The organism is Paraburkholderia acidipaludis NBRC 101816, from assembly GCF_000684975.1.
Lineage (GTDB): Bacteria > Pseudomonadota > Gammaproteobacteria > Burkholderiales > Burkholderiaceae > Paraburkholderia > Paraburkholderia acidipaludis.
The window spans coordinates 1-55935 of record NZ_BAXZ01000028.1; the positions used below are offsets into that span (position 1 = coordinate 1).

Consider the following 55935-nt stretch of genomic DNA (forward strand, 5'->3'; position numbering starts at 1 on the left):
GGAAACTACAGCCCGAAGTGGCATACGGCCCAGCTCACGCTTGACTACGATCTGAGCGTGCGCACGTCGCTTTACCTGCAGGGCGCGTATCAGCACGTGCAAAGCGCCAACACGGGTACGCAGTTCGACAATGCGCAGATCCTGGCTGCGGCAGGCCCGTCCTCGACCGTCAATCAGTTCGTCTACCGGATCGCGATGATTCACAAGTTCTGATCGGCAGTCGGTGTTTGTCGGCGTTTTGCCGGGGCAGACTGTTCGCGGGCAGCCTGCCCCGGCGCGCTTTCCGGAGGATGCCAGGCCCGCGGCCGACATTCAGGCGCAGCCGGATTTCCGAATGGTGGATAATATGGCATCCCAAGTCGCCGGCTACGAAGTCATCGTGCGGCTGTCTTTTTATCCGTCCACCTTTCGTGCCCTATGTCAGATCTTAAAGTTGTCCGCGAGACCAAAACGCTACGTGAATTAACGCTGGACAAATTGCGCGACGCGATCGTGCAGGGTTACTTCCAGCCGGGCGCGCGTCTCGTCGAACGCACGCTATGCGACGAGCTGGGGGTGAGCCGCACGATTGTGCGAGAGGTGTTGCGGCACCTCGAAACAGAAGGGCTGGTGGAGGTCATTGCGCGGCAGGGGCCGGTCGTGGCTCAGCTCAATCCCGCCCAGGTCAGCGAGATTTACGAATTGCGCGGGCTGCTGGAGGCGAATGCCGCGCGGGCGTGCGCCGAGCAGTCCACGCCGGCGCTCGTGAAAGCGCTGCGCGAGATCCGCAAGCAAATCGAAGCGGCATTCAAGGCGGAAGACCTGCCGGCCGTGCTTGCCTATACCGAACGCTTCTACGAAGCGCTGTTCGAGGGGGCGGAAAAGACCGTCTCCCTCGCCGTCGTCAAGACGCTGAATGCGCGTATCAATCGCCTGCGCGCGCTGACCATAGCCATGCCGGGCCGCAGCGGGGAGTCGAATCGCGAGATGAACAAGATGCTCGATGCCATCGAGCGACGCGACGGCGACGCGGCGTTTGCCGCCTCGATTGCCCATATCCAGCGCACCGCGGAGCTCGCCCAGATGGCGCTTGCGCAAAGAAGCGAGAGTGCATCCAAGGCTTGACCCGAACGTCCGCATTTCTCCGCGCTTCGGGAGGCGCCGTCCGGTGATCTCTCGTAGCGCATATCGAGCGCAACCCGGCTCGCATTCCATTCCTCCATAAAGCGCCGCTCGTGAGCGGCGTTTTCCATTTCCGGCCATCCCGCTTCTTTCTTTCGTCGCGTCCGCCGCTGCGCGGGCGAGATTCATGCCATCCGCCCGCGCCATCAACATTATGGTATTCCATAATATTCGTGAACCAGAATCGGCCATAGTATGGCATACCATAATCTTCTATGTCGATGCAGCTTTCGGGCTGGTCTGGAGCACAAATGAGGCATGGCGTAACGGCGGGCACGAGCTACAGCGTGTACGCCTCGAAGTCGGACGAGGCGCGCGCGACGGTCGTCCTGATCCACGGCGTGGGCATGAACCGGAGCGTGTGGGCGCCGCAGATCGCGCCGTTGACGGCGGCGAACTATGAAGTCGTCGTGTACGACATGCTCGGTCATGGCGAGAGTGCGCTGCCGCCGGCCGAACCCACGCTGGGCGACTACGCCGCCCAGCTCGACGGTTTGTTCGACGACCTGCGTATTGGACGCGCGCATGTCGTCGGCCATTCGATGGGCGCGCTCGTCGCACTCGAGTTCGCCCTGACGCGCGCGCCGCGCACGCTGAGCGTGGCCGCGCTGAATGCGGTCTATGACCGCACGCCCGCCCAGCGCGAAGCGGTGATGTCGCGCGCCGGGACCTTGGGCGAAGCGCCGCTCGACACGGGCGTCGACGCCACGCTCGAACGCTGGTTCGGCGACCCGGTGCCGGCGCACCTGACCCGGGCGGCGCAGGCGGTGCGCCATCTGCTGCTATCCGTCAATCCCGTGGGCTATGCGCGGACGTACCGTCTTTTTGCCTGTTCGGACGACGTGCACGTGGGCCGCCTGACGAACCTTGCCATGCCCGCCTTGTTCCTGACGGGCGCCTGCGATCCGAACTCGAGCCCGGAGATGTCGCGCAAGATGGCGGCGGCGGCGCCGTTCGGTCGTGCCGACGTCATCGCGAATGCGCGCCATATGATGACCGTTAGCGATCCCGAGCAAACGAACGAGCGCCTGCTCGCTTTTTTGGCCGCCGCGGCAGAGCCCGGCGCGGCAAACCCACCGAACGTTGGAGAACGCGATGCCTGAGCCCACGCTTGAACAGCGCTTCGACACCCTCGAATTTCGCCGCGCGCTGGGCGCTTTCGTCACCGGCGTGACGGTCGTCACGACGCTGCAGCCGGACGGTTCTCCGCGCGGCTTCACGGCCAACTCGTTCAGCTCGGTTTCCCTCGATCCGCCGCTGATCCTCGTCTGCATCGCGAAAACCGCGTCGAGCCATGCGGTCTTTTCCACCACCGGCCATTTTGCGGTGAGCGTGCTGGCGGAGGACCAGAAGGCGGTTTCGGGCGTATTCGCCTCGAAGTCGCCCGACAAGTTCGCGCAGGTGGCATGGCGCTCCCGTGCCACGGGGGCGCCCGTGATGGACGGCGCGGCGGCCACCTTCGATTGCAGGACGCACGACGTCGTCGATGCGGGCGATCACATCATCCTGATTGGACGCGTGGTCGATTTCGTGCATACGAATTCGTCGCCGTTGGGCTATTGCCGGGGCGCGTATGTGAATTTCAGCCTCTCGCAGAATGCCCTCGCGGCGACCGGCGCACGCGCGCAAGTGGGCGCGATCCTCGAGCACCGCGACGGCCTCGTGCTGCTCGAAACGAAAGACGGCCTGCAGTTGCCCACGGGCGTGAAGCTCGAACCGGAAAGCGATGCGGCGAGCCTGCGCGGGGTGCTGGCGAAGCTCGGTCTCGTGGCGCATCTCGACTTCCTCTTCGCGGTCTTCGAAGCGGGCAGCGGGTCCTTGGCGAGCGTCCAGGTGTATTACCGCGGCCGCGTGGTCAACAGCGGCGCGGTGTGGATGGACAGCGCGATCCACATCGTTCCGCTGTCCCGGATTCCGTGGCACGAATTGCACGACGAAGCCGTGCGCTCGATGTTGCAGCGCTACGTGCGCGAGCGCAGCGAAGACGCCTTCGGCATTTACGTCGGCGATACGGAAGCCGGGCAAGTGCAGACGCTTGCGGCCACGCGTTGACCGGTAACGTTCACCCATTCGATATTTCAATCAGGAAACCCAGGCATGTATTACGAAATCCGCACGTATCGCATCAAGACGGGCGCTGTGCCCGCCTATCTGAAGCTCGTCGAAGAAGAGGGCATCGAGCTGCAAAAGCGCTACCTGGGCGAACTGGTGGGCTATTTCTTTTCGGAGATCGGCCCGCAGAATCAGATCGTGCATATCTGGGCCTATCCGAGTCTCGACGAGCGGGAGCGCCGTCGGGCGGCACTCGCCGCGGACACGGCGTGGCAGGCTTTCGCGCCGAAGATTCAGGCGCTGATGGAAGAGATGGAAAACAAGATCATGAAGCCGGCGCGCTTTTCGCCGCTGGCTTGAGAGACGAGGGCCGAGATCACGGCTGACCCACGCATTCAATGCAGCGCTACCCAACCGATTCCCACGGACACCGAAATGAACAGTACACGCTTCCTGATGATGACGCCGCTGATCGCCCTGTGCGCGGCGACCTTCGCCGCCGCGCCGGCGCTCGCCGCCGATCCCATCGTTTTCACGAGCTGGGGCGGCACCACGCAGTCCTCGCAGCAGAAAGACTGGGCGCAGCCCTTTACGCAATCCAGCGGCGTCAACGTGCTGATGGACGGCCCGACCGACTACGGCAAGCTCAAGGCGATGGTGGACAGCGGGAACGTGAACTGGGACGTCGTGGACGTCGAGGGCGACTTTGCGTATGCCGCGCAGAAGGCGGGCTTGATCGAGCCGATCGACTATTCCGTCGTCAAAAAGGACGAACTCGATCCCCGCTTCTCGACGACCGATGCCGTGGGCAGCTTCTATTACTCGTTCGTGCTCGGCTACAACAAATCGGCCTTCAAGGGCGCGCAGCCGCAAACGTGGGCCGATCTGTTCGACACGAAGAAATTCCCCGGCAAGCGCACGTTCTACAAGTGGTCCGCGCCGGGCGTGCTAGAAATCGCGCTGCTGGCCGACGGCGTGCCGCCCAACAAGCTTTATCCGCTCGACCTCGACCGCGCGTTCAAGAAGCTCGACACGATCAAGAGCGACATCGTCTGGTGGAGCGGCGGGGCGCAGTCGCAGCAGTTGCTCGCTTCGGGTGAAGCGCCTGTCGGCATGTTCTGGAACGGCCGCCTGCATGCGCTCGAACAAACGGGCGTGCCGGTCGGCATTTCGTGGAACCAGAACCTGACTGCCGCGGACATGCTCGTGATCCCGAAGGGCGCGAAGCACAAGGCCGAGGCGATGAAGTTCCTCGCCGTCGCCACGAGCCCCGAGGCGCAGGCGAAATTCGCAACGGATACGGGTTACGCGCCGATCAACGTGAAGTCGGCCGCGATGATGCCGCCGGCGGTTGCGAAGACGCTGCCGGACCAGTACAAGAGCTCGCAGATCGACCTGGACATGAAGTACTGGGCAGACAATCGCGATGCGATTGCGAAGCGCTGGTACGCGTGGCAATCGAAGTAGTAATCGAAGAAAGAGGCGTGCCCCGTAGCGACGGTCAAGCAGACGGCGCATAGCAGCAATTGGAGAAATGCAGGAGACACCATGCCCAACGTTCTGAGTACCGTCGCCCACCCGCCGGCGACACCCGCGCGCCGGCGCCGCGACTGGCGCAACATTCGCCTGTTGATACCGGGGATGGTGCTCCTCGTGATCTTTTTCATGCTGCCGGTGCTTTCGCTGCTGTTGCGCAGCGTGCTGGAGCCAACCCTGGGACTGCAGAACTATGCGCAGCTTCTCGGCTCCTCCACCTACCTGCGCGTGTTCGGCAACACCTTTCTGGTTGCGGGCGTCGTTACGGCGGTGACGGTGGCGATCGGCTTTCCGACAGCATGGCTGCTCGCGATCGCGCCGCGCAGGCTCAGTTCCCTGCTGTTTTCGATCCTGCTGCTTTCGATGTGGACGAACCTGCTGGCGCGCACCTTCGCCTGGATGGTGCTGCTGCAGGCAACGGGCCCCATCAATCGCGTGCTGATGGCGCTCGGCCTCATTCACGAGCCGCTGGCGCTCGTGAACAACCTGATTGGCGTGACGATCGGCATGACGTACATCATGCTGCCTTTCCTCGTGATGCCGCTTCACGCCACGCTGCGCAGCATCGATCCCTCTACGCTGCGTGCGGCGGCAGTGTGCGGTGCGAGCCGCTGGCAGGCCTTCTGGAAAATTCTCGTTCCGTTGGCAATGCCTGGCATCGCGTCGGGCGCGCTCATGGTATTCGTGATGGCGCTGGGTTATTTCGTGACGCCGGCGCTGCTCGGCGGCGCGCAATACATGATGCTCGCCGAGCTGGTCGCCCAGCTTGTGCAGGAACTGTTGAACTGGGGGCTGGCCGGCGCGGCCGCCTTCGTGCTGCTCGCCGTAACGCTCTCGCTCTACGCGCTTCAACTGCGTTTCATGGGTGGAGCGCGCGCCACCACCGGAGGCCACTGACATGCTGCTCGACTTCGACCGCCTGGGTGCGCTGCGCTGGGCGCTGCTTGCTATCGGCGCAGCGGTCGCCCTATTTCTTCTGCTGCCCATCGTATTCATCGTCGCCCTCTCGTTCGGCGATTCGCAATGGCTGATCTTTCCGCCGCCGGGCTGGACTCTCGAGTGGTATCGCCAGCTGTTCACGGACCCGGGCTGGCTGGATTCGCTCCTGACGAGCGCAAAGCTGGCGGTGATCGTGACGGCGCTGTCCGTGCTGATCGGCTTTCTTGCGTCGCTCGCGCTGGTGCGGGGCCGGTTTCGCGGGCGCAACGTCGTGAAGGCGTTCTTTCTCACGCCGATGGTGCTGCCCGTCGTGGTGCTGGCCGTAGCGCTCTATGCGTTCTTTCTGCGCATCGGGTTGAACGGAACGATGACGGGCTTCGTCATCGGCCATCTGATCATCGCCTTGCCGTTTTCGATCATCTCGATCAGCAATTCGCTGTCGAGCTTCGACACGGCGCTGGAAGACGCCGCGCTGATTTGCGGCGCCTCGCCGCTCGAAGTGAAGCTGCGCGTGACCTTGCCCGCGATCCGGCTTGGCCTGTTCGCCGCCGCGATCTTTGCGTTCCTCGCTTCATGGGACGAAGTGGTGGTGTCGATCTTCATGTCGAGCCCGACTTTGCAGACGCTGCCCGTGCGCATCTGGGCCACGCTGCGGCAGGACCTGACTCCCGTGGTGGCGGCGGCGTCTTCGCTGCTGGTTGGACTGACGACTGTTTTGATGCTGGCGGGCGCCGTGCTGCGCCGCGCGCGATAACCGAGGTAATTAGCCATGACTTCCGCATTCCTGCAAATCCAGCGCCTGCGCAAGACCTACGACGACGTCGTTGCCATCGACCACGTTTCGCTCGACGTGCGCAAGGGCGAGTTCATGACCTTCCTTGGGCCGTCGGGCTCGGGCAAGAGCACCACGCTCTATATCGTCGCGGGCTTCCAGGAGCCGACCGAAGGCCGCGTGCTGCTGGACGGCAAGCCGCTGCTTGCGGTCGCGCCGAACAAACGCAATATCGGCATGGTGTTCCAGCGCTACACGCTGTTTCCGCATTTGACCGTCGGCCAGAACGTGGCTTTTCCGTTGCGGGTGCGCCGCCGTCCCGATGCGGAAATCAAGAGGAAGGTGGAGCAAATGCTGGCGCTCGTCCATCTTTCGGAGTTCCGCGACCGCATGCCGGCCCAGCTCTCGGGCGGCCAGCAACAGCGCGTGGCCATCGCGCGAGCGCTTGCGTATGACCCGCCCGTGCTGTTGATGGACGAACCGCTTTCCGCACTGGACAAGAAGCTGCGCGAGGAAATCCAGCTCGAACTGCGCCGCATTCATCAGGAGACCGGCGTGACGATTCTCTACGTGACGCACGATCAGGAGGAGGCGTTGCGTTTGTCCGACCGCATCGCGGTGTTCAACAAAGGCTGCATCGAACAATGCGGAACCGGCGAAGAGCTCTACGCGAATCCGGCTTCGCGCTTCGTCGCGAACTTCATCGGCAATTCGAACTTTCTGCCCGTGCGCATCACGGCGCGCAGCGCGGCGCAATCGAGCGCGGTGTTTCCGAGCGGCCATGAAATTGCGGCCGCCGGCGACGCCACGCTTTCCGTGGGACATGACGGCGCGCTGATGGTCCGCCCCGAACAGATCCGCATTCGCGCGCTCGATGCCGCCAGGAGTGCGGCCGGCCTGCCCGTGACGGTTCGGGACATCACCTATCTTGGCGACGTCATGCATTACTCGGTGAGGACACCCTGGGAGCAGGAAATGTCGGTGAGGATGCCGGCCGGCGACCATCGGGACAGCGGCATCGTCATCGGCACCCAGGCATGGGTCGACTGGGACGCGCGCGACGCGCGGCTGTTCGCGCAAGCTTGATCGGGTACGCGATGAGCGAATCGTTTTTGTCCCTGAAGGTCGAGCGCCGAACGACCACGCTGAGAGAGCTGGCGCTCGAGAAAATGCGCGGCGCCATTCTCGACGCGCGTTTCCAGCCGGGCGACCGGCTGGTCGAGCGCACATTGTGCGAAGAACTGGGCGTGAGCCGGACGGTCGTGCGCGAGGTTCTGCGCCACCTGGAAACGGAGGGGCTGGTCGAGATCCAGGCCAACCAGGGGCCGATCGTCGCCGTGCTCGATCTCGAGCGTGCCACCGAGATCTATGAGATTCGAGCCCTGCTGGAAGGCGAGGCGGCGGCTGCCTGTGCCCGATTTGCCGACCGGCAGATCATTGAGGACCTCGAAAGGCTGATCGATCAGATCGAGCTCGCTTTCCACGACCAGGATCATGGCGCCGTGCGGTCGCTCACGACGGCCTTTTACGAGCGCATGTTCACTGCGGGGCATAAGCATGTGGCCTGGGAAATCGTGCAGTCGTTGACGGCGCGAATCAACCGCTTGCGCGCCATGACTATCGCATCCGACGATCGCGGTCGCCAGGCCGTGCCGGAAATGCGCCAGATACTGGCGGCACTGCGCGCAGGGGACGCGGACGCCGCGCGTAGCGCGGCCGTCACGCACGTCAGCCGCGTGGCGGAAATCGCGCGGCAATTGCTGGTGGAAGGGCAAGAGCACCTGCTACTGCATCGCACGGGATGACGCCAGGCGCGCGCTTTCCGCCCAGCGGCCCGACCCGACTTGACTTGACCGCACGCCGGGCCGTGCCGGACCAGGCAAATGAATCATTTTCAAACCTCTTCAGGAAAGTCCATGGAATTGGCAACCCAGTTGAAAGATCCGCTGCTGTTTCGGCAAATGGCGTACGTAAGCGGCGAATGGCGCAGCGCGGCGAGCACCGAAACGTTTGAGGTTCGCGATCCCGCAACGGGTGCGCTTGTCGGCAGCGTTCCCTTGATGGGCGCGATGGAAACCCGCGAGGCGATCGCAGCGGCGAACGCCGCCTGGCCCGCGTGGCGCAAGAAGACTGCGAAAGAGCGTGCGGCGATTCTGCGCCGATGGTTCGACCTGATGATCCAGCATGCCGACGACCTCGCGCTGATCCTGTCTACGGAGCAGGGTAAATCGCTCGCCGAGGCGAAGGGCGAAATTGCCTATGCGGCGTCCTTTCTCGAATGGTTCGCCGAGGAAGGCAAGCGCGTGTACGGCGACACGATTCCCGCGCCCGCAAGCGACAAGCGCATCGTCGTGGTGAAAGAGCCGGTGGGCGTGTGTGCGGCGATTACGCCGTGGAATTTCCCCGCGGCGATGATCACCCGTAAGGTCGGCCCTGCGCTCGCGGCCGGCTGCACGATCGTCGTCAAGCCAGCCGAGGCAACGCCGTTTTCGGCGCTGGCCATGGCCGTGCTGGCCGAACGGGCCGGCGTGCCCGCGGGCGTGTTCAGCGTCGTGACCGGCAACCCGAAAGCGATCGGCGGCGAGCTCACGTCGAACCCCATCGTCCGCAAGCTCTCGTTCACCGGCTCGACGCCGGTGGGGCGCCTGCTGATGAGCCAGTGCGCCTCGACGGTCAAGAAGGTGTCGCTCGAACTGGGCGGCAACGCGCCGTTCATCGTGTTCGACGACGCCGATATCGATGCGGCCGTGCAAGGCGCGATCGCATCGAAGTATCGCAACAGCGGGCAGACCTGCGTCTGCACGAACCGGTTCTATGTTCACGAGGCCGTCTACGATCAGTTCTCCGAAAAGCTTGCTTCGGCGGTCGGTCGGCTGAAGGTGGGGCGCGGCACCGAGCCCGGCGTCGAACAGGGCCCGCTCATCAACGAGGCGGCCGTGCGGAAAGTCGAAGCGCACATCGCGGATGCGCTCGCGCAGGGCGCATCCGTCGTGACGGGCGGCAAACGTCACGCGCTCGGCCACGGCTTCTTCGAGCCGACCGTGCTCAGGGACGTCACGCCGGCAATGAAGGTTGCGAAGGAAGAGACGTTCGGACCCCTCGCGCCGCTGTTCAGGTTCACGCGCGACGACGAGGTGATCCGGTTCGCAAACGACACCGAATTCGGTCTCGCCGCGTATTTCTACAGTCGCGACATCGGCCGGGTGTGGAAAGTCGCGGAAGCGCTCGAGTACGGGATGGTGGGCGTGAACACGGGGCTGATCTCGAACGAAGTCGCACCGTTTGGCGGCGTGAAGCAGTCGGGCATGGGTCGCGAAGGTTCGCACTATGGCATCGACGACTACGTCGTCATCAAATACCTGTGCATGGCGGTGTGAGCGGGGATCGTGGGGAGGGTCGCCGTGCAAGGGGACCCAACCGGCGCGCGGTAGACCAATTCAATTATCTTGAAGTCCAAAATGAAAACCATTAGAGACTTGCCCATTGCCAGAAAAATTTCAATCGCGTTTTCGAGCGCGATTTTTGCTTTTATCGTCAGCGCGGGCATTTGCCTATACAGCGTTCGCGCTATCGACCAGAAGGAAAAGGAAATCGAAGTATCGGAGCAGATACTGCAATTGTTGAAGGACGGTTCGAGCGATTACCTCAACATTGTCTGGGCGGTTCTCGCGAACAACCTCAACGGCAAGGCAACGCACCGGCAGTGGATCACCGATCATCGCGGCGACTTCGGTGCCGAGATGGCGAGACTGCGCACGATGGACCCAACGTCCGAAGGGGATGCGCTCGCCGGCGAATGCCAGCAGCAATACGACGCGTGGCTAGGCATCGTCGTGGACCCGCTCGTGGAGATGCGAAAGAAGGTGGATAGCTACGCCGTGAGCGTGAGCGATTTGTCCGCGCTGACCGAAAGTTTCGGATCGTATCTGGGAACCGAAAAGCTGATTGCGGCAATCGGCAAGCTTGAACATTACGAGCAAGAGCGGGTATTGGCGAACCGCGCGGCACTGGATTCCCTGCGCACGACGATCTACGTGAGCGTGCTCGTTACCTCGCTGATTGCCGTGCTGGCGTCCATCCTTGCGGGCCGATGGCTTTCGCGCACGATCTCCCGGCCGCTGAAAGAGGCCGTTTCCGTGGCAACGTGCGTCGCCGAAGGCGATCTGACGAATCGCATCGAGGCGGCCTCGGCGGACGAAACCGGGCAGTTGATGCAGGCGATGCAGGCGATGAACCGGAGCCTCGGGACGATCGTGGCCGGGGTGCGCTCCGGCGCCGACCGGATTGCTTCGGCCTCCGGCGAGATTGCGGCCGGCAATCTCGATCTCTCCTCGCGCACCGAAGAGCAGGCGAGCTCGCTGGAGGAAACGGCAGCCAGCATGACGCAATTGACCGAAACCGTGCGCCAGAACGCGGACAACGCCCGCGAGGCCAGCCTGCTCGCCACGCGCGCATCCGGCATGGCGGATGCCGGCAACGATGCGGTGCATGGCATGGTCGAAACGATCGAACGGATCAGCGGCAGCTCGGACCAGATTTCGGAAATCACGGGCGTGATCGAAGGGATTGCCTTTCAGACCAACATTCTGGCCTTGAACGCGGCGGTGGAAGCTGCGCGGGCGGGGGACCAGGGGCGCGGTTTCGCAGTCGTCGCCAATGAGGTGCGCGGGCTTGCGCAGCGCTCGGCAACGGCCGCGCGGGAAATCAAGGAGCTCATCGGCTCGTCGGTGGAGACGATCCGCAACGGCGCCAGACAGGCGCATGACGCGGGCGGCACGATGACGGAAGTGAAGCTCGCGATCAAACAGGTGGCGGACATCGTGGGGGAAATCGCCGCGGCCTCCGACGAACAGAGCCGCGGCATCGAGCAGGTCAATCAGGCCGTGAACCTGATGGACAAGGTCACGCAGCAAAACGCGGCGCTCGTCGAGCAGGCTGCCGCCGCGGCCCAGTCTCTGGAAGATCAGGCGATGGATCTCAAGAATGCGGTGTCGGTGTTCGTTCTCGCCGATCATACCGACTGGCACGCATGAAGCCCAGCCGGCTCGTGTTTGACCACGCGCCGGCAATGGATCGCAGTCCTTACTCGGAAGCGGCGGCGCCCGCCGGCGCCCGGCTGGGGGCGCGCGAACCGTCGTTCGGCGCGAGCAGGTAGTAGGCCAGCGCCGTTGCGACGAGGCCGACCATCCACGAGACATCGGCGCCGCCCATCAGCGAGGCCCAGGGGCCGTGAAAGAAGCTCTCTTCCATGAACGGCACCTGGATCGCAATGCCGAAGACGTAGATCGCGATAGCCTTCACATTGAACGCCCCGTACACGCCGCCGTTGTTGCCGACGATCTCGGCAACGAAGTAGCGCCGGTTGTTGATCAGATAGAAGTCGACCAGGTTGATGGCGATCCACGGCGCGAGCACGATGCGCAACGCGAAAATCGCGGTCAGGAACAAGGCGATGAAGTTGCTGGAAGCCCACAGCGCGGTAATGGTGGACGCCACCAGCAAGACCGCGGATACGACGATGCGAACCCGCCGGCGAGGCACCCACGCGGGGCGGAACGTTTGTGCGGCGGTGATGAAGGACAGCACCGCGCCATACAGATTCATGCCGTTATGGCCAATGATGTTGACGAGAAAAAGGAAGATCAGGACATAGCCGAACAGGCCCGTCTGCGTCCGGATAGCCTGCATCGCGTCGGTGGAATGTCCCGTGCTCACGGCGATTACGCCGAAGATGAACGCGAAGATCGTGCCCAGCGAAGTGCCGAAGTAGGTGAAGGCGAACGTCTTGCCGAACCCGGTGGACACCGGCAGGTAGCGCGAGTAGTCGGACGTATAAGGTGCGAAGCTGATTTGCCAGATCGCGCACAGCCCGAACATGGCGAACCAGTTCGAAAGATCGAAATGGCCTTGCTGGAAGGCGTGGGCGTCGAGGTGCGGCGCCATCAGCAGCAAGCCGATCACGAGCGCGCTGCCCATGAACCACGCGCCGATCTTGTTGAAGCGGTGGATGAAGTGATAGCCGATCACGCCCACCAGCGTCGCGAGGATAGCGCCCAGCACGGTTGCCAACGGTACGGGAACCGGCGGCGCGGCGGCGTGCAGCGTTTTGCCCGCGAGAATGATGTTCGAAACGAAGAACCCGAGATAGATGAGCGTGGTGAAGCCCACCACGAGCAGCGACCCATAGCGGCCGAATTGCGCGCGGCTTTGAATCATCTGCGGCACGCCGACGAGCGGCCCCTGCGCGGAGGTGAGAGCATGAAAGATCGCGCCGAAGAACTGCCCGGCGGCAATGGCGAGTATGGCGCTCACCAGATCCAGGTGGAAGATCAGCACCGAGGTGGCGCCGGAAATCACGGCCAATGGCGCGACGTTCGTGCAAAACCACAAGGTGAAGAGGTCGACCGGTTTGCCGTGCCGATTCTCCGGGGCAACATACTCGATCGAATTGCTTTCGATGGTCAGAACGCTGTTATCGTTCGCCGGGTCTTTCATCATGTCTCCATCTTTATTGCCAGGCTGCGCCTCGCCGCGCGCAGGGCGGGCGAGGCAGCCTGTACGGCCTTGAATCGATGCGGCAGGTGAACGGATTGCGCTCAGCGCATCACGAACGGGTCGCTGATCGGGTCGTCCGACGTGCGAAGCCACACCGACTTCGTCGTCGTATATTCCAGCGCGGCGCTGAATCCGCCTTCGCGGCCGTGCCCGGAGAGTCCGAAGCCGCCGAACGGCACGAGCGGCGAGACGGCCCGATAGGTGTTGATCCAGACGATGCCGGAGCGAACCCGCTTCGAAACGCGGTGCGCGCGCGTGAGATTGGTGGTGAAAATGCCCGCTGCAAGCCCGTAGGCCGTGCTGTTGGCTTTTTCGATCGCTTCCTGTTCGGAGGCGAACGTGTCCACGGAAAGCACCGGCCCGAACAGTTCGGTCGTGATGCTGTCCGCGTTCGCAACGCCGCTGCAGTCCAGAATCGTGGGCGCGTAGTAATACCCGGGCCGATCGAGTTTCTTTGCACCGGCGAGTACGCTCGCGCCCTGTTGCACGGAACGCGCGACGACGGACTCGATATGGCGCAATTGCTTCTCGGTACACAGCGGGCCGTATTCCGTCGCCATGTCGTTCGGCGAGCCGACGCGAATGCGCGACACGCGTTCCACGAGCAACGCAAGGAATTCGTCCTTGACGGATGCCTCGATCAGCAGACGCGAGCCCGCGACGCAGCTTTGACCGCTTGCCGCGAAAATGGCCGCGACTTGCGCATTCACCGCGCTCTGGATATCGGTATCGGCAAAGACGATGAACGGCGACTTGCCGCCCAGTTCCAGCGAGACCCTGGCGAGATTGTTCGCCGTATTCGCGACGATGTGCTTCGCGGTTTGCGGGCCACCCGTGAAAGCCACTTTGTCCACGTTCGGATGGCTGCAGAGCACCGCGCCGCACTCCGCGCCGAAGCCCGTGATCACGTTGACGACACCCCGGGGAAAACCGGCCTCGTGCACGAGCCTCGCGAACTCGAGCAGCGGGCCGGGCGCCTCCTCGGAAGCCTTCAGGACTACCGTGCAACCGGCGGCGAGCGCCGGCCCGAGCTTCACGGCGGAGAGGAACAACTGGCTGTTCCACGGCACGATCGCGGCCACCACGCCAACCGGCTGCCGTTCGAGCCAGACCTGCATGTCGGGCTTGTCGACGGGGATGTGGCTGCCTTCGATCTTGTCCGCGATGCCGGCGTAGTAGCGGTAGTACTCCGCCACATACGCGATCTGGCTGGACGTTTCGCGAATGATCTTGCCGGTATCGTTGGTTTCAATTTCAGCGAGCCGCGGCGCAGCCTTTTCGACGAGATCGGCGAGCCTGGAGAGCAGCTTGCCCCGGCTCGACGCGGTAAGGCCCGCCCACGCGGGATCGGTCAACGCTCGGCTGGCGGCCTCCACGGCCCGGTTGACCTCGCCGGTTCGGGCTTCGGGCATCTGCGCCCAGATCTCGCCCGTGGCCGGGTTCAGGCTGCCGAAGGTGGCGGCGCCGGGCTCGAACTGGCCGTCGATATACAGCTGAAAATGAAAGCTCATGGCATCACGCCCTCACTGAAAAGCCGGCATCACGTCGTGGATCATGCGCTCGAGCGACGCCTTCTTGCGCTCGAAGCTCATGCCGGTGTCGATCCAGAAGGAGTACTCGTCGAATCCGAGCGCCTCATAGGCCTTCAGGCGGGCGATCACTTCTTCAGGCGTACCGATGACGTTGTTCTTGCGCATCGCTTCCGGCGTGTAGAACGGATGCGCGGCGATCTCTTCCTGGCTCAATGTCTTGATGAGACCGCGGCTGACCGGACGCTCGTTCTTGAACCACGCGCCGAAGTAGTTGTAGAAGACGTTCACTTCGTTAGCCGCCACTTGTGCGTCGTCCTCGCTGCTTGCTACGTAGGTGTGGCGCAGCAGCATGATCTGCGGGCGCGGCATCTCGCCGTATTTCTCGCACGCCGCGTTGAAGTGGCCCACGAGCTTTTCGACCTCTTCGTCGCCCAGGTGCAGCGGCGTGACCTGGACGTTGCAGCCGTTGGACACGGCAAATTCATGGCTGTTGGGGTCGCGCGCGGCCACCCAGATAGGGGGATGCGGCTGCTGGAGCGGCATCGGCGAGGACGTCGTGGACGGGAACTTCCAGAACTCGCCTTCGTGCGCGTAGTCGCCTTCCCACAGCTTTTTCACCGCGGGAATGAGCTCGCGCATTCTCTGGCCCGCGCCCCACGCGTCGAGGCCCGGCATCAGGCGTTCATATTCGAACGAGTAGGCGCCTCGCGCGATGCCGAGTTCCAGGCGGCCGTTGGTGATGATGTCGGTCATCGCGGCTTCGCCGGCAAGCTTGATGGGGTGCCAGAACGGCGCGATGACCGTGCCGGTGCCGAGTCTCACGCGCTTCGTCTTGTTGGCGAGGTCCGCGAGGTTGAGGAACGGATTGGGCGCGATCGTGAAGTTCATGCCGTGATGCTCGCCGGTCCAGACGGCGTGCATGCCGCCCCGATCCGCGATCTGGCACAGCTCGACCATTTCGTCGTACAACTGCTTTTGACTGGTCTGGTCGGAGACGCGCTCCATATGAACGAAAAGCGAAAAACGCATGGGGTAACCTTTCAGGAAAGAAGCGGGCGCACCGTGCCGTTGCTGTGGTCGCCGTAGTACATGCCGTAGCTCTTCAACTGGCTTTCCTTGCGGTAGCGCTCGAGCATGCTGGCCACTGCGCCGTCCTGGAACCCGTCTTTCCCGATGCTGTCGAGGCTGACGAATTCGCCCGTGGCGGCGGACTCATCCGGTGCACTGCAGAGAAACGAAATGTACTGGTAATGGGTCTCGGTGTTGTTGTACGCCGCGTAGATGAAGCTTGCCGACGCGTCCGGCTGGTATCGGCTGAAAATCTCGGCCAGCGCCTTGTCGGCGCCTTCCTTGCCGATCTCTTTCGAAGGCAGACTCCATTTGTTGTCCGCCGTTTGGGTCAGCAGCACCTTGTCGTCGCGCGCGATGATCGCGCTGACGATGACTTTCGGTCCGGCGATCACTTCGGCCGATACCTTGGCCGGCGTGAAATAGCCGCCGCGGTAGTAGCCGAGGCCCGCATAGCCCGCGGAATGGAACGCCTCGACTTTGCCGACGATCAGGGCGTGGTCGCCCGCGTCGATCACCGCATGCGTGGTGCAGTCGAACCAGGCGCTGACGTCCTCGATGAGCGGGTTGTGGTTCGCGCTCAGATGCCAGCCCAGATTGGCGAAGCGGTCGTCGCTGGGCCGCGCGAAGGTATTGGACAAATCCTTCTGACCCTCCGCAAGGACATTGATGGCGAAGTGCCGCGTCGTGGAAAACGTCGGATAGTTGCCCGATGTTTTCGCAATGCTTACCAGCAGCAAGGCCGGATCCAGCGACACCGACGTGAACGAATTGGCGGTGAAACCCAGCGGCTTGCCGTCGTCGCGCGCGGTGGTCACGATCGTGACGCCCGTCATGAACGCGCCGAATGCGTCGCGAAGTTCCCGGGTGTTGAGTTTAGCGGTCTCGTGGCTCATTTCACACTTCCGACTTCATGGTTTCGACCCGCGGCTCGGTTTGCAACCAGGCGCGCAGAGCGAGATTGACTTCCTGGGGAGCGGTCAGGTTCGCCATGTGCCGCTCGTTTTCGATCACGACGGCCATCCCGTTGCGGGCGGTGGCGGCCATCTGCCTTGCCATCTCCGGTGTCGAGTTCGGGTCGTCGGAGCCGGTGAGAACGAGAGCGGGGCAGGCAATCGTGTGCCAGCCGTCGGCGTAGATGTCGTCGCCCTTCGCAAAGGCCGTATAGGCCGTGGCATAGCCCGCGAGATCGACGGATTTTAGCCAGGACTCGACCTTCTGCGCCGCGGCCCGTTGTGCTTCCTCCGCGTTGAACCAGCGCTTGAGCGGCGTATCCACGTCAATGGTTCCGGATCGCAGTTCGGCGGCGCGTTGAAGCACCGCTTCGCGCGCCTCTTCCGTGCGCCGATACACACCGTTCAGGACAGCGACACGTTTGACCAGATCGGGCCGCGTGACGGCAACGCCAGCAGCGATCAGCGAGCCCATCGAGTGGCCGGCCAGATTGACCGGGCCCGCATCCAGCGCCTCGATGAACGCGATTGCCCACGCCACGAACTGCGTCAGCCCTGCATTCGCATCGAGCGCATCGCTCTTGCCATGCCCAGGCATATCGACCGAAATCACGCGGAATTCGCGGGACAGCTCGTCGATTTGCGGATACCACGCGTGCGCCTGCATGCCGACACCGTGAATCAGGACCAGCGGCTCGCCGCTGCCCTGTTCGAGATAGTGCGCGACGCGATTAGTTGACAGCTGCAGGGTTCTTGACATCATTTCCGAGCTCTGCAAGGTCTTTGTAGCGATCGCCGATGCGGTGATGCGGACGGCCGCCGGTCGCGCCGCCAATGGCGATGACGAGTTCGTCGGCCGCCGGCGCATCGGGAATGGCGAACTGGAGCGTCAGGTAGTGCGAGCGGCGGCCCTCGTCGTTCTTGTCCATCATCGGGATGAGCAAGGGCGCGTTCGCCGGGCCGCGCGTGTTGTTGAAGGCCAGATACGACTTCGCGCCAACGGCCGAGCGATAGGCGTTGCCGAAGTGCAGCGTGTGGATCAGCGCGGAGGCATGCTCCAGCTCGCCGTCCACGCCGACGATGGCGCTCTTGCCAAATGCCTCGACCGCTTCGCCCGAACCGGCTTCGTCCAGGATGAGTTTCGTGAGGTGTGCGCTGAGCTGCGGCGCGAGCGCGCGAATGTCCGGCGAAAGGTCTTCGACGTAGCCGCGACCCGCCCACGGGTTCTTGATGACCGCTGCCGCGCCAATCAGCTTCAGTGGCTTTTCGGCGGTTCTTTCGCCGTCTACGTAGACGGTTTCGACGTGGAGGACGGATTTGCGAATCAGGCTCATGGCACGTTCCTTTGGTACGTTGATCACGGAATTCATTTTGGTATACCATGTTACGGAACACCATAAGCGTTAACCCTGCAAAAGGATTCGCAAAGAACTGCCATGGCCTTTCGGCGCGGAGAATGCGATGCTCCCTGTTCGCGGGGGCCTCTACCGAAATGACGTACAGGACGCCTCGCCTGTTCTTCTCATGGGTAGGGATTTTTTATGTCCGTCGCTGCTTCGCCAACCAGACCGCTGGCCATCTTCAAACTCGATTCGACTTTCCCTGAGTTGTCCGGAACGCTTGGGGATTTCGAGGACTGGTTCCAGCGGGCAACCGTCGGCCACGGAATGCCGGTGCAGATCCGGGATGCGCGGGACGAACATGCTCTTCCCGAACCGGCCTTGCTGGCCGGCGCGATTCTGACCGGCTCCGCGTGCATGGTGACGGCTCGACTGCCGTGGAGCGAACGACTGCGCCTATGGCTGCGGCGGGCTGTGGAAGCCGGCCTTCCCGTGCTGGGTGTCTGCTATGGACATCAATTGCTGGCCGACGCGCTGGGTGGGAGCGTGGCCGCCCGGCGCGAGGGAGCCGAGATCGGAACGATATCCGTGGCACGTCACGCGACTTCCGATAACGACCCGCTGTTTGCGGGACTGCCGCAGCAGTTTTTTGCCCAGTCGGTGCATTGGCAGTCCGTCACGCGCTTACCCGACCAGGCCGTCCTGTTGGCGGGTTCGGAAGCCGATCCGCATCAGGCTTATCGTGTGGGGGAAAATGCGTGGGGCGTGCAGTTCCATCCCGAGTTCCCAATGGCGGCCATGCGCTTCTACATCGAGACCTACCAGGACACGCTGCGAAAAGAAGGACAGGATCCGTTCCGGCTGGGCCGGCACGTTCAGGAGACGCCGGAGGCGGCCGGATTGTTGCCGGCGTTTGCGAGGGTTTGCAACACGCGCCTCCTTCGGATGACTGAATAACGGCGGCGGTGCCGTCAAGGGAAATCGGCGAGGAAAGATGGATCGCGGCCGCGGCTATCGGGGAAGGAAAGAGCGCTCCATTGCGAAGTTTTTGCGCCCGAATTCTCCCGCGGCCGGACCATCGGCTCCTCGCTCTCAGGCCTGCCAGGCGTAGGGTTGGAACATCTCTTCGAGCGGCAACTGGGCGACGCTCGCGGTGTAGTTCGTCATCGTGGAGGCGGCGATCACGAGGATGACGTCGAGCACCCGCGCCTGGTCGAAGCCCGCTTCGGTAAACGAAGCAATATCGTGTTCGTCGACGCGGCCGCGCTTTTCGATCAGCGTGCGCGCGAGACGCGACAGCGCCGCAAGCTTGGAGTCCTGCGGCAAGCGGCGTTCGCGGATCGCCTGCACGTCGGCCTCGCTCAGACCTTCCTTGAGTCCGAGGAACGAGTGGAATGCAACCGGCCAGGCGGAGCCGTTGGCCACCGCGTTGGTGAGCAGCAGCACCTGGACCTGTGCCTCGGTGAAGTTGCCGCCATGCACCTGCTGGAACACGCCGACGAGGCCATTGATCAGTTTCGGCGAGCCGGCGATGGCGCCCGCGATATTGGGCACCATGCCGAAAGCCTGGGCGAGGCCGTTCAGCGCGGGCTTCGATTGTTCCGGTGCGGAGTCGAGGGTGTAGATGGGGAAATGAGCCATGATATTTCCTTGAGAGTTGAAGGTATCGCCGAGATCGATCAAGCGATATGCACAGGTTAGTGAGAGGTTCTGGGCCTGCCAATTACATGGCAGGTAATCAGCAGGCCAAATTATTCGCGGGCCAGGTCGAGCAAGGCGATGTGCCGCGCTTCGGTTGCGTCGTCGGCGGGAAACATGCATTCGATCCGCAGTTCCTGCGCGGCAACAGCCAGCGGCGTGCCGACCGTGGTGATCATGGAGAAGTAGTTGAGCACCGTGCCGTCGTGGATGAAGCCCATCGGCACCAGCGGCAGCGTGGACGCCGAACCCGCCATGCCTTGCGATCGCCATTCGGGGCGCACGCCAGGGTAGGAGAGCAGCGCATCGAGAAGCTGCTGCGTCTGGAGGTCGACGACTTGCCCCACCGATTCGCGATACACGCGCTGGATCAGACTGCGCGCCACGGCCTCCCAGTTGGCCATATGCGGCTGCATGCCCTCGGGATCGAAGATCAGGTGCAGGATGTTGCGCGGCTCCGCGCGTGCCGCCATGTCGACGAAACCGTTGAAGAACGCTGGTGCGGCACGGTTGGTCATCAGCACGTTCCAGTACCGGTCCATGACGATCGCGGGAAACGGCTCGTGCTGCCGGAGCACGCGCCTGGCCGCGTCTGTCACGAGCGACATCTCCTGGGCATTCCACCCGGCTTCCGAATAGATCGGTGCGTATCCGGCCGAGAGCAGCAGAACGTTGCGCTCGCGCAGCGGCACGTCGAGCGACTGCGCGATGTTCAGCAGCGTCTGCCGGCCCGGCACGCTTCGTCCGCTCTCGATAAAGCTGATCTGCCGCTGCGAGATGCCCGCGTCGAGCGAGAGATCGAGCTGGCTGACGCCTCGCACTTCCCGCCAGTAGCGGAGCAATCCACCCAGTTTTTTCTGCGCCCGTTGGTTGAGTTCCAATGCGCTCACGATTCCTCCTGTCTGTACCAGGACAAACGATCCGTTGCGGTCGATGCGCGCTCGCGCTTGACCGAATAGCGGAATTTTTCGACGCGCGACCGTCCCGGGCAATGACCTGGCATGTAATCGCCGCCAGGACCCGGCGGGTTTCGAGTGTCTTTGTCCCAAAGGCGGGGTTGACATGGCGGGAGAAGGGTATACAGTGCTTTTGACTAATACAAATAAATATTTGTACTAACCCAAAATAGGCAAAGATCATGGCTATCCCATTGGACATTCATCTGAAGATCGGCGGCATGATCTTCCCGAACATGGATCAGTGCGACTTCACTGGCCCATTCGAAGCGCTGGCGCGCGTGCCGAATTCATCGTTCATGACGATCTGGAAGGACAAGAACCCGGTGCGGGATCTTGCCGGCATGCAACTGCTCGCCGACACGACATTCGAGGAAGCCCCGCGACTGGACGTGCTGCTGGTTCCGGGCGGCCATGGCCAGGAAGCGCTGATGAACGACGAGACGGTGCTGTCGTTCATTCGCGGGCAGGCAGCGGGAGCACGCTATGTCTATTCTGTCTGCACGGGTGCATTGCTTTGCGGCGCGGCGGGCTTGCTGCAAGGCAAGCGTGCCACGACGCACTGGACCGCGATGAACGTGCTGCCGCTGTACGGCGCCATTCCGACCGACGAGCGTGTGGTGATCGATGGCCGTTTCGTCAGTGCCGGCGGCGTCACGTCGGGAATCGACGGCTCGTTGATCGTCGTATCGCTGTTGCGCGGCGAGACCGTTGCGCAGGAACTGCAGCTCTATATGGCCTATGACCCGAAGCCGCCATTCAACGCCGGTTCTCCCGCAACGGCACCGGAGTCGATTCTCGCGGCGGTCACGGAGCGGGCGAGGGGAATTACGGAAAAGCGCATGGCCACGGGCCGTGCGTACCGGTCGCGCATGGGGGGCGCGTAAGCACCGGCATACAGGCGGGGGTGGGTCGAGCCGTCCGCGCGAGGCGGTCGGCCTTGAGCGACGGGCGCGTCAGGCGATCAGCGTCGTTGCCGTGGCGTGATGGATGCTCAGGAGTGCTTCGGTGAATGCGAGAGACTGCTGTGCCGTCATGCGCGACGACGTCACGCGGATGCCGGGCTGCCCGGCGACGCGGAATTCGCGGCCGGGGCTAACGAGCCAGCCTGCGTCGAACAGCCGTTCCGCCACTTCCGTTTCGTTCTGGAGGGGAACCCACAGATTCAGTCCGGCACTGCCGGTCACCTTGAAGCCTTTCTTTTTCAAGGCGGCCTGAAGCGACTGATAGCGGTCGCGGTAAGCCGCACCGGCCGCGGCGATTTTTCTCTGGACCGGCCTGCTCGTCAGCAGTTCGAATGCCAGCCGCTGCAGAAATGTGCTGACCCAGCCCATGCCCACGCTCTGCCGGCTTTCGAGTTGCCCGATCGTATCGGCATCGCCGCTCGATACCGCGATGCGGAAATCCGGCCCGAGCAGCTTCGATAGCGACCGAACCGTCAGCCAGCGTGATGCTCCGGTATGCCAGGCATGGTAGGGCGCGAGTTCGAGCAGGTTCGAGTGGTCGTCGTCGATGAACAGCACGTTGCAGGCGCTCCCCGCCATGCGCTTCAGTTCCGCGGCGCGTGACTTCGACGTGGCGATGCCGGTGGGGTTTTGCGCGCGGCTGCTGGTCAGTACCGCTTTGGCACCGCGCTTCAACGCGGCGCGCAGGCTCGCCTGCACGATACCGTTCTGATCGAGTTCGAGCGGCAGAAGCTCGAAATCCATCGAGCGGACGAGGGCAAGCAGGGTCATGTAGCCGGGGTCTTCCACCGCAACCTTGTCGCCCGGTTCCAGACCGAAGGCGATGAGCGCTCGCTCCACCAGGTCCAGCGCGCCCGCCGAGACAAACACGCCGCGCGGCACGTCGACATGGTCAGCGGCAAAGCGCTGCGCGGCCCAGTCGAGAAGCGGCCCGTAGTTGCGCCGCTCACCGTACAGATGATGCGCGACGCTCATCCGCCCGAGCGCATCGCGAATCTCCGCTTCGTCCGGCAGAAATTCGATGTCCGGATTGCCGTCCCGCACCGACAGGGTTTGCCGGCTGCCGCGAGCCGATGCGCCGCGGTCTTGCCGCAACGAAGCCTGCGCGGAGACGATCGAGCCGCGCCTGCCGTCGGCCGTCACGAGGCCGGCTTGCTGAAGCTGCCGGTAGGCGCCGACCACCGTATTCTTGTTGATGCCGAGGTCTTCGGCGAGCGAGCGGACGGTGGGAAGCGCGTCGCCGGGTTTGAGCCGCTCTTCGAGTATGGCCCGCTCGATCGCACGCCGGATGGAATCCGCCTTGCCTTCCTGAATTTCCTCTCGCGCCAGCGTGAACATGAGCCGCTCCCGTACGGTGACATCCTGGATTCGAATCATACAATAAGCAGGATGTACTAGTACGTAACGAGATCGGATTCCTCCGTCGCTCCAGTGTGCGCGATAGCGCACCAGGAACGTGGAGACCGCACTGCCGATGACTTTTTCGACATCGTCGCTGGAGATGGTGTGGTCGATCTGCATCAGACGGGGAAAATAAAGTGTTTCGCCCAGCATGCCGATAAATTCGGCGCGGGCGCGTCGCTTGCGCTCGAGTATGCGCCAGGCGGCGTCGCGGGTCAGCTCCAGGGCGGCACGCGCGAGTCCGCGGTGTTCAGGTATTCGAACTATGGTCTGAATCTCGCGGCGGTTTACTACAACGGCCACGACACCAATCCGTTCACGACCCGCCGCGAGAATAGGGATTTCCTGATGGACAGGGAAGCAAAGCCTTAGCGATTTTTCCGACGTTTTCCCATTCAGCCGCCTTGCGCCTGTGCCGTAATATCGGCCATGTAACGGCTGCGCGCGCGGTGCGGTGCGCTTCCGAAGAGGACCGAATATGGACAAAATCAGCAAGACGCTGACCACGCTTTCGTCGCATGCGGCGGCCGTGACCTCACGGCTCTCCTGTGTCGCGGCGGGGGCGCTCGTGATGCAGGCGTTCGTCGACGTGACGCTGCCCGCGTTGACGGCTTCGCAGGCGGCCGGGATTCATCGGCAGTTGCAACAAAGGCTGGAAGACACGATGGCGCTGATGGACGACGCCCAGTTGACACGCGAGTATCACGCGGCCTATCTCGACAAGACCAATGAGCTCCTTCGCGCACTGGACCGGCGGAAAGCCGCAGACGTTTAGGATGCCAGAGTGTGCCGGGCACGGTGTCAGTCGGCGGCCGCCTCGATTCGGGCGCAATGCTGCGGGCTCTCGCCGAATTGCAGGCGAACGATCGATCCTGCCGTGTCCGCGCTGACGATGCGCAATTGCGCGCCGATCATTCTCGCGCGCTCTTTCATGCCTTGCAGTCCATAGGATCCGCCTTTCGCCGCGCCTGCCACGTCGAAGCCTATGCCGTCGTCGCGGATCTCCAGCACGAACTGGCCGACGGTGCATAGCACGACCTCCACGCGGGATGCCTGTGCGTGCCGGCTGACGTTGGTGAGGGCTTCCTGGGCGATACGGAATACCGCTGTGGCCCGGTCATCGCTCAAACTGGGCTCGGCGCCTTCCAGCCGGAACGAGCAGGTCGTGGCGTTGTGGCGCGCGAAATCCTGAACCAGCCACTCCAGCGCGGAAAGCAGGCCGAAGTTCAGCGCAGCCGGGCGCAGGTGGCTCGCAATGTTGCGCACGATATCGATGGTGCGCTCCACGAGCTCGCTCATCTGGGCGGCCTTGTTTTTCCATTCCAGACCGTGGATCGGCATGCGCTTCAGCAGCGAGATGTCCATCTTGATGGCGGTCAGCAACTGGCCCAGCTCGTCGTGGATGGTCATCGCGATCTGCCGTCGCTCTTCTTCGCGGACCGATTCCTGGTGGGCCGATAGCTGGCGCAACTGCTCGCGGGAGTCGCGCAGTTCGAGCTCGGTTCGCACGCGCTCGCGCACTTCCTGCTCGAGCTGGTCGCGATGGCGTGTCAGATCCTCCATGGCCTGGCGGCGCGCGCTGATGTCGGTTAGCTGTCCTTCGAGCCGTAGCGGCCCCGCCTCGCCGTGTCCCGTCCCGCGCGCATTGAGCTGACACCATAGCGCGGCGCCGTCGGCACGCGTCAGCGGTATTTCGAGTCCGGCAATCTCCCCGGTCCGCTCCAGCGTCTCGAACAGACGCGCGACCTGTGCGGCGGTCAACGGCCGCGCGGCGACGGGCTGTGCGTTTTCCGCGGAGGTGTCCAGCAGGCTCGCGACATCGGCATAGCCCAGCAATCGGGCCATCGCGCGATTGGCGTCGTGCAGCCTGCCGTTGCGGTCGAGCACGAAAATGCCTTCGAGCGAGTTCTCGATGATGCTCCGGTATTTGGTCTCGCTCTCCCTGAGCGAGGCGGTCGAGGTTCGCAGCCGCTCGGCCATCACGTTGACGCGCGCCGCCAGTCGACCCAGCTCGGCGCGCGACTCGATCGTGCAGCGGGCGTCGAGATCGCCGCCGGCAATCCGGTCGACCATCTCTTCGAGACGCCGTATGGGATCGCGCACCAGTTGCCGGATCAGCAGGAAAGTGGCGATGTAGAGGACGCCGAGCACGAGGGCGAGCGTCGCCAGCGCGGCTCCGCGCGCAGCGGCCAGGTCGTGCGCCGCCACCGCCCTCGTGAGTTCCACGCGCACCTCGCCGACCGTTTCGCGCGGTGCGTCGCCTGGCGGCGTGTACTCGATGGGCCGTATCCGCACCACCAGTTCGTCCGGTCGCGGGGTGGGCGCGTTGCGCACGTCGGCGAGCACGCCGTAATTGGTCGCGGTTACCGTGAGGCGGACCACTTCGGGACTAGGGCGCAGCGTGTTCAACTGGCGCACGATCGCGTCCCGGTCCACGTTCCACAGCGGCTGCGCGAGCGACTGGCTAAAGAGATGGGCAATGCGGTTCGCACGTTCGTCGAGCTCGACGAGGCGGCGTTCCTGCGCCTGTCTCAGCTCCACGAACGCCGAACCGCCGGCCACGAGCGTGACGAGCACCAGCAGCGAGAGCATCAGCTGGGCGTGCAGGCTGCGAGGAAGGCACGAACGCAGGAGGGCTGGCCACATCATGCGGAGCGGGAAGCCGGATTCAGCAAGGGGCCGAGATTGAAGTCGTATGCCCCCGGATGCCTGCGGTGCAGGCGCGAGAAAACGCTGAAATCCGGGGCGTTGCGGCGGTCGAATGCGACTTCGTAGTAGCGCGCGGCCGAGTCGCCGTGCAGGACTTTCAGATAGTCGAGCCGCTGCCGGGGCCCCCCGGCCAGCGCGAAGTCCGCGCCGTGGTGGTAGTCGTAAATCATCACCATCGCGCATGCGCCGATGAACTGGTCGCCCGCAACGATCGCGGCCAGCTCGCCGCGCAGCACGGATGACACCGCGTCGGGCAGCGCGCCCAGGCCGCCGACCACTACGCTGGCGTGCCGTTCGCGCACGGCGCTGAATGCGCCCAGCGTCATCGAATCGTTAGCAGCCCAGATGATATTCGCATCGGGATAGCGCGACAGCAGCACGCGTGTCTTGTCGCGGGCGTCGGAGAAGCTCCAGTCGCCGTACACGAGCTGGCAGGTGCGGTCTGCGGGGCTGCGTGCCAGCGCGGCCTGCACGCCGGCCGCGCGCTCTTCGGAGACGGGCGTGGCAGGGTCCCCGGTGATGCCGATCACGCGTGCGGGTTGGTTGCCGTTCACCCGGCACAGGTAATCCATGAGACGGAAGCTGCCGTGTTCCGCGTCGGCGGTGATCGTGCCGATCCAGTTCGGGATCGCGCCACGCTCGTTGCCGATCTCGGCGCGCTGGGCGTCGGTCAGGTCGTTGTGGATGAGCACGACCCTGGCGGGCGAGCGCGACAGCGTCTGCAGCATCTGCCCGGCGGCCATCTTTTCGTTGACGATCACGACGTAGTCCGGCGCTTCGGCGCGGGCCGCGACCGATTCGGCCAGGCGCTGCATGAGCAAATGATCGCGTTCGGCATACAGCACTTCGAGCTGCATGCCGAGACGTTTGGCGGTCGCGGTCATGAAGCGTGACACGAGTTGCCAGTGCGGGCCGGTATCGCGTTCGGCGGCTTCGCCCGGATTCAGAAACACGATTTTCGCCGGCGCGCGCCGGGGCATCGCCCTCAGCGCGGGAGGCATCGCGAGACACGCGCCGAAGCCCATGCAATGGGCAAGCATCTGTCGTCTGTTCATCGTGATAGGCGGGTGCGTGCCGGCCGGCTTCCTGCTGCGGCGCTGCCCGGAGCGCTGCGGCGCCGGTGCCGGGGGTGATCATGCGCGAAGCATAGCGCGCCACAGTGGCGCCGACAATCGGCTTCAATCGACTTCGATCTGCCTCGGCGCACCTTCCGGGAACATGGCGCGTCTCGCAAAAATATGAAGAATAGACGCGTGCCGCGAGAAACGGGGCACGCGTTCCCGGATCGGGTGGCGAATTCAGGATTTCCTGATAAACGATTCAGGAAATCCTTTGATTTTTTGCAGCGGCACCCGACTGTCCGCAAAGCGCACTTGCTTCATGATGGAGCCGGGCGAACCACGCATCGGTTGAGGCGAGACGAGATGGATTCCTGGCTGCTGGATCGTAAGGAGCGGGTCGACGAGGTAGAGACACTATGCCTGCGCCTGTTCGATGCCTGGTGCGAATCGCGCAGCCTGATGCCGCTGACTTACCTGATGCACGGCTGGCCGATGCCGCACTGCTGCGCGGGCGCGATGCGCCATCTATACGAAACAATAACGGACCTGCGGCACTACCATGCGGACTGGCTCGACGCTCACACATCGGCAACGCTCGGCGAACTATGCGAATGCCTCGGCCGGCTGGTCGACGGCGAGCCGGCCATGTCGCGGCTGGCCGGCGCTCCGGCGGCGTGAGCCGGGCTCGGGCGAGCGCGGCGAACGTTGGCAAGCAGTACGATGGATGCCAGCTGCGAGGCCTGCTGTCCACCGCGCTAAAATGCGCGTTCGTGGCGACGGCGGCGGCTTCGATCCGCGCCGCGAGGCGAGGCGCCAGCCCGCGAGGGACGACCCACGGCTTTCCATCGGCATTGCGCTTGCAGGGCGACCATAACTTATGATCCGGATACTTATCGCCGACGACCACGCTATCGTGCGCGGGGGCCTCAAGCAGATCATCGCCACGACAACCGACATGGTCGTGGCGGGGGAGACTGGGCAGGGCTCCGAAGTGATCGAGAAGCTGCGCCAATGCGAGGTCGACCTGTTGCTGCTCGACATGACGATGCCGGGCATCAGCGGTATCGACCTGATCCGCCGGGTGCGGTCCGAAAGGGCGGCGCTGCCCGTGCTGGTATTAAGCATTCACAACGAAGCGCAGGTTGCGTCGCGGGCGCTGAGGGCGGGGGCGACCGGCTACCTGACGAAGGACAGCGACCCCGATGTGCTGATCGCCGCCATCCGCAAGCTCGCGGACGGCGGCCGCTTCATCGACCCGAAGCTCGTGGACGCGATGGTGTTCGAGAAACACTCCGACGACGTGCCGCCGTATGAGATCCTCTCCGACCGCGAGTTTCAGGTGCTGCAGATGATGGCCGCGGGCAAGAGCATCAACGAAATCGCGGATGTGTGCGCGCTGAGCGCCAAAACCATCAGTACTCACAAGATGCGGCTGATGCAGAAACTGGGGTTGTCGAACAACGCCGAAGTGATCCGCTACGCGATCCGGCACGGCCTCATTACCGAATGAGCGATGCCGATGTGCGCGGGAAGCAGGAAATCCTGACAGCTGAATCAGCCATTCCTTAAGGAACTATCCGCTCGCGCCGATGGAGACACCCACAGGAGTCCTCTACGATGGGTTCGACGGACACTGGGAGAGCGGCGATGGCGGCACGGCAGTCGTTACGAATGGCAGTTGGCAAGTGGCTCGGCGCAACGCACAAACAGACGGTACGCGTGGTGGCGGTGCATCGTTCCCGCTCCGGCCGGATCGTCAGCGTGTGCGTGGAAATGCAGGGGAAGAATCGTTCTTGCGGGCTGTTCTTCTTTTACCACCCGGAACGCGGGTGGCAGGTGTTTCCGCCGGAGGGCGCACGTCCCACGTTGAGCGTGGCGCGGCTGGCCGCCTGAGGCGGGTTCCTGTCGTGACGAGCCGAGCGGGCCTTAGGGAGATCGCGCATGGATGAAAAGGCGATAGAGGCGGGACTGCCGCAGTACGAAGTCAAACTGCGCGAATGGATGAGCCAGTGGTATGACCACTCCGTGATGAAGGGGTTTATACAGCCTCCGTTTCTGCTCGACGCGTCAAAAGCCGAGCGTCTTGAGGGCTATTTCGTCGTCGGATTGACGCCGGCCGAAGGTGCGCAGGCATTCTTCGGCACGGTGCATTGAACCGCTAGACGCACGAGACGTTCACTCACGGGCTGGTGGGCTGGCCGGAACCGCACAGGCTCCCGGCCGGGTCGCGGCTAACGTGCGCCGCCATGGCCCCCCCCGCCGCCGTGGCCGCCGCCATGACCTCCGCTACGCCCTCCCGGCCCCTGTCCCCATGGGCCGCCGTGGCCACCATGCCAACCACCGCCGTGCCAATTGCCGCCGTGCCAATCGCCGTGGCCGTGCCAGCCGCCGTAGTAGCCATACCCGCCGCCGCCCCAGAAGCCAGGATCGACGTCGCCATAGACGGGCGCATAACCCGGGGCGTAGCCGTAGTAATCGGCCCCCCAGGACTGGTCGTAACCGTAACCATAGCCGTAGCCGGGGCCCACCGCGCACCCGGCCAGTAAAGCGGCTATCCCTGCCACGAAAACGAATTTGTACATTGCGCACTCTCCTTTTTCGTTTAGAAGAGGCGACATGGGTTCCGGTTCGCGGCGAATGATGAAGATTAGTTAACGTTCCCCCGCGATTTTTTCATGTGGGGGACGCCGAATATCCGCCGGTTGACGCGTCGTGAGCAAGAAGGGGAAACGGTTGACGATTCACTATTGGTGAAGTGATCCATCACTAATCCTTGCTTTACAGGGTCTGCCGCGTCACCTATCGTCGAGCAGGCTTGGGCGCTCGCTCTGAGCGTGCCTTTCTTTAACAAGCAGAATCGTAAGCAATCCTATCCAGATATTTTCGTGATGGTGATAGGGAGTCACGCTTTTGCGATGCGATATTGGCAGATGAGCCGGCCCTCTCGCAGGCAGTGTTCGGTAACCGGTCGGCCTGTCGCCTCGGAAAAATACGCGGCGAGTGCTCGGCACACACAGGGACTTTCGCGTACCGCACCCGCTACGGGGCAGCTGTAATTGCGGACCATGACGGCATCGCCGTCGGGGACCGCTTCGGTGTGCGCACCAAGTGCATCGACGACCGCCATGGCGTCGGCAAGGTTGGACGTGAAGTCGGACGACGCGGGCAGACCATTTTCGCGTGCGAGGCGGCGGCCCGTTTCGGTGAGGATATCCTCGAACTGGGCGTCATCAAGTCGATGCCGAAGTGTGGCGAGAAGGCCGAGCAAAAACACGGGATAAGCACTGGATGAACGGTCTTCGCTGCCCGGCGCGGCCTCATAGAGTACAGTCGGTTTGCCCGGGGTGCCGGTTTGCACCAATCTGCGCCGGTAGCACCGGGGCATGCGCTAACCGGCACGTCGCTCCATAAATGAGCGGGTCAACCGTGCAATCTCATCTGCGGCTTCGTCTAGCGCGAAATGGCCACCGTCCACTTCATGGACCTCCGCGTCGGGCACGTCGCGCGCATAGGCGTGAGCCGCGGCCACCTCGAAGGAAGGGTCATAGCGTCCCCAGACTACCAGCGTCGCGGGCTTGTGCCGGCGAAGCCATGCCTGCCACTTCGGATAGGACGCCACATTGTTCTGATAGTCGTAGAAGAGATCCGTCTGAATCTCTTGCTGACCCGGCCTCGCCAGAAACGCGAGTTCGTCGGTCCATAGATCCGGGTCGTAGCGTTCCGGATTCGGACTCTTTCCCACGTGACGCAACCGTGTGGCATCGAGAGAAAAGAAATTCGCCCGCAGCGCGGCTTCATGAGCGGCGCGGTCACGCCAGAACGCCCGTCGCGTCTCCCATAACGGGCCAAGCCCTTCCTCGTGCGCCACCGCATTCTGAACGATCAGCGCTCCGATCCGATCGGGGAGCGCCTCGGCAACACGGAATCCGACCGGCCCCCCATAGTCCTGGACGAACAAGGCATAGCGTCGGAGTCCCAGGTGTTCGATGAATCTCGCGATCACTTCGGCGAGGTGATCGAACGTGTAGCGGAACTGCCTTGGATCCGGCGCGCCGGAATGTCCGAACCCCGGCAGGTCCGGCGCGATGAGCCGGTATCGATCCGACAGGCGCTGGATCAGCGGTTCGTACATGCGCGACGATGAGGGAAAGCCGTGCAGCAGCAGGATGACCGGCGCGTCACGAGGTCCTGCATCGCGGTAGAAGATTGGCAGACCGCCGACCTCGGCCGTGATGTAGGTCGTTGGCACACGAACGGGTGGAGTGGCGTGTGTGGTCATGAGGTAACTCCCGAGTGGAGATTTTTTCCAAGAGGATAAGCGCGTCAGTGAATCGCTTCAAATGATGAATAGTGATGCGATGTTTCACTGAGAATGAAATAAACGGGCGTCAACGGAGAGGGGGATTTGCCAGGTAGTTTCCCTGGCGGCGGCAAAAGCGCTGTCTTTTTCTGCCCGGTGCTGTCCGTAATTCACTGAGAGCGATCGTATCCATCATCAATCATCACTTTATGTGATCGATTGGTCGTCCTATCGTCCAGATCACAAGAAGACAGCACGGCCCTGGTCGTCGACACGACGGGGACGGAACTCAAGAAGATTTTCGTGGATGGAGACAAAGCAATGGACACGACCGAACTTTCGGAGGTTCGAGGCACCCCTTTATTTGCGTCGCTGGTCCGGCGACGCAGGCGATTCGTGGTCGGGTTGACGGCCGCAACCCTGATTCCTTACTACGCCTTTATTCTCGTCGCCGCGTTTGCGCCTGATTTGCTGGCCGGGAGATTCCCGGGCTGCGAGGTGGTGAGTCTCGGCTGGCCGGTCGGCGTGGCGCTGATTATTGGCACATGGCTGTTGACCGGCCTGTACGTTCATCGCGCGAACGGCGAATTCGATACGCTGACCTCGAAGATTCTGGCCGGAGAAAAACAATGAGCGGCTGCCGCCGAGGGGTATTTCTCTTTTTCCTGCTGGGTATCTGCGGCACTGCCACGGCGGCGCCGGACGTACTGGGAAAAGTCGAGCGACAGCCGCTAAACGTCACCGCCATAGTGATGTTTCTGATATTCGTTGCTGCAACGCTGGTGATTACCTGGTGGGCAGCCAACCGGACCCGCTCGATGAGCGACTTCTATACCGCAGGCGGCGGCATAACCGGATTCCAGAACGGCCTTGCACTGGCGGGCGACTATATGTCCGCTGCTGCATTGCTTGGTTTGACCAGCATGATCTTCTTCCACGGCTACGACGGAATGATCTATGCGATCAGTTTTTTCGTGGCATGGCCGTTGTTGTTGTTTCTTTTTGCCGAACGAATCCGCAATCTGGGGCGCGTCACTATTGCCGACATCGCATCCTTCAGACTGGACCAGAACCGCATTCGCACACTGACGGCGTTCGGATCGCTTATCGTGGTCTGCTTCTACCTCGTGGTGCAGATGGTCGGAGCAGGGCAGCTCATCGAATTGCTATTCGGTTTGCCCTATAACTATGCGGTTGTCGTCGTGGGTGTGTTGATGGCCGTCTATGTCACTTTTGGCGGCATGGTCGCAACGACCTGGGTGCAGATCATCAAGGCGGCGCTCATGCTGTGCGGCGGAACCTTCCTGGCAGTCCTGGCGCTCAGCCGGTTCGGTTTTTCATTTGACACGCTGTTTGCACAGGCTGTCGCGGTTCACGAGAGCGGCGCCCGGATTTTGCTGCCGAGCCATCTTGTTTCGGACCCCCTGGCGATGGTCTCGCTGTCGATCGGGCTGGTGTTTGGCACCGCGGGGCTCCCGCATATTCTCATGCGGTTTTTTACCGTCCCCGACGCAAAGGCTGCGCGCAATTCCGTTTTCGTCGCCACCGGATTTATCGGCTTCTTTTTCCTGATCGTCATGGTGCTGGGCATGGCGGCTATCGTGGTGGTCGGCCAGAACCCCGCTTTCTACGAGGCGGGCAAAGTCGGTGGCAAGCTTATTGGCGGCGGCAACATGGCGGTCATGCACCTGGCGAACGCGCTTGGCGGCAACCTTATGCTTGGCTTCCTCTCGGCGGTTGCCTTCGCCACGATTCTTGCCGTCGTATCGGGACTGACGATGGCGGGCACGTCGGCGATCTCGCATGACCTTTACGTGATGGTGTTCAAGAAGGCTCACGCCGATCCGGCGGAGGAACGCCGGGTGTCCCGAATCGCCTCGGTGTGTATTGGCGTGGTCGCGGTCGCGCTGGGCATCCTGTTCAAAGATCAAAACATTGCTTTCCTCGTGGCACTCACATTCGGAGTGGCAGCCTCGGTAAATTTCCCGATTCTGGCGCTTTCGATGTACTGGAGGGGGCTGACCACACGTGGGGCACTCATTGGCGGTGTCGCGGGACTGGTGAGTTCGGTGGCCCTCGTCATTCTGTCGCCCGCGGTTTGGGTAAAAATTCTGGGCCACGCTCAGGCCATTTATCCCTACGACTATCCCGCCATTGTCTCGATGACGATTGCCTTCGTCTTCTCCTGGTTGGGTTCGGTGACGGACAGCAGCGAAGAGGCCGCGCACGAGCGCAATCAGTTCGACGACCAGTTCGTTCGTGCCCAGACGGGATGGGGCGCTTCGAAAACGATCGGTCACTGACTGCCGTGGTATTTACACAAAGGAACGAGGTATGCAACTGAGAGACAACGGCCTGAGGTTTTCGCCGATCACCATTGTTCTGCACTGGGTCGTGGTGATCCTTCTGCTTTCGATCATTGGACTGGGCATCGCGCTATCGCAGTCTGTCGATGATGCGCAAAAGCTGGAATATTCGCATCTGCAGAACCTGCTAGGCACCATTCTCTTTTGCATTTCGATCTACCGGTTTTGGGCGCGTATTACCTCGTATCATCCGTTGCCGCTTGGCACACCCAATCCCGTTGAGGTGATCGCGAGCCGGTCAGTCGCGGCGGCGCTTGCGCTGGCTATGGTGTTATTGCCGCTCGCCGCGTGGCTGACGAAGTGCGCTGCCGGAGAGACGGTCGGTCTGCCCGGCGGCTGGGCGATTCCTGCTCCGTTCGGTCCGAGCGTAGAGGCACATCATCTATTTGGAATCCTGTTCAAAACCGGCGCGACGGCATTCCTCGCGGGCCTTGCGCTGCATATCTTCGGCGCACTCAAAAGCCATCTCATCCTGAAGAACGACGCACTCAAACGGATGCTGGGCAAACACGTGGAGCTTTGACACCATGAAAGACTACGAAACGGGATTCCCCGGGAACACGCTCACCCGGCTGTGTGGTGTGCGCTATCCAATCTTCCTCGCGGGTATGGCGGCGATCTCCGGTCCGAAGCTGGTCGCCGCGGTGGCCGAGGCGGGAGGGATGGGTACGCTTGGCGGGTTGCGGCTGGCTCCGCTGACGTTGCGCCAGTGGATCAGGGAGACCCGCGCGCTCACGGATCAGCCGTTCGGTGTGAATCTGGTTCCATCGTTCGGCGGTCCCGAGGTCTTCGAGGCTCAGTTCCAGGTGCTCCTGCAGGAAAGGCCCAGGATGCTGTCGCTCTTTTACGCCGAGGACTACAGCGCCGATATGATTCCGCGCGCGAAGGATGCCGGCATGATCGTCATGGTCCAGGTGGGCACGGTCGCCTTGGCGCGACACGCGCTGGAGCGAGGGGCGGACATCATCGTTGCACAAGGCAGTGAATGTGGCGGGCACCTCAACCGCGGGACCATCGGGCTGATGTCGCTGCTTCCGGCGCTATGCGACGTTGCTCAGGGCCGGCCCGTGCTGGCGGCCGGAGGCATCACGACTCGCGACGATGTGCGCATGGCGATGGAGCTGGGCGCGTCGGGTGTGCTGGTGGGTACGGCCTTCATTGCCAGTGACGAGTCCAATGCGCATCCGCTGTACAAACAGAAGATCGTGGACGCAACGGTGGACGATACGGAGTACAGAACGGGTTACTCGTTCGGCTGGAAATACGGCACACCTCATCGCGTGATCCCCAATCGCGACCGCTGGAATCTGCTACGGTTCATTGGCGGTGGAGCTCGCGTCATCGACAAGCCGCGCATGGCACAAAAGCTCTCGCTGTATGCCGGTCAAGGTGTGGGCAAGATTGACCGCGTCACACCGGCGGCAGAACGCGTTGCTGAGCTGGCAGCCGGGCTTCCGGAGCGGGCGGCCGCCTGGGAAGTCGGAGAAATCGAACGCGTGCGTAACCTGGAGAGGCTCCTGCATGTTGCATGCGGAGCCCGATAAATCAGTAATTCGACGCTACGAGCGAGTGACGCACCTCTGCATAAGGGGACTTCGGTGGCACTGGCTTCTCCGTCATCTCGCTGCCGATCCGGCCAAGCTGATCACGAACCACATCCATAAATGCGCCAAGTGCCGGTGTGGTCAGCGTATCGGCACGGCGAATGAACACGGTCTTGACGTTGGAGAACGCTTCCGGCAGCCGATGAAAGCGTATCGCGTGCCGTGTGCCGTAACTCTCGGTGATGCATTCAGGCAACAGGGTGACGCCCATTCCGGCGGATACGCACGACAGGATGCCGTCGAGCGTGCCTAGCTCCATGATCTGACCCGGCACCAGACCGACCTCGTAAAACCAGTGCTCAAGCGTGGATCGGTAGAAACAGCCGGTGCGAAAAACGAGGACGGTCTGCTGCGGCATGGACTGGATCAGCGCGTCAAGGGAATCGAATTCGCTGCTGCTCACCAGAACCAGTTCCTCCTGAAAAATCTCATCCTGCAACAGCGCCGAATTCTGGTGCAGCCCTCCGACAAAGGCACCATCAAGGCGGTGGTTTTCAACAGCCTTGATCAACTCCACGGTCGTACCCGTCAGAAGGGACAGCTGGACCTGCGGGTATTTTTCCCTGTATCGGGTGAGCACCTGAGGCAGCCGGATTGCCGCAGTCGTCTCCATCGAGCCGAGGCGTAGATGCCCGCCGGGCGTTGCCGTATCAAGCAGCGCATTGCGGCTCTCGTCGGCGAGTTGAAGTATCCGCCGCGCGTAGCCGAGAAAGGTGTGTCCGGACGAGGTGAGAACGACGCCACTCTTTTGCCGGATGAAAAGTTGCTGGCCCAACTCGGATTCGAGTTCTTTCACCCGCATGGTGATGTTCGACTGGACCGTATGTACCTTGTCGGCAGCGGCCGTGAAACTGCCATATTCGGCCACCGCGCAGAAAATTTTCAAATGACGCAATTCCATGGCTACACCCTTTCATCATCAAGAGTGATGGTCAACATCGCTCACAATCACTTTACTGCGTCGAGGCGGCGCGGCACAGTAGCGCAAACACGTAGCGGGACATAATTTGGCTATGCTGACGATTTCAAGCATCGAACACCTCTTCGCCTGCGGTCTGGAAAACCTGGAGCCGGAAGGCCAGCTCACCGGTATCTATAAACGCCGCGTTCCCGGGCTTGTGCGGGTCGGGAAGCTGGGTATCGCGGGAGATGAGCATGGCGATCTCCGGGTGCACGGTGGGCCCGAAAAGGCCGTGCATCAGTACGCCGCCGAAAACTACAGGCGGTTGGCGGAGGCGTTTCCGCAATGCGCGGACTCGTTTGTTCCGGGCAGCCTCGGGGAGAATATTTCCACCCGTCGCATGACCGAACGGAGCGTCTACGTCGGCGATGTATTTCGGTTCGGCACCGCGGTCCTGCAGGTGTCGCAGCCGCGCAGCCCGTGCTGGAAGATCAATCACCGTTTCGGCGTGGAGCGGATGTCGATGTTTGTTGCGCAGACGAGGATTACGGGTTGGTATTACCGGGTGCTGCACCCGGGAGAAATGCGGGAGGGCGACGAGATATTGCTCCTCGAACGGCAGACACAGCGGTTTTCCATCGAGCAGTTTTGGCAGGTCCAGATGTCGCACCGTCCGTCCATCGACGATCTTGCCGAACTGGCCATGGTCCCCGGGCTTGCGCCGGAATGGCGGCAACGGCTGGAGCACAGGGCGAAGTGGCTGCGCGCCCAGGCCGGCAGTCAAGCCTGAAGCAGTCAGGGTACAGGCGGGCGCGGCGACGACGTTCATGCTCACACTCTTTTCATCTGGTTCAGCAAGTTCCGGAAGGCGGGAACGTCGTAGCCCGCACGCCAGATCAGGCAGGTGTCGACGTGCCCCGCAGGCAGTGTCTTGAGGTCCTTCGGCACCTTGGCCAGCGCCAGCACACTTTTGGGTAGCAGGGTGACACATGCGCCCGCTGCAACGCAGGCAATCATGGCGTGGTAAGAGCCCATTTCCTGCACTTTCCAGTCCGGGGAATCCGGAATGCCGAGCAGTTCTTCGGCAATGGCGCGATACGTGCATCCCTGTGCGAACGCCGCCAGTGAACGTGTGCCGATAGTCCGGGCGCTGCGCGCGTGAATTTCGCTGGACGGCGCGAGCAACAGCAATTCTTCATGCCATGCTTTCTCGGCGATCAATTCCAGATCGTTTAGTGAGGAGTCCTCCGCAGCAGGCGGTAACGCGAGAAAGGCGCAGTCCAGCCTGCCCGTGCGAACCTGCTCGAGCAGCGACCTTGACGGGCCCGTGCTGACTTCGAGCTGCGTGTTCGGGTAGCGGCCATGGTATGCGGCAAGCACGGTGGGGAGCCGGCTGGCCGCGGTGCTTTCCATGCAGCCCATACGCAGAACGCCGCCGTCCAGGCCGCCCGTGACGACGTGCCGGGCCTCTTCCTCCAGCGCCAGCATCCGTTGTGCGTAGTCGAGAAAGCGCTCGCCGGCAGTCGAGAGGCTGAGCCGCTTGCCGGTGCGCACGAACAGTTCGACACCTACATCCGCTTCCAGCTGCTGAATCCGCGTGGTGACGTTGGATTGAACCCTGCCCAGACGGCTTGCCGCGCGCGTGATGCTCAATTCGGCTGCCACCGTGCAAAAGATATTGAGCGAGTCCCGATCCATGTAATTCTCAAAAAATGAATGATAGAATGATTTTATTCTCTGTTAGGGAATTTGTCATCTTCGCCGTTCAACCCCCGCAGAACAGGAGTCGCCATGAGTTCGCTACATCCCTTCCTCGAAAGACTCGGCATCGAGTTCCCCGTCATCCAGGCGCCGATGGCGGGCGTATCCACGCCGCAGCTCGCGGCGGCCGTCTCGAACGCCGGTGGACTGGGTTCCCTGGGTATCGGCGCGAGCACGCCGGACCAGGCCCGCAAGATGATCGAAGAAGCGCGTAGTCTCACGCGCGAGCCTTTCAACGTGAACGTGTTTTGCCATCTGCCGGCCCAACGTCACGCGGAGCGGGAAGCGGCGTGGCTGCGGCATCTGGCGCCGCTGTTTGCCGAGGCGGGTATCGCGCCTCCGGCGGCGCTCAATGAGATCTACACGACATTTCTTGAGGACGACGCGGTATTCGGGTTGCTGATCGACCTGCGCCCGGCTGTCGTCAGCTTCCACTTCGGGCTGCCTTCCGCAGACCGTATCCGCGCGCTGCGCGAAGCCGGCATCACGACCCTGGCTAGCGCGACCAGTCTGGGCGAGGCAGCGCTGATCGAGCAGGCTGGCGTCGACGCCATCGTGGCGCAGGGGATCGAGGCGGGCGGTCACCGCGGCGTGTTCGACCCGGAGGCCGTCGACGAACGGCTGAGCACGGCGGTGCTGGTACGGTTGCTGGTGGAGCGGACGAAACTGCCCGTGATTGCCGCAGGCGGCATCATGGACGGCCAGGGGATCAAGGCCGCACTGGACCTGGGTGCCGCTGCCGCGCAACTCGGCACGGCCTTTATCCTGTGCCCGGAATCGGCGGCCAACGCGAGCTACCGCACCAACCTGAAAAGCGAACGCGCCGCAGCGACGCGGTTGACTTCGGTGCTGTCCGGGCGTCCGGCACGCGGCATGGTTAATCGCCTGATCGCCTTCGGGGAGTCGCCGGGAAGCCCGGTGCCGGCACCTTATCCCGTTGCCTACGACGCTGCCAAGCAATTGAATGCGGCTGCCGCGAAGCTCGGCAACCACGAGTTTGCAGCGCAATGGGCGGGCCAAGGGGCTCCGCTGGCGCGCGAATTGCCTGCCGCGCAACTGGTCCAGACGCTCGTTGCGGAATTGCGAAGCTGACGGAAGCTTGCCCACAGGGGTTCTTGCAAGCATGGGGGTGCCTTTTTTGCGGTGAAACCTGACGCGCCTGCTCTCAGATCATGAGCAGAGCCATGCCCGCACACATAAAAAGAACCGCCTCCAGGGGAGACGGTTCGAAGGTCCTGGCCACTCGGGGAAGGTGCCAGAGCCTGAGAGGATTGAACGACAACCGCCACAAACCGGTTTGATCTGGCCCGACCCGGGCCGACATATCTCGAACACCTGAACAGTCTGTTATGTGTTTGCGCGTATGTTTGTGCGCCGCACCGAACCACTTGCCGACTGTCATTGGGAACGACCGCCGCGCCGCCGTTGCTGCCTCCGCCGTCCGTAGAACCCATCGTAGATGACGCTCGCGGGCACCTCCATCGGGACCGGCCGATAGTTCCCTAAAGAATTGCTGATTTACATGTCAGGATTTCCTTAAAATCGCTGCCCGCATGCAAGTCTTTAGTAGAAACCCTGATTTATATGTAGGAAGCCATATCATATCGCTCGAAAGCGTGGATGACGGTCGCGGTTAGCCGCTAAAGGTTTATCAAACCAGACCGATATCGTAGCAATGGACCATAAGAATTCCGGCAGAGGATCGTCCATGCGCGTATCACCACACCACTACGGAGGGTAGCGTGCGCTGTTCGCATCAGTGCGAACTCGCGCGCGACGATATGTTCAAACGCTTAACGATACAGAATGGGCTCACGCTCACGATTGCGGGCTATACGCTCGCGTTGATCGCCACGATGCTCGTCGCCGTGCTGGGTCTCAAGCAGAGCAACGATGCACTCAAGCAGTCCTACGCGACCGATACGGTGGCGCTCACTCATCTGAAGACGAGTTCCGAACTGATGCTGCAAGTGCAGCTGGCGCTCGGCAACTACGAGACGCTTTTTTCCATGGGGCGCGCGAGCGACGACCTGCTGCCGAAGGCGCGCGCGGTGCTCAAGGCGAGCGACGACAATTGGGCGGCGTATCTGGCAAAGCCGCGCAACGCCGAAGAGTCGCGCGCGGCCAATGAGGTGCAGGTGGCCCGGGCGGCGCTCATCAAGCAGGCGCTTGAGCCGGAGTTCGCGCAGCTCTCGCAGAACGACTACTACAAATTCCACAATACCCGGGGCGAGGCCGATTCGCTCAACACCCGATATGAGCGGGCGATGAGCGCGCTCGAAGCGTTACAGGTGGATCACCAGGAAGCGCGCTTCAATAGCGCGCAGGCGCAGTTCCATCGGCTCATGATCGCGGCGGCCGTGATCGCGCTGGCGGCGCTCGGCATTGGCCTCGGTGCGCGTGCCGCGCTGGCGGCGGTGATCGGACGGCCGCTTGCCCGCATGCAGTCGATGATGAGCGAGATCGCGTCGAGCCAGGATTTCACGCGCCGTGTGCCGGTGGGGCGGATGGACGAAATCGGGCGCTCGATCGTCGCGTTCAACGAGATGATCGAGAAGATCCAGCAAAGCTCCGCGCTGCTCAAGCAGAAGACGGCCGACATTCAGGCGATGCTGCAGAACATTCAGCAGGGCATGCTGACGGTGGTCGATGGCGCGCTCGTGCACGCCGAATACTCGGCTTACCTCGAAGCGATCTTCGAGACGAAGGAGATCGCCGGGCAGCCGGTCATGGAGCTCGTGTTCGATCACACGGATCTGAACTCGGACCTGCGCTCGCAGGTCGACGCCGCGATTCATGCCTGCATCGGCGAGGACGCGATGAACTTCACGTTCAACCAGCACCTGCTCGTGAACGAGATCGCCAAGACGATGGCCGACGGCCGCGTGAAGACGCTCGACCTCAGCTGGTCGGCGATCACCGACGAGAACGACACGGTCATGCGCCTCATGCTTTGCGTGCGCGACGTGACCGAGTTGCGGCAGCTTGCGGCCGAGGCCGGCGAGCAGAAGAGCCGGCTCGAAATGATCGGCGAGATTCTCGCGGTCAGCGAAGAGAAGTTCCACCATTTCGTCGACAGCGCAACGGGCTTCGTCAACGAGAACGAGCGGATCATTCGCCAGCACGCGCAGGCCGACAGCGCGGCGATTGCCGAGCTGTTCCGCAACGCGCACACCATCAAGGGCAACGCGCGCACCTACAGCCTGCAGCATCTGACGAGCATCGTGCACGAGACCGAGCGGCGCTACGACGCCCTGCGCCGCAACGATGTCAGCGAGGAGTGGAATCAGGAAGTCCTGATTGCCGACCTCGAACGCGTGAAGGCCGCGATCGAGCGCTACAGGACGATCAACGACGTGAGCCTGGGCCGCAAGGACGCCGGAAGCCACGGCAGCGCCGAACACTATCTGATGGTCGACCGCGGGCATATCCAGGAGAGCCTGCGCATGCTGGAAGCAGCGGACCCGGTCGACGTCCGCAGCCTGCTGACGATGCGCGACTCGCTGCATCGGAACTTGCGCATTCTCGGCACCGAAACGATCGAGGACGCCTTGTCGGGCGTGCTCGGGTCGTTGCCGTCGCTGGCGCGGGAGTTGGGCAAGGAGCCGCCCGTCGTGCGCATCGATGACGGTGGCTACCGCGTGGACAAGCAGGTGAGCAGCACCTTGAAGAATGTCTTCATGCACCTGATTCGCAACTCGGTCGATCATGGCATCGAGACCGCGACCACGCGCGTCGCGCAGGGCAAGCCGGCGGCCGGCACGATCGCCATTCAGGCCAGCCTCGGCAGGGGCGCGCTGCAGATCACCCTGAGCGACGACGGCCGCGGCCTCGCCCTCGGGCGTATCCGCAGTATCGCGAGTGCGCGCGGTTGGCTCGACGACGACGCGCAACTGAGCGACGAACTGGTGGCCGACTTCATCTTTCACGCCGGCTTCTCGACCGCCGAAAAGGTCACGGAAGTGTCCGGGCGCGGCGTTGGCATGGACGCGGTGCGGGATTTCCTGAAGCGCGAGAACGGCAGCATCCAGTTGCGCTTCACCGACGACCAGCGCGGCGCCGACTACCGTCTGTTCCAGATCGTGGTCTGCCTGCCGGAGCGGTGCGCGGTGCACAGCGTGGGCGGTGCGCCGCAGGAGAAGGAAGAGATGCCGTTGCAGGCCGACGCGCTGTCCGATTGAGTCATCTGGAGAAGGGCAGTGGCAGAACGATATGGAATCCCGATTATTGCGTTGATGCTCGGCTTGCTGGCCGTGTTCGCGGCGGTGTGGTTCGAGCGGCGCCGCGGCACACGGGAGCTCGCGCAGCAGCGCGCCGAAGCCGAAGCGCGCCATGGCGCCGCGCTCGCGCAGGCCGATGCCCGGCATCGGGAGCAGGCGGAACAGGAAAAGCGCGAGCTCGAGTCGCTCGTCGCGAGCCTGCGCGACGACCTGGCCCGGCGCTCGGCGGGCGAGGACGAAGCCCATGCGGCGCGTGCCGCCGTGCTCGAGTTCAAGGAGGAATGCGGGCGGCTGGCGGCGTCCATCGCGGACGAAGCGGCCCGGCTCAAGACGCTTGCCGTGACCTTCGAGCGCTGGCATGAGCAGATGATTTCGCTGATGGCGCAGAACCAGGAGATGCACAGCAAGAACCAGGAGCTGTCGTCGATCGTCGCGCACGTGCTGATCGTGTCCTTGAACGCCTCGATCGAGGCGGCGCGCGCAGGCGCCGCCGGACGCGGATTCTCGGTCGTGGCGAGCGAGGTGCGCACGCTGGCGTCGCGCTCGCAGGAACTGTCGAAGAGCTATCGGGACAGCCTGCATCGCAACGACCTGATCACGACGGCGACCTTCCAGGATATTCAGGCGGGCGGCAAGATGATCGCCGCCTCGCTGGGCGGTGTTGCGTCGCGCGCGAACCAGCTTCAATCCAGGCTCGAGCAGGTGGCGACGTGATCAGCGAGCAAGCGAAGGACAGCCTCGAGCGGATCTTTCGCCAGGCCGCGCGCCTGCGCCTGACGGCCAGCGCGGGCGATTCGTGCGAAGTCGCGCACGGCGCGCCGCACGAAGGCACGTCGGACGACGAATTGATCGTGCTGACCATTTCGTCGATCACTTTCCGGCTGCTGCTGGTCCTGCGTTTCGACAACGACGACGCCACCCGCGCTTACTACCTCGGCGGCGGGGAGGCGACGCTGGAGGAACGGCTGCTCGAAATCTGCAACCTGTGCTGCGGCGCGATGAATCATCAGCTCGTCGAATACTTCCCGGATCTCGGGATGTCGACGCCCTACGTGCTCAGCGGCCACTGCGCGGCGTATCTGACTCAACTGAAGCCCGATTTCCTCGCCTCGTATTGCGTGACGGTCAACGGGACCGTGCGGCTCGGCGCGACGGTATGCGTGTGCGCCGACGCGCCGCTCGATTTCGTGGCGCACGTCGCCGAGGTTGCCGACGTGGCCGAGAGCGTCGGCGAGCTCGAACTCTTTTGACAACCCGGCAAGAAAGCCCGCATTTGTTTTGACGGATTACCTGATAAGGACTGGAGAGGAAAGCGTTATGGCGAAGATTCTGGTGGTGGACGATTCGAGCACCGTGCGCGACGAGGTGGCGGGCTTCCTGAGAAAGAACGGCCTCGACGTGGACACGGCGATCGACGGCAAGGACGGGCTCGCGAAGCTGCGCACGAGCCCGGGCACCCGGCTCGTGATCAGCGACGTGAACATGCCGAACATGGACGGGCTGACCATGGTCGAGAAGATTCGCGGGGAGCTTGCGAATCAGAGTGTCAACGTGATCATGCTGACGACGGAAAGCAGCCCGGCGATGAAGGAGCGCGGCAAGGCCGCCGGCGTGAAGGGCTGGATCGTCAAGCCGTTCAAGGGTGAAGCGGTGCTGGAGACGTTCCGCAAGCTCGCGGGCTGAGCGGGCGGCAAGCGGAGGATTGAAGCGGCTGCAGTGTCACGAGTACACGCGCCTTTTCGTCGTCGATGTCGACGTGGACTCGCACAGAGTGCTGCACCATGACACCGAAAGAACTGTTGGCGAGAGTGATCCGGCTGATTGCCGTGCCGCCGGAGAATCCGGAGCTGCTCAAGGCGCAACACCAGGCCTTCGCGCGGCAGCTTCCCGTGATGTACATCATCCTCGTTTCCAGCACCTGGAGCGTGGCCGTCACGCACATGGGGCACGCGCCCGGCTGGCTGGCCGTCACCATACCGGTCCTGCTTACGCTGACGTGCGCGATCCGGGTGCTCTACTGGTGGAAATCGCGTCATGTGGACACGACCGCGCAAGCCGCGGCGCGAGCGCTCATGCGCACGAACCGCCTGGCCGTGGTCATCGCCGTCGCGTTCACCACGTGGGCGCTCCTGCTGTTTCCGTATGGGAATGCGTTCGAGAAGGCCCAGGTGGCCTTCTACATGGCGATTACGGTGATCGGGATCATCCTGAGCCTCATGTTCCTGCGCTCTGCCGCGCTCATCGTGACGGTGATCGTGAACGTACCGTTCATGCTCTTCTTTGTTTCGACAGGAGAACCAACCTTGGTCGCGACCGCGATCAACATGGTTTTCGTTTCGGGCGGTCTGATTGCCATGGTTTTCGTCAATCACGAGGCCTTCGCGCGCATGATCGAAGCCCGGAGCGAGTCGCGCAACCGGGAGCAGGCCCAGCAGCGCCTGCTGGACATGATCGACGACATGCCGGTGGCAGTGATGACCGTCGACCTCGACACGTTCAGGATCAACTACGTCAACGAAACGTCGAAGCATACGCTGCGCGCCATCGAACACCTGCTGCCGATCCGCGCGGCCGACATCGTGGGGACCTCGATCGACGTGTTTCACCGGCATCCGGAACGCCAGCGCCGGCTGCTGTCCGATCCCGCCAACCTGCCGCACCGGACCCGCATCCAGCTTGGGCCGGAAGTGCTCGACCTGCAGGTGTCGGCCGTCAACAACGCGAACGGCCACTATATCGGCCCGATGCTCTCCTGGTCCATCGTGACGCGGCAGGCAGAGGCCGAGGAACGGATCTACCGGCTCGCGCACGAGGACTCGCTCACGGGCCTGCCGAACCGGGCCACTTTCCTGGACGAGCTGGAGGCGAACCTGGCCCGGCCGGACACGGCCATCGGTCTGCTGTACATCGATCTGGACGGGTTCAAGATCATTAACGATGCGCGCGGACATCGCGCCGGCGACGAACTCCTGCGGCAGGTCGCCAACCGGCTGCGCGGCGAGTGTCTGCACGCTCCGAACCTGAACCTCGGACGCATTGGCGGCGACGAGTTTGCGGTGCTCGTACGCGATGCCTGTGCGGATGCGGTCGCCTCGATCGCCGCGAGACTGGTCGAGGTGCTCATCGCGCCTTACGCCCTCGAGCCTGACCGGCAGGTGCGGATCGGCGCCTCCATTGGCTGCGTGCTGGCCCCGCATCGCGACGAGAGCGCGGAGGCGCTGCTCTCGCGTGCGGACATGGCGCTCTACGCAGCCAAGGCGGCCGGCAAGGGAACCTACCGCATGTTCTCGCCGGATATGGAGGCGCGCGCGCAGGAGCGGCTGCAGCTCGAAGCGAAGCTGCGCGTCGCGCTCGAAGAGAATCAGGGCCTCTTCGTGTTTTATCAGCCGATCGTCGACGTTGCGACGACCCGGGTCACGGCGAGAGAAGCGTTGGTGCGTTGGCACAGCCCGAAGCGGGGCTGGATTTCTCCCTCGGAGTTCATCCCGGTGGCCGAAGACAGCGGTTTGATCGACCGGCTCGGGCGGTTCGTGCTGAACCGCGCATGCCGCGATGCGGCGCACTGGCGGGACGGCGCACGCGTGGCCGTGAACGTTTCCGCGGCGCAGCTCGGCCGCGGAACGATCGGACCCACGATCGCGGCCGTGCTCGCCGATTCGGGACTGCCTCCCGACCGGCTCGAAATCGAAGTGACGGAAACGGCGTTGCTGCACGACGAGGGCGAAGTCGTAGCCGACTTGCGCGCGCTTCGCGACATGGGCGTGCGCGTGGCGCTCGACGATTTCGGAACGGGCTTCTCGTCGCTGGTCCACGTGCGGGCCTTCCCGTTCGACAAGATCAAGATCGACGGTTCGTTCGTCCGTGACGCCGTTACGCGGCCTGACTGCGCAGCCGTGGTCAGGGCCATTGCGGACCTGGGCAAGCGCCTGGGCGTCACGACCGTGGCGGAAGGCGTGGAAACCCAGGAGCAGTTCGCCCGCATCACGGAAGAAGGGTGCACCGAGGTCCAGGGCTATCTCTTCGGCCACCCTCTGCCTCGCGAAAGCGACGCACTCCTGATAGAACGTATCAACCTGCATGCCTCGTCGGGAACACCGCTCAGGAACCCGACACCGTCTTGACCGGACGTGTTTACACCTATCAATACAACGCCTGCGCAGCCGTTAAAACGGCATCATCGTCCGCCCGCGAAATTCGGGCATGCCGAGCCTTGACCTCGGCCGCATCATGTTCACGAAATATTCCGCCTTCAACCTGATTCTCTCGACGCCGGCGCTGGAGCGGGACACGGTTAGCGCGTCCAGCCGCTCGTCGCTGCTGTCGACGCTGTTCGACAACTTTCGTCCGCTGCTCATGGCGGGCATCGCCAGCGCGTTCGTCGCGGCGACGGCGTTCGTGCGGCTGCACCAATGGTGGGCCGCGTTATGGTTCGCCGCCGATCTGGGTACGACTTCGGCCCGGCTCGGCATGGTGTACTTCTACACGTCCCGCGGCCCCTCGGCCAGGGTTCATCCGCAACGATGGGCCATCTCCTATGTGCCCCTCGCGCTCGCTTCGTCCCTGTTGCTGGGTACCGGCACGATGGCGTGCGTGATGTCGGCGGATACCGAGGTGGCCGCCCTCGCCATCATGGTGACAGCCGGGGTTCTGGGCGGCATAGCGTCACGCAACGCCGCGCTGCCTTACCTCGCGATCACGCAGATTCTCCTGGGCGCGCTGCCGATCGGCCTTGGTGCGCTGCTCACGGCACGGAGCGGGTTCTGGATTCTCGTGCCGCCCCTCGTGGCCTACGTCACCGCCATGGTCTCGGTTGTCCGCCGCCACTACGAGGGGCTCGTCGCGTTGATGAGCGCGGAACAGAAACATGCGGAAATTGCGGCCCGGTTCGATGCGGCATTGGCCAACATGCCGCACGGCCTGTGCACCACCGACATCGCGGGAAGGGTCATCATCGCCAACCGCCGCACGGCGGAGCTGTTCGGCGCCACGGCCGAAATGCTGAAACTCAACGCGCCGCTGCCCGAGTTTATCGGTCATGTCGCGCTCGCGCAGTTCGGCGAGACGCTGCGCCCGCAGATCACGGAGCGATGCGCGGCATGGCTGCGCGAAGGACGCAGTCCGTTGAACCTGGAACTCCGCGACGGTCGGCAGCTCGAGATGACCCGCAACCCGCTGCCCGACGGCACCGCCGTGATCATCATCGAAGACGTCACGGAACGTCGCCAGAACGAGGCGAATATTCTTTACCTCGCGAGACACGATTCACTCACCGGTCTTGCCAACCATCGCGAATTCGGCGACCAGCTCGACACGATCCTTGCCCATGCAACGATCACGCACGAAAACGCACCCGCCGTCATGTATCTGGATCTCGACGGATTCAAGCAGGTCAACGACAAACTCGGTCATGGCGCCGGAGACGAGGTATTGAAAGAAGTCGCGGCACGCCTGAAGCGCGCGCTTCGGCATGACGAACTCGCGGCGCGCCTCGGCGGGGACGAATTCGCCATCGTCGGCCAGTACGCGGATCTGACCTCCGCCACGGCAACCGCGCAACGCCTCATTCGCGAACTGGAGCGCCCCTATCGCCTGTCCGCCGGCAAGACGGTCGCTATCGGCACCAGCATCGGCATTGCCTTCGCTACCGGGAACGAAGCCCCGGACCAGATCATTCGTCGTGCTGACGATGCGCTGTACCGCGCCAAACAGGCGGGTAAGGGCACTTACCGCGTCTCCAGAGGCGCAGTTATGCGGTAGAAGCCCGGCACCGGGGCGAAATGTGTGCGCTACACCTTGAGCGGAGCCCGACTCTGCTCGTTGTTCAGATGAACGAATTGACTCAGCAGGCGCATCAGATTGACGGCGTCCTCTTCGGACATGCCGGCGAAAAGCGTATCGCGCAGATCGCGCACGGACGGCATCAGGCCGGCCAGCAGCGCCTCGCCTTCCGGCGTGAGAAGCAGACGACGCTGTCGCCTGGGCAGCATCTCCCTCACGATCCATCCTTTGCTCTCCAGGCGCGCGGCAATGTCTGCCGTCGTCGAGGTGTCGAGCGCCACTTTTTGCGCGAGCGTGACCTGATCCAGGCCGGGGCATTCGCCAAGCATGCGGAGGATGGCGTATTGCACAGGGGTAACGTCACGCCCCAGTTTTTCGTAAAACATGGCGACTGCGATCTGATTGGCGCGGCGGATCAGATGGCCGGGCTCTTCGTAGAGGTCCAGGGGCGGGCGGGCTGCGTCGGCGGCAGTGCTTTTTTTCATGGCGAGATCAGGCGTGATTCATCGGCCGGTATGCGGATACCGTAACCGTTGAGGGAAAACCAGTATACCGCGCGGCTTGTAGGCGGATCAGACATTCAGTACACTGAATTACATTCAGTACACTGAATATACCGATCGCGCTCCGACCCGGCAAGGTCGACCGAGGGCGCCTGAAAAGGAGGCAAAAGAATGTTCTTGAAGAATGCGTGGTATGTGGCAGGCACCCCCGACGAGATCGACGCGAAGCCGCTCGGCCGCAAGATTTGCGGCGAGTCGATCGTGTTCTATCGCGGTGCGGGCGGCGAGGTGGTGGCGCTCGAGGACTTCTGTCCGCATCGCGGGGCACCGCTTTCGCTGGGTTTTGTCCGCGATGGCGAACTCGTGTGCGGTTATCACGGACTGCAGATGGGTTGCGACGGCAAGGCGTCGAGCATGCCTGGCCAGCGGGTCGGCGGTTTTCCGGCGGTCAGGCGCTATGCGGCGTTGGAGCGATACGGGTTCCTCTGGGTCTGGCCCGGCGACGCGTCGCAGGCCGATCCGGCAAAGCTGCACCACCTGCCGTGGGCGGACGATCCGCAATGGGCGTATGGCGGCGGGCTGTATCACATTCGCTGCGACTACCGTCTCATGATCGACAACCTGATGGACCTCACGCACGAAACGTATGTGCACGCGAGCAGCATCGGCCAGAAGGAAATCGACGAAGCGGCGCCGAAGACCGTCAGCCGCGGCGACGAAGTCGTCACCAGCCGCTTCATGCACAACGTCAGCGCGCCGCCGTTCTGGAAGATGGCGCTGCGCGGCAACGGCCTTGCCGACGACGTGCCTGTCGACCGCTGGCAGGTCTGCCATTTCACGCCGCCTGGCCACGTCATGATCGAAGTCGGCGTCGCGCATGCGGGTCATGGCGGCTACGACGCGCCCGCCGACCGGAAAGCTGCCTCGATCGTGGTGGATTTCATCACGCCGGAGACCGAAACGTCGATCTGGTACTTCTGGGGCATGGCGCGCAATTTCCAGCCCGACAATGCCGAATTGACCACCCAGATCCGCGAGGGGCAGGGGAAGATTTTCGGCGAAGATCTGGAGATGCTCGAGCGGCAGCAGCAAAACCTGCTGGCATGGCCCGAGCGTCAACTGCTGAAGCTCAATATCGACGCGGGCGGCGTGCTGTCCCGCAAGGTCATCGACCGTCTGCTCGCCGAAGAGCGTTCGCCGGCGCCCGGACGGCCCGTCGCGCCGATCGTGCCGGCGAAGGGGGCGGTGTGAGCGACATGACGTTGACGGTCGAGGTCGTGCGCAAATGGGACGAGGCGCACGGCATCTGCGGTTTCGAATTGCGGCGTCCGGACCGCGGGCCGTTGCCCGCGTTCAGCGCCGGCGCCCACATCGACGTGCATCTGCCCGGCGGCTTCGTGCGCCAGTATTCGTTATGCGGGAGTCCTTCATGTCAGGACCGCTACGAAATCGCCGTGCTGCGCGACGTGCAAGGGCGCGGCGGGTCGATGGCGATTCACGATGATGTCCGCCAGGGCGACCTGATCCGCATCGGCACGCCGCGGAACCTGTTTCCCCTCGATGCCGAGGCACAACGGCACCTGCTGCTGGCAGGCGGTATTGGCGTTACGCCGATCCTCTCGATGGCGGAGCATCTCGCCGCCGCCGGTACGCCGTTCGAGATGCATTACTGCACGCGTTCCAGCGAACGGACTGCGTTTGTCGAGCGGCTGGCCGATCCGGCTTTTCGCGAGCGCGTGCAGTTCCATTTCGACGACGCAGGCGCCGACCAGGCGTTCGATCTTGCCGCGGTACTCGCGGCGGCAACGGCGCAAACGCATCTCTACGTTTGCGGGCCGCGCGGATTCATGGAGGCGGTGCTGGCCGAAGCGCGCGCGCAAGGCTGGGCCGAACACCGGCTGCATTACGAGTTCTTCTCCGCCCTCGTTCAGGAAGCGGGCACGGATACGGCGTTCGAAGTGCGGATCGCGAGCAGTGGGGCATCCGTCGAGGTGCCGCCCGGCTGCACGGTCATCGCCGCGCTCGCGCGGCACGGCGTGGAGGTGCTGACGTCGTGCGAGCAGGGCGTGTGCGGAACCTGCATGACCCGCGTGCTGGAAGGGCAGCCCGATCATCGCGACAGTTATCTGACTGACGAGGAGAAGGCGGCCGGCGAGTATTTCATGCCGTGCTGCTCCCGCGCCAGGTCGCCCGTCCTGATTCTCGATCTCTAACGCTCATCCTCTCCGGCCGGCCGGGCTCCCGCGCATCTTGCGGCCTGGCCGGCCCGTCATGGCTTTCCCCCCGCCTGCTTCTTTGCCCGCATTTCATGCTGCGGTGCATCTCGAAAAAATAGTTATGTGATGTAACTATTATGGTATAAAACTATCAGACGGCATTCGACCGGAACCAAGGAGACAACGGCAATGAATCTGAACGGCAAGACCCTGATCGTCACCGGCGTGGCGTCCGGCATCGGCGCAGAGACGGCGCGCCTCGCGCGGTTTCACGGCGCTCGCGTGATCGGCGTGGATCGCCAGCCTGTGAACATGACGCTCGACGCGTTTCACCAGGCCGATCTGGGCGATCCGGCCGCGATCGACGCGCTGGTCGCGCACCTGCCGGAGCGCATCGACGCCCTGGCCAATATCGCCGGGGTGCCAGGCACGGCGCCGGTGGATCTCGTGGCGCGCGTGAACTATCTGGGTCTGCGCCATCTCAGCGAGGCGCTGCTGCCGCGCATCGTGGCGGGAGGCAGCGTGATCAACGTCGCGTCGATCCTCGGGGCGGAGTGGCCGCAGCGGCTCGAACTGCACCGCGAGCTGGCCGACACCGCCGGTTTCGAGGCCGGCGCTCGATGGCTCGGCGCGCGTCCCGTGCCGCAGGCCACCTGCTACCAGTACTTCAAGGAAGCCCTGATCGTGTGGAGCGCGCGCCGTTCGCAGGACTGGTTCGCGAAGCATTCCGTGCGCGTCAACAGCGTCGCGCCGGGCCCCGTCTTTACGCCGATTCTCGGCGACTTCGTGACGATGCTCGGCCCCGAGCGCGTGGAAGCCGATGCCGCGAAGATGAAGCGCCCCGCCTACGCAGACGAAGTGGCGGAAGCCATCGTGTTTCTGGCCTCCGGTTCCGCCCGCTGGATCAACGGCATCAATCTGCCCGTCGACGGCGGCCTGGCCGCCACGGCAATCTAAGGACACCCGATCAATACCTACTGGAGACATGCGTCATGAGCAATTCGTCAGGAATTTCGCTTGCCAACGCCGACACGTGGCAGGGCAAGATCTTTAACGGCGACTGGGTTGGTACGCCCGGCGTTCTGGACGTCGTCGAACCCGCCTCCGGCCGGCCGCTGCATCAGGTCGGCAAGGTCACGCCGGAGGACGTCGCCGTCGCCGTGAAATCGGCACGCGCGGCGCAGCGCGCGTGGGCCGCCACGTCGCCGCGCGAGCGGGCCGCCGTGTTTCATCGCGCCGCGGCGCTGTTGCAGGAACAGGCCGGCGCTGCCGCGGCGCTGATCGCGCGCGAGACCGGCGCCATTCTGGCGAAGGGCGAGCACGAGGTGCGCGAAGCGATCGTGTTGCTGCAGCGTGCCGCGGCGATGCCGCTGGAAGCCAACGGACGGGTGCTGCCGGGCCAGCCGGGGCGCCTGAGCATCGCGCGCCAGCTGCCGCTGGGCGTGATCGGCGTGATCTCGCCGTTCAATTTCCCGCTCGTGCTCTCGCTGCGCTCGGTCGCGCCCGCGCTCGCGGTGGGCAATGCCGTGGTGATCAAGCCGGATCCGCGCACGCCTTACGCGGGCGGCTTCGTGATCGCGGAGGTGCTGGCGGCCGCGGGCCTGCCCAAAGGGCTGCTGCACGTTCTGCCGGGCGGCGCGGATGTCGGGCAGGCGCTGGTCGAAGCTCCCGGCGTGCCGATGATCGCGTTTACCGGCTCGACTGCGGCTGGCCGCAAGATCGGCGAGCTGGCGGGGCGCCATCTGAAGAAGGTGTCGCTTGAGCTCGGCGGCAAGAATTCGCTGATCGTGCTGGAGGATGCCGATCTCGACAAGGCGGCCTCGGCCATTGCATTCGGCGCCTGGTTCCATCAGGGGCAAATCTGCATGGCGACGGGCCGCGTGCTTGCCCATCGCAGCATTGCGGGCGAACTCACGCGCCGTCTTGCCGACAAGGCGCGCCACCTGCCGGTGGGCGATCCCGCCGTGGCGCAGGTCGCGCTCGGGCCCATCATCGACCAGCGGCAACTGCAGAATGTGGTCGATATCGTGAGCGCTTCGGTGACGGCAGGCGCCGTGGTCGAGGCGGGCGGAACGCACGAAGGGCTGTTCTACGCGCCGACCGTGCTGTCCAACGTGAAGCCGGGCATGCGCGCGTTCGACGAAGAAATTTTCGGGCCCGTCGCCAGCGTGATTCCGTTCGACACCGACGAGGAGGCAATCGAGCTCGCCAATCGCACCGAATACGGTCTCTCGGCAGGCGTGATCTCGGCGTCGGTCGGGCGTGCCATGGCGATAGGCGAGCGGCTGCACACGGGCCTGCTGCACATCAACGACCAGACCGTGGCCGACGAGGTCACCAATCCCTTCGGCGGGACCGGGGCTTCGGGCAACGGCACCAGCGTCGGCGGCCCCGCCGACTGGGAGCAGTACACGCACTGGCAGTGGGTCACGGTCAAGGACGCCGTGCCGCAGTATCCGTTTTAAGTCGCGGTAGAAGCGCCCATGCGAGGGTGCTTCTACCAACGCCTTCAATTATCGATAAGGTATACGAAATGAGCAGTCAGGCAGAAGAACAAACCGTCGCGTTCGGCATCGAGGACGGTGTGGCATGGGTCAGGTTCAACCGCCCGGAAAAGCGTAACGCGATGAGCCCGGCGCTGAACCGGCGCATGATGGAGGTGCTCGACGAGCTGGAGTTTCATCCCGACGTGGGCGTGCTCGTGCTGACCGGCGAGGGCACGGCGTGGACGGCCGGCATGGACCTGCAGGAGTATTTCCGCGACACCGAAGCGCACGGCCTGCAGGGCACGCGCAAGGCCCAGCGCGAGAGCTACGGCTGGTGGCGGCGTCTGCGCTGGTATCAGAAGCCCACCATCGCGATGATCAACGGCTGGTGCTTCGGCGGCGGTTATGGTCCGCTGTTTGCCTGCGATCTCGCGTTCTGCGCCGAGGAAGCGCGCTTTGGCCTTTCGGAAATCAACTGGGGCATTTTGCCGGGCGGCGGCGCGTCGAAGGTCGCCGCGGAACTCTTGTCGTTCCGCCGCGCGATGTATCACGCGATGCTGGGCGAGAACATCGACGGCCGCAAAGCCGAGGAGTGGGGACTCGTCAACGAGGCGGTGCCTGCCGGGCAACTGCGTGCGCGCGTTGTGGAAGTGGCGCAGGCGCTGCTCAAGAAGAATCCGGTTGCCCTGAAGGCCACCAAGGACGCCATTCGCCGCGTGCGCGAGATGACCTACGATAACGCCGAGGACTTTCTCGTGCGCGCCCAGGAAGCGGCCAACAGCTTCGACGACGACGGCCGCAAGGAAGGCCTGCGGCAGTTCCTCGACGACAAGATTTACAAGCCGGGGTTGGGCGCTTACGATCTGACCCGCAAGCGTGCCTGAATGCAGGAGCCCGCCAATATGGACTGGACCCAATCCGCAAACCCGCCCGTGGCGCGGCCAGGGGTGAGCAGCGAGGCCGTGGCGCGCCTGCTGCGGCCCGCGTCGATCGCCATCGTCGGCGCTTCGCCGACACCGGGTGCGCTCGGCGCATCGGTGCTGGCCAATCTCGAGCGCAACCAGTACGGGGGGCAAATCTACCTCGTCAATCCGAAGCGCGACGAGATTCATGGCCGCCCCTGCGTGAAGTCGATCGAGCAGTTGCCGTCGGGCGTGGACGTCGCCGTGCTGGCGATTCCGCAGCAGGCCGTGCTCGATGCCGTGCGTCAACTGGCGGCGCGCAACGTAGGGGCCGTCGTGATCTTTTCGGCCGGTTTCGCCGAGGCGGGGCCGGAGGGCATCGCGCAGCAGCGCGAGATCGCGAGGATTGCCGCTGAAACCGGCATGATCGTCGAAGGGCCGAATTGCCTCGGCTGCATCAACTATCGGGACCGCGTGCCGCTCACGTTCATCGAAACGAGCGTGAGCACGATGCAGGCCCAGCGCAGCCGCAGCCAGCCTGCAATCGGCATCCTGTCGCAGAGCGGGGCCATGATGGCCGTGCTCAACACGACGCTGGCGAGCCGCGATCTTCCCCTCTCGTACGCGGTATCGACAGGCAACGAGGCGGCCAGCCATCTTGAGGACTACCTGGAGTTTCTGCTGGAGGATCCAGGCACGCGCGTGGTTGCCATGATTGCCGAGCAGTTCCGGCAGCCGCGCCGGCTGCTGGATGCGGCACGGCGTGCGCGCCGCGCGGGCAAGCTGCTGGTGCTGCTGCATCCCGGCAAGAGTGCCGCGGCGCGTGCTTCGGCGGCCACGCACACCGGGGCGATGGCGGGCGATTACGCGGTGATGCGCACCAAGGTCGAGCGCGCAGGCGTCGTGATGGCGCAGAGCCTGGAAGAACTGGGCGATATCGCCGAGATCGGCCTGCGCTGCGCACGCCTGCCCGCACGCGGAACGGCAATCTTGGGGGAATCCGGTGCGTTCAAGGCGCTGTGCCTCGATATCTGCGAGGAGCTCGGTCTGGAACTGCCGGCCATCGACGACGGCAATGCGCCCGCGCTACGCGCCGCCATGCCTTCGTTCGTCCCCGTGTCCAATCCGCTCGATCTGACCGCTCAGGGGCTCGTCGATCCCGAGCTGTATTACCGCACGCTCTCGGCGCTATTCGACGACGAGCGATTCTCGGCCGTCGTCGTCGGCCTGATCCAGACCGATCCGGTCACCTGCGCGATCAAGATGCCGCCGGTATTGCGCGCGGTCCAGGAGCTACGGCCGCAAAAGCCGGTGATCTGCGCGGGGCTCGACGAAGGTGCGGAGGTGCCGCCTGGTTATCTCGAGCAAATGCGCGAACTGGGCATTCCGTATTTCCCCAGCACGGAACGCGCCCTGCGGGCCATCGCGCGGCTCAGCGATACCGCTGCGCGGGACTTCTCCGAAGCTGCATTCGAGCCGGTCGCGGCCGATGTGCCGCGCCAAAGCGGCGTCGTGCCCGAGTACCGCGCGAAGCACCTGCTTGCGCCGCTCGGCATTCCGTTCGCACGCGGCGAGCTGGCCACCGGCTTCGATTCGGCGTTGACGATCGCGCAGCGCATTGGCTATCCGGTTGCGCTCAAGGCTCAGGCGGCCGAGCTCAGTCACAAGAGCGACGTGGGCGGCGTGGTGCTCGGCGTCGATGGGCCCGAGTCGCTGCAGGCAGCGTGGACGCAGCTTGACGGCAACATCAGGCGGCACGCGCCGGCAACAAGGCTCGACGGCGTGCTGATCGAAGCCATGGGCGCGCGCGGTCTCGAGATGATCGTCGGGGCGCGCAACGATCCGCAGTGGGGGCCGGTCATCCTGGTCGGCTTCGGCGGCGTGACCGCGGAGGTCACGCGCGACGTCCGGCTGCTGCCTCACGATCTCTCGAGAGATGCGGTGGCGCGAGAGATCGGCCGCCTCAAGGGCGCGCCGCTGCTGCACGGCTATCGCGGTGCGCCTGCGCTGGATGTGCAGGCGCTCGCGGACGTGGTCGTGCGCCTCGGCGCGCTGCTGCAATCGGAGCCGGGCATTCGCGAGATCGACCTGAATCCGGTTGTCGTCTACCCGAGCGGGCAGGGTGTGCTGGCGCTCGATGCGCTGATGCTGATCGAGGCGCAGCAGAAGGCCGGCTGATTGTCCTGATCCGGCGGGGACG

Annotated in this window: 54 protein-coding genes and 2 pseudogenes; 38 read left to right on the top strand and 18 right to left on the bottom strand. The window is 63.6% G+C overall.

The features are described from left to right. The 12 genes and pseudogenes from BAC01S_RS35195 to BAC01S_RS32605 form a co-directional block, all read left to right on the top strand. A pseudogene (locus tag BAC01S_RS35195) lies at nt 1–213 on the top strand (porin); the annotation flags it as partial. Nucleotides 214–417: 204 nt separating this feature from the next. Next, entirely contained in the window at nt 418–1104 is a 687-nt protein-coding gene (locus tag BAC01S_RS25900) for a GntR family transcriptional regulator (RefSeq protein WP_027797381.1), read from the top strand. A gap of 308 nt (nt 1105–1412) precedes the next feature. Continuing rightward, nucleotides 1413–2264, top strand: a complete 852-nt coding sequence (locus BAC01S_RS32600) for an alpha/beta fold hydrolase (protein WP_169740153.1) — start codon at nt 1413–1415, stop codon at nt 2262–2264. Beyond that, nucleotides 2257–3213, top strand: a complete 957-nt coding sequence (locus BAC01S_RS25910; protein ID WP_027797382.1) for a flavin reductase family protein — start codon at nt 2257–2259, stop codon at nt 3211–3213. The genes BAC01S_RS32600 and BAC01S_RS25910 overlap by 8 nt, the downstream gene beginning before the upstream one ends. 45 nt (nt 3214–3258) lie before the next feature. Next, entirely contained in the window at nt 3259–3573 is a 315-nt protein-coding gene (locus BAC01S_RS25915; RefSeq protein ID WP_027797383.1) for an NIPSNAP family protein, read from the top strand. A 96-nt stretch (nt 3574–3669) separates the two neighbouring features. Continuing rightward, on the top strand, nt 3670–4680 hold the full coding sequence (locus BAC01S_RS25920; protein ID WP_245616684.1) for an ABC transporter substrate-binding protein: 1011 nt from the start codon (nt 3670–3672) through the stop codon (nt 4678–4680). Between the two features lie 81 nt (nt 4681–4761). After that, on the top strand, nt 4762–5646 hold the full coding sequence (locus tag BAC01S_RS25925) for an ABC transporter permease (protein WP_027797385.1): 885 nt from the start codon (nt 4762–4764) through the stop codon (nt 5644–5646). 1 nt (nt 5647) lies between these two features. Beyond that, a complete protein-coding gene (locus tag BAC01S_RS25930) occupies nt 5648–6442 on the top strand; it encodes an ABC transporter permease (protein WP_027797386.1) in 795 nt (264 codons plus the stop codon). A gap of 15 nt (nt 6443–6457) precedes the next feature. Then, nucleotides 6458–7546 (top strand): ABC transporter ATP-binding protein, encoded by a 1089-nt coding sequence (locus BAC01S_RS25935; RefSeq protein ID WP_027797387.1) that lies wholly within the window; start codon nt 6458–6460, stop codon nt 7544–7546. Between the two features lie 11 nt (nt 7547–7557). Continuing rightward, entirely contained in the window at nt 7558–8265 is a 708-nt protein-coding gene (locus BAC01S_RS25940; protein ID WP_027797388.1) for a GntR family transcriptional regulator, read from the top strand. Nucleotides 8266–8376: 111 nt separating this feature from the next. Beyond that, nucleotides 8377–9837: an NADP-dependent succinate-semialdehyde dehydrogenase gene (gene gabD, locus BAC01S_RS25945; RefSeq protein WP_169740154.1), complete on the top strand. Its 1461-nt coding sequence runs from the start codon at nt 8377–8379 to the stop codon at nt 9835–9837. 81 nt (nt 9838–9918) lie between these two features. After that, nucleotides 9919–11493: a methyl-accepting chemotaxis protein gene (locus BAC01S_RS32605; RefSeq protein WP_084168868.1), complete on the top strand. Its 1575-nt coding sequence runs from the start codon at nt 9919–9921 to the stop codon at nt 11491–11493. A gap of 49 nt (nt 11494–11542) precedes the next feature. Here the strand turns inward: BAC01S_RS32605 and BAC01S_RS25955 are convergent, their stop codons facing one another. The 6 genes from BAC01S_RS25955 to BAC01S_RS25980 all read right to left on the bottom strand — a co-directional run bounded on the left by BAC01S_RS25955 (nt 11543) and on the right by BAC01S_RS25980 (nt 17902). Next, nucleotides 11543–12958, bottom strand: coding sequence for a purine-cytosine permease family protein (locus tag BAC01S_RS25955; RefSeq protein WP_245616680.1), 1416 nt, complete (start codon nt 12956–12958; stop codon nt 11543–11545). Between the two features lie 98 nt (nt 12959–13056). Further along, nucleotides 13057–14526 (bottom strand): aldehyde dehydrogenase, encoded by a 1470-nt coding sequence (locus BAC01S_RS25960; RefSeq protein WP_027797391.1) that lies wholly within the window; start codon nt 14524–14526, stop codon nt 13057–13059. A gap of 12 nt (nt 14527–14538) precedes the next feature. Continuing rightward, nucleotides 14539–15576 carry an LLM class flavin-dependent oxidoreductase gene (locus tag BAC01S_RS25965; protein ID WP_027797392.1) on the bottom strand — a complete coding sequence of 346 codons (1038 nt, stop codon included), beginning with the start codon at nt 15574–15576 and terminating at the stop codon, nt 14539–14541. 11 nt (nt 15577–15587) lie between these two features. Next, nucleotides 15588–16511 carry a flavin reductase gene (locus BAC01S_RS25970; protein ID WP_027797393.1) on the bottom strand — a complete coding sequence of 308 codons (924 nt, stop codon included), beginning with the start codon at nt 16509–16511 and terminating at the stop codon, nt 15588–15590. Nucleotide 16512: 1 nt separating this feature from the next. Further along, on the bottom strand, nt 16513–17331 hold the full coding sequence (locus BAC01S_RS25975) for an alpha/beta fold hydrolase (RefSeq protein ID WP_027797394.1): 819 nt from the start codon (nt 17329–17331) through the stop codon (nt 16513–16515). Further along, the gene (locus tag BAC01S_RS25980) at nt 17300–17902 is read right to left on the bottom strand and encodes an amino acid synthesis family protein (RefSeq protein ID WP_027797395.1); all 603 of its coding nucleotides are present in this window, start codon (nt 17900–17902) and stop codon (nt 17300–17302) included. The genes BAC01S_RS25975 and BAC01S_RS25980 overlap by 32 nt, the downstream gene beginning before the upstream one ends. A 207-nt stretch (nt 17903–18109) precedes the next feature. Here BAC01S_RS25980 and BAC01S_RS25985 point away from each other — a divergent pair, with 207 nt between their 5' ends. After that, on the top strand, nt 18110–18865 hold the full coding sequence (locus BAC01S_RS25985) for a glutamine amidotransferase (RefSeq protein ID WP_027797396.1): 756 nt from the start codon (nt 18110–18112) through the stop codon (nt 18863–18865). 135 nt (nt 18866–19000) lie between these two features. On the opposite strand, the gene BAC01S_RS25990 is transcribed toward BAC01S_RS25985, so the two are convergent. Together BAC01S_RS25990 and BAC01S_RS25995 are read right to left on the bottom strand one after the other, a co-directional pair. Continuing rightward, nucleotides 19001–19549, bottom strand: a complete 549-nt coding sequence (locus tag BAC01S_RS25990) for a carboxymuconolactone decarboxylase family protein (protein ID WP_027797397.1) — start codon at nt 19547–19549, stop codon at nt 19001–19003. 110 nt (nt 19550–19659) lie between these two features. Further along, nucleotides 19660–20496: a helix-turn-helix domain-containing protein gene (locus tag BAC01S_RS25995; protein WP_043203720.1), complete on the bottom strand. Its 837-nt coding sequence runs from the start codon at nt 20494–20496 to the stop codon at nt 19660–19662. A gap of 248 nt (nt 20497–20744) precedes the next feature. Between BAC01S_RS25995 and BAC01S_RS26000 the strand changes: the two genes are divergently transcribed. Next, nucleotides 20745–21449, top strand: coding sequence for a DJ-1/PfpI family protein (locus BAC01S_RS26000; RefSeq protein ID WP_043203722.1), 705 nt, complete (start codon nt 20745–20747; stop codon nt 21447–21449). Nucleotides 21450–21518: 69 nt separating this feature from the next. Here the strand turns inward: BAC01S_RS26000 and BAC01S_RS26005 are convergent, their stop codons facing one another. Then, nucleotides 21519–23081: an aminotransferase class I/II-fold pyridoxal phosphate-dependent enzyme gene (locus tag BAC01S_RS26005; RefSeq protein WP_084168872.1), complete on the bottom strand. Its 1563-nt coding sequence runs from the start codon at nt 23079–23081 to the stop codon at nt 21519–21521. A 15-nt stretch (nt 23082–23096) separates the two neighbouring features. Here BAC01S_RS26005 and BAC01S_RS35300 point away from each other — a divergent pair. Next, nucleotides 23097–23243: pseudogene (locus tag BAC01S_RS35300) on the top strand (porin); the annotation flags it as partial. Between the two features lie 163 nt (nt 23244–23406). After that, on the top strand, nt 23407–23703 hold the full coding sequence (locus BAC01S_RS32610) for a hypothetical protein (protein WP_052408845.1): 297 nt from the start codon (nt 23407–23409) through the stop codon (nt 23701–23703). A 26-nt stretch (nt 23704–23729) separates the two neighbouring features. On the opposite strand, the gene BAC01S_RS32615 is transcribed toward BAC01S_RS32610, so the two are convergent. Together BAC01S_RS32615 and BAC01S_RS26025 are read right to left on the bottom strand one after the other, a co-directional pair. Beyond that, a complete protein-coding gene (locus tag BAC01S_RS32615; protein ID WP_245616682.1) occupies nt 23730–25577 on the bottom strand; it encodes a PAS domain S-box protein in 1848 nt (615 codons plus the stop codon). Next, nucleotides 25574–26692, bottom strand: a complete 1119-nt coding sequence (locus tag BAC01S_RS26025) for an ABC transporter substrate-binding protein (protein ID WP_027797403.1) — start codon at nt 26690–26692, stop codon at nt 25574–25576. The genes BAC01S_RS32615 and BAC01S_RS26025 overlap by 4 nt, the downstream gene beginning before the upstream one ends. A gap of 369 nt (nt 26693–27061) precedes the next feature. Here BAC01S_RS26025 and BAC01S_RS26030 point away from each other — a divergent pair, with 369 nt between their 5' ends. The 4 genes from BAC01S_RS26030 (at nt 27062) to BAC01S_RS26045 (ending at nt 28852) form a co-directional block, all read left to right on the top strand. After that, a complete protein-coding gene (locus tag BAC01S_RS26030; protein ID WP_027797404.1) occupies nt 27062–27376 on the top strand; it encodes a hypothetical protein in 315 nt (104 codons plus the stop codon). A gap of 199 nt (nt 27377–27575) precedes the next feature. After that, the gene (locus BAC01S_RS26035; protein WP_027797405.1) at nt 27576–28208 is read left to right on the top strand and encodes a response regulator; all 633 of its coding nucleotides are present in this window, start codon (nt 27576–27578) and stop codon (nt 28206–28208) included. Nucleotides 28209–28315: 107 nt separating this feature from the next. Then, nucleotides 28316–28591, top strand: coding sequence for a hypothetical protein (locus tag BAC01S_RS26040; RefSeq protein WP_218001784.1), 276 nt, complete (start codon nt 28316–28318; stop codon nt 28589–28591). A 48-nt stretch (nt 28592–28639) separates the two neighbouring features. Then, nucleotides 28640–28852 carry a hypothetical protein gene (locus BAC01S_RS26045; RefSeq protein ID WP_027797407.1) on the top strand — a complete coding sequence of 71 codons (213 nt, stop codon included), beginning with the start codon at nt 28640–28642 and terminating at the stop codon, nt 28850–28852. A gap of 77 nt (nt 28853–28929) precedes the next feature. Here the strand turns inward: BAC01S_RS26045 and BAC01S_RS34110 are convergent, their stop codons facing one another. From BAC01S_RS34110 to BAC01S_RS26060, 3 genes are all read right to left on the bottom strand, one after another. After that, complete coding sequence (locus BAC01S_RS34110; protein WP_218001786.1) at nt 28930–29316, bottom strand: hypothetical protein; 387 nt, start codon at nt 29314–29316, stop codon at nt 28930–28932. 284 nt (nt 29317–29600) lie between these two features. Then, a complete protein-coding gene (locus tag BAC01S_RS34115) occupies nt 29601–30056 on the bottom strand; it encodes a helix-turn-helix domain-containing protein (protein ID WP_174442465.1) in 456 nt (151 codons plus the stop codon). Between the two features lie 30 nt (nt 30057–30086). Further along, nucleotides 30087–30977 (bottom strand): alpha/beta fold hydrolase, encoded by an 891-nt coding sequence (locus tag BAC01S_RS26060; RefSeq protein ID WP_043203730.1) that lies wholly within the window; start codon nt 30975–30977, stop codon nt 30087–30089. A gap of 342 nt (nt 30978–31319) precedes the next feature. Here BAC01S_RS26060 and BAC01S_RS26065 point away from each other — a divergent pair, with 342 nt between their 5' ends. Genes BAC01S_RS26065 through BAC01S_RS32620 form a run of 4 tightly spaced genes read left to right on the top strand, consistent with a single transcriptional unit; the run spans nt 31320 to nt 34908 of the window. Further along, nucleotides 31320–31631 carry a DUF485 domain-containing protein gene (locus tag BAC01S_RS26065; protein ID WP_027797411.1) on the top strand — a complete coding sequence of 104 codons (312 nt, stop codon included), beginning with the start codon at nt 31320–31322 and terminating at the stop codon, nt 31629–31631. After that, nucleotides 31628–33301 (top strand): cation acetate symporter, encoded by a 1674-nt coding sequence (locus tag BAC01S_RS26070; RefSeq protein ID WP_027797412.1) that lies wholly within the window; start codon nt 31628–31630, stop codon nt 33299–33301. Before BAC01S_RS26065 ends, BAC01S_RS26070 begins: the two co-directional genes overlap by 4 nt. A 31-nt stretch (nt 33302–33332) precedes the next feature. Further along, nucleotides 33333–33887 (top strand): cytochrome b, encoded by a 555-nt coding sequence (locus BAC01S_RS26075; protein WP_027797413.1) that lies wholly within the window; start codon nt 33333–33335, stop codon nt 33885–33887. A gap of 4 nt (nt 33888–33891) precedes the next feature. Beyond that, nucleotides 33892–34908: an NAD(P)H-dependent flavin oxidoreductase gene (locus BAC01S_RS32620; protein WP_043203732.1), complete on the top strand. Its 1017-nt coding sequence runs from the start codon at nt 33892–33894 to the stop codon at nt 34906–34908. Between the two features lies 1 nt (nt 34909). Here the strand turns inward: BAC01S_RS32620 and BAC01S_RS32625 are convergent, their stop codons facing one another. Next, complete coding sequence (locus BAC01S_RS32625) at nt 34910–35869, bottom strand: LysR family transcriptional regulator (RefSeq protein ID WP_043203735.1); 960 nt, start codon at nt 35867–35869, stop codon at nt 34910–34912. 112 nt (nt 35870–35981) lie between these two features. On the opposite strand from BAC01S_RS32625, the gene BAC01S_RS26090 reads away from it, so the two are divergent. Beyond that, on the top strand, nt 35982–36659 hold the full coding sequence (locus BAC01S_RS26090; RefSeq protein ID WP_027797414.1) for an MOSC domain-containing protein: 678 nt from the start codon (nt 35982–35984) through the stop codon (nt 36657–36659). A gap of 41 nt (nt 36660–36700) precedes the next feature. Here the strand turns inward: BAC01S_RS26090 and BAC01S_RS26095 are convergent, their stop codons facing one another. Then, nucleotides 36701–37567 carry a LysR substrate-binding domain-containing protein gene (locus tag BAC01S_RS26095; RefSeq protein ID WP_027797415.1) on the bottom strand — a complete coding sequence of 289 codons (867 nt, stop codon included), beginning with the start codon at nt 37565–37567 and terminating at the stop codon, nt 36701–36703. Nucleotides 37568–37660: 93 nt separating this feature from the next. Between BAC01S_RS26095 and BAC01S_RS26100 the strand changes: the two genes are divergently transcribed. From BAC01S_RS26100 to BAC01S_RS26125, 6 genes are all read left to right on the top strand, one after another. After that, on the top strand, nt 37661–38722 hold the full coding sequence (locus BAC01S_RS26100; RefSeq protein ID WP_027797416.1) for an NAD(P)H-dependent flavin oxidoreductase: 1062 nt from the start codon (nt 37661–37663) through the stop codon (nt 38720–38722). A gap of 689 nt (nt 38723–39411) precedes the next feature. Continuing rightward, nucleotides 39412–41811, top strand: coding sequence for a Tar ligand binding domain-containing protein (locus BAC01S_RS26105; RefSeq protein ID WP_027797417.1), 2400 nt, complete (start codon nt 39412–39414; stop codon nt 41809–41811). A gap of 54 nt (nt 41812–41865) precedes the next feature. After that, a complete protein-coding gene (locus BAC01S_RS26110; protein ID WP_156954547.1) occupies nt 41866–42564 on the top strand; it encodes a methyl-accepting chemotaxis protein in 699 nt (232 codons plus the stop codon). Then, nucleotides 42561–43100 (top strand): hypothetical protein, encoded by a 540-nt coding sequence (locus tag BAC01S_RS26115; RefSeq protein ID WP_027797419.1) that lies wholly within the window; start codon nt 42561–42563, stop codon nt 43098–43100. Before BAC01S_RS26110 ends, BAC01S_RS26115 begins: the two co-directional genes overlap by 4 nt. Before the next feature lie 67 nt (nt 43101–43167). Then, entirely contained in the window at nt 43168–43533 is a 366-nt protein-coding gene (locus BAC01S_RS26120) for a response regulator (RefSeq protein WP_027797420.1), read from the top strand. Nucleotides 43534–43631: 98 nt separating this feature from the next. Continuing rightward, nucleotides 43632–45971, top strand: a complete 2340-nt coding sequence (locus BAC01S_RS26125) for a putative bifunctional diguanylate cyclase/phosphodiesterase (protein WP_027797421.1) — start codon at nt 43632–43634, stop codon at nt 45969–45971. Between the two features lie 42 nt (nt 45972–46013). Here the strand turns inward: BAC01S_RS26125 and BAC01S_RS35710 are convergent, their stop codons facing one another. After that, the gene (locus tag BAC01S_RS35710; protein WP_245616686.1) at nt 46014–46205 is read right to left on the bottom strand and encodes a hypothetical protein; all 192 of its coding nucleotides are present in this window, start codon (nt 46203–46205) and stop codon (nt 46014–46016) included. Between BAC01S_RS35710 and BAC01S_RS26130 the strand changes: the two genes are divergently transcribed. Further along, nucleotides 46204–47607 carry a diguanylate cyclase domain-containing protein gene (locus tag BAC01S_RS26130; RefSeq protein WP_407667960.1) on the top strand — a complete coding sequence of 468 codons (1404 nt, stop codon included), beginning with the start codon at nt 46204–46206 and terminating at the stop codon, nt 47605–47607. The two genes, BAC01S_RS35710 and BAC01S_RS26130, sit on opposite strands and share 2 nt — an antisense overlap. 29 nt (nt 47608–47636) lie before the next feature. Here the strand turns inward: BAC01S_RS26130 and BAC01S_RS26135 are convergent, their stop codons facing one another. Further along, nucleotides 47637–48113, bottom strand: a complete 477-nt coding sequence (locus tag BAC01S_RS26135; RefSeq protein WP_027797423.1) for a MarR family winged helix-turn-helix transcriptional regulator — start codon at nt 48111–48113, stop codon at nt 47637–47639. Nucleotides 48114–48302: 189 nt separating this feature from the next. Between BAC01S_RS26135 and BAC01S_RS26140 the strand changes: the two genes are divergently transcribed. From BAC01S_RS26140 to BAC01S_RS26165, 6 genes are all read left to right on the top strand, one after another. Further along, nucleotides 48303–49382, top strand: coding sequence for an aromatic ring-hydroxylating oxygenase subunit alpha (locus BAC01S_RS26140; RefSeq protein ID WP_027797424.1), 1080 nt, complete (start codon nt 48303–48305; stop codon nt 49380–49382). Next, a complete protein-coding gene (locus tag BAC01S_RS26145) occupies nt 49379–50344 on the top strand; it encodes a PDR/VanB family oxidoreductase (RefSeq protein ID WP_027797425.1) in 966 nt (321 codons plus the stop codon). Before BAC01S_RS26140 ends, BAC01S_RS26145 begins: the two co-directional genes overlap by 4 nt. Nucleotides 50345–50536: 192 nt before the next feature. Next, nucleotides 50537–51304: a coniferyl-alcohol dehydrogenase gene (locus BAC01S_RS26150; RefSeq protein WP_027797426.1), complete on the top strand. Its 768-nt coding sequence runs from the start codon at nt 50537–50539 to the stop codon at nt 51302–51304. A gap of 35 nt (nt 51305–51339) precedes the next feature. Beyond that, nucleotides 51340–52812, top strand: coding sequence for a benzaldehyde dehydrogenase (locus BAC01S_RS26155; RefSeq protein WP_027797427.1), 1473 nt, complete (start codon nt 51340–51342; stop codon nt 52810–52812). Nucleotides 52813–52880: 68 nt separating this feature from the next. Further along, a complete protein-coding gene (locus BAC01S_RS26160) occupies nt 52881–53717 on the top strand; it encodes a p-hydroxycinnamoyl CoA hydratase/lyase (RefSeq protein WP_027797428.1) in 837 nt (278 codons plus the stop codon). 18 nt (nt 53718–53735) lie between these two features. After that, nucleotides 53736–55913, top strand: a complete 2178-nt coding sequence (locus tag BAC01S_RS26165) for an acetate--CoA ligase family protein (protein ID WP_043203739.1) — start codon at nt 53736–53738, stop codon at nt 55911–55913. Nucleotides 55914–55935 lie beyond the last annotated feature (22 nt).

Excerpts from the sequence above, each read along its gene's own strand:
- BAC01S_RS25900 (WP_027797381.1), top strand. The coding sequence starts at position 418 with ATGTCAGATCTTAAAGTTGTCCGCGAGACCAAAACGCTACGTGAATTA.
- BAC01S_RS32600 (WP_169740153.1), top strand. The coding sequence starts at position 1,413 with ATGAGGCATGGCGTAACGGCGGGCACGAGCTACAGCGTGTACGCCTCG.
- BAC01S_RS25910 (WP_027797382.1), top strand. The coding sequence starts at position 2,257 with ATGCCTGAGCCCACGCTTGAACAGCGCTTCGACACCCTCGAATTTCGC.
- BAC01S_RS25915 (WP_027797383.1), top strand. The coding sequence starts at position 3,259 with ATGTATTACGAAATCCGCACGTATCGCATCAAGACGGGCGCTGTGCCC.
- BAC01S_RS25920 (WP_245616684.1), top strand. The coding sequence starts at position 3,670 with ATGATGACGCCGCTGATCGCCCTGTGCGCGGCGACCTTCGCCGCCGCG.
- BAC01S_RS25925 (WP_027797385.1), top strand. The coding sequence starts at position 4,762 with ATGCCCAACGTTCTGAGTACCGTCGCCCACCCGCCGGCGACACCCGCG.
- BAC01S_RS25930 (WP_027797386.1), top strand. The coding sequence starts at position 5,648 with ATGCTGCTCGACTTCGACCGCCTGGGTGCGCTGCGCTGGGCGCTGCTT.
- BAC01S_RS25935 (WP_027797387.1), top strand. The coding sequence starts at position 6,458 with ATGACTTCCGCATTCCTGCAAATCCAGCGCCTGCGCAAGACCTACGAC.
- BAC01S_RS25940 (WP_027797388.1), top strand. The coding sequence starts at position 7,558 with ATGAGCGAATCGTTTTTGTCCCTGAAGGTCGAGCGCCGAACGACCACG.
- gabD (WP_169740154.1), top strand. The coding sequence starts at position 8,377 with ATGGAATTGGCAACCCAGTTGAAAGATCCGCTGCTGTTTCGGCAAATG.
- BAC01S_RS32605 (WP_084168868.1), top strand. The coding sequence starts at position 9,919 with ATGAAAACCATTAGAGACTTGCCCATTGCCAGAAAAATTTCAATCGCG.
- BAC01S_RS25955 (WP_245616680.1), bottom strand. The coding sequence starts at position 12,958 with ATGATGAAAGACCCGGCGAACGATAACAGCGTTCTGACCATCGAAAGC.
- BAC01S_RS25960 (WP_027797391.1), bottom strand. The coding sequence starts at position 14,526 with ATGAGCTTTCATTTTCAGCTGTATATCGACGGCCAGTTCGAGCCCGGC.
- BAC01S_RS25965 (WP_027797392.1), bottom strand. The coding sequence starts at position 15,576 with ATGCGTTTTTCGCTTTTCGTTCATATGGAGCGCGTCTCCGACCAGACC.
- BAC01S_RS25970 (WP_027797393.1), bottom strand. The coding sequence starts at position 16,511 with ATGAGCCACGAGACCGCTAAACTCAACACCCGGGAACTTCGCGACGCA.
- BAC01S_RS25975 (WP_027797394.1), bottom strand. The coding sequence starts at position 17,331 with ATGATGTCAAGAACCCTGCAGCTGTCAACTAATCGCGTCGCGCACTAT.
- BAC01S_RS25980 (WP_027797395.1), bottom strand. The coding sequence starts at position 17,902 with ATGAGCCTGATTCGCAAATCCGTCCTCCACGTCGAAACCGTCTACGTA.
- BAC01S_RS25985 (WP_027797396.1), top strand. The coding sequence starts at position 18,110 with ATGTCCGTCGCTGCTTCGCCAACCAGACCGCTGGCCATCTTCAAACTC.
- BAC01S_RS25990 (WP_027797397.1), bottom strand. The coding sequence starts at position 19,549 with ATGGCTCATTTCCCCATCTACACCCTCGACTCCGCACCGGAACAATCG.
- BAC01S_RS26000 (WP_043203722.1), top strand. The coding sequence starts at position 20,745 with ATGGCTATCCCATTGGACATTCATCTGAAGATCGGCGGCATGATCTTC.
- BAC01S_RS26005 (WP_084168872.1), bottom strand. The coding sequence starts at position 23,081 with ATGCTGGGCGAAACACTTTATTTTCCCCGTCTGATGCAGATCGACCAC.
- BAC01S_RS32610 (WP_052408845.1), top strand. The coding sequence starts at position 23,407 with ATGGACAAAATCAGCAAGACGCTGACCACGCTTTCGTCGCATGCGGCG.
- BAC01S_RS32615 (WP_245616682.1), bottom strand. The coding sequence starts at position 25,577 with ATGATGTGGCCAGCCCTCCTGCGTTCGTGCCTTCCTCGCAGCCTGCAC.
- BAC01S_RS26025 (WP_027797403.1), bottom strand. The coding sequence starts at position 26,692 with ATGAACAGACGACAGATGCTTGCCCATTGCATGGGCTTCGGCGCGTGT.
- BAC01S_RS26030 (WP_027797404.1), top strand. The coding sequence starts at position 27,062 with ATGGATTCCTGGCTGCTGGATCGTAAGGAGCGGGTCGACGAGGTAGAG.
- BAC01S_RS26035 (WP_027797405.1), top strand. The coding sequence starts at position 27,576 with ATGATCCGGATACTTATCGCCGACGACCACGCTATCGTGCGCGGGGGC.
- BAC01S_RS26040 (WP_218001784.1), top strand. The coding sequence starts at position 28,316 with ATGGGTTCGACGGACACTGGGAGAGCGGCGATGGCGGCACGGCAGTCG.
- BAC01S_RS26045 (WP_027797407.1), top strand. The coding sequence starts at position 28,640 with ATGGATGAAAAGGCGATAGAGGCGGGACTGCCGCAGTACGAAGTCAAA.
- BAC01S_RS34110 (WP_218001786.1), bottom strand. The coding sequence starts at position 29,316 with ATGTCGCCTCTTCTAAACGAAAAAGGAGAGTGCGCAATGTACAAATTC.
- BAC01S_RS26060 (WP_043203730.1), bottom strand. The coding sequence starts at position 30,977 with ATGACCACACACGCCACTCCACCCGTTCGTGTGCCAACGACCTACATC.
- BAC01S_RS26065 (WP_027797411.1), top strand. The coding sequence starts at position 31,320 with ATGGACACGACCGAACTTTCGGAGGTTCGAGGCACCCCTTTATTTGCG.
- BAC01S_RS26070 (WP_027797412.1), top strand. The coding sequence starts at position 31,628 with ATGAGCGGCTGCCGCCGAGGGGTATTTCTCTTTTTCCTGCTGGGTATC.
- BAC01S_RS26075 (WP_027797413.1), top strand. The coding sequence starts at position 33,333 with ATGCAACTGAGAGACAACGGCCTGAGGTTTTCGCCGATCACCATTGTT.
- BAC01S_RS32620 (WP_043203732.1), top strand. The coding sequence starts at position 33,892 with ATGAAAGACTACGAAACGGGATTCCCCGGGAACACGCTCACCCGGCTG.
- BAC01S_RS32625 (WP_043203735.1), bottom strand. The coding sequence starts at position 35,869 with ATGGAATTGCGTCATTTGAAAATTTTCTGCGCGGTGGCCGAATATGGC.
- BAC01S_RS26090 (WP_027797414.1), top strand. The coding sequence starts at position 35,982 with ATGCTGACGATTTCAAGCATCGAACACCTCTTCGCCTGCGGTCTGGAA.
- BAC01S_RS26095 (WP_027797415.1), bottom strand. The coding sequence starts at position 37,567 with ATGGATCGGGACTCGCTCAATATCTTTTGCACGGTGGCAGCCGAATTG.
- BAC01S_RS26100 (WP_027797416.1), top strand. The coding sequence starts at position 37,661 with ATGAGTTCGCTACATCCCTTCCTCGAAAGACTCGGCATCGAGTTCCCC.
- BAC01S_RS26105 (WP_027797417.1), top strand. The coding sequence starts at position 39,412 with ATGTTCAAACGCTTAACGATACAGAATGGGCTCACGCTCACGATTGCG.
- BAC01S_RS26110 (WP_156954547.1), top strand. The coding sequence starts at position 41,866 with ATGCTCGGCTTGCTGGCCGTGTTCGCGGCGGTGTGGTTCGAGCGGCGC.
- BAC01S_RS26120 (WP_027797420.1), top strand. The coding sequence starts at position 43,168 with ATGGCGAAGATTCTGGTGGTGGACGATTCGAGCACCGTGCGCGACGAG.
- BAC01S_RS26125 (WP_027797421.1), top strand. The coding sequence starts at position 43,632 with ATGACACCGAAAGAACTGTTGGCGAGAGTGATCCGGCTGATTGCCGTG.
- BAC01S_RS26130 (WP_407667960.1), top strand. The coding sequence starts at position 46,204 with ATGGCGGGCATCGCCAGCGCGTTCGTCGCGGCGACGGCGTTCGTGCGG.
- BAC01S_RS35710 (WP_245616686.1), bottom strand. The coding sequence starts at position 46,205 with ATGAGCAGCGGACGAAAGTTGTCGAACAGCGTCGACAGCAGCGACGAG.
- BAC01S_RS26135 (WP_027797423.1), bottom strand. The coding sequence starts at position 48,113 with ATGAAAAAAAGCACTGCCGCCGACGCAGCCCGCCCGCCCCTGGACCTC.
- BAC01S_RS26140 (WP_027797424.1), top strand. The coding sequence starts at position 48,303 with ATGTTCTTGAAGAATGCGTGGTATGTGGCAGGCACCCCCGACGAGATC.
- BAC01S_RS26150 (WP_027797426.1), top strand. The coding sequence starts at position 50,537 with ATGAATCTGAACGGCAAGACCCTGATCGTCACCGGCGTGGCGTCCGGC.
- BAC01S_RS26155 (WP_027797427.1), top strand. The coding sequence starts at position 51,340 with ATGAGCAATTCGTCAGGAATTTCGCTTGCCAACGCCGACACGTGGCAG.
- BAC01S_RS26160 (WP_027797428.1), top strand. The coding sequence starts at position 52,881 with ATGAGCAGTCAGGCAGAAGAACAAACCGTCGCGTTCGGCATCGAGGAC.
- BAC01S_RS26165 (WP_043203739.1), top strand. The coding sequence starts at position 53,736 with ATGGACTGGACCCAATCCGCAAACCCGCCCGTGGCGCGGCCAGGGGTG.